General features: G+C 70.4%; 59 protein-coding genes, 1 tRNA gene and 2 pseudogenes (2 of these 62 cut by a window edge). 32 read left to right on the top strand and 30 right to left on the bottom strand.

All coding sequences use genetic code 11. The features are described 5' to 3' along the window. Positions 1–839, top strand: partial view of an ATP-dependent helicase gene (locus tag KDN32_RS14530; protein WP_307854107.1) — the 3' end only. The gene continues 2,395 nt to the left of window position 1, outside the view; 839 of the gene's 3,234 nt are visible here — the last part of the coding sequence; its start codon lies beyond the left edge, outside the window; its stop codon occupies positions 837–839. After that, complete coding sequence (locus tag KDN32_RS14525; protein ID WP_307854106.1) at positions 836–4,072, top strand: ATP-dependent helicase; 3,237 nt, start codon at positions 836–838, stop codon at positions 4,070–4,072. The genes KDN32_RS14530 and KDN32_RS14525 overlap by 4 nt, the downstream gene beginning before the upstream one ends. A gap of 348 nt (positions 4,073–4,420) precedes the next feature. Here the strand turns inward: KDN32_RS14525 and deoD are convergent, their stop codons facing one another. Then, positions 4,421–5,131 (bottom strand): purine-nucleoside phosphorylase, encoded by a 711-nt coding sequence (gene deoD, locus KDN32_RS14520; RefSeq protein ID WP_211732954.1) that lies wholly within the window; start codon positions 5,129–5,131, stop codon positions 4,421–4,423. A gap of 27 nt (positions 5,132–5,158) precedes the next feature. Further along, positions 5,159–6,415, bottom strand: a complete 1,257-nt coding sequence (aztD, locus tag KDN32_RS14515; protein WP_211732953.1) for a zinc metallochaperone AztD — start codon at positions 6,413–6,415, stop codon at positions 5,159–5,161. A gap of 62 nt (positions 6,416–6,477) precedes the next feature. Here aztD and nudC point away from each other — a divergent pair, with 62 nt between their 5' ends. After that, positions 6,478–7,401, top strand: a complete 924-nt coding sequence (gene nudC / locus KDN32_RS14510) for an NAD(+) diphosphatase (protein WP_211732952.1) — start codon at positions 6,478–6,480, stop codon at positions 7,399–7,401. A 3-nt stretch (positions 7,402–7,404) separates the two neighbouring features. Here nudC and KDN32_RS14505 read toward each other — a convergent pair whose 3' ends face one another. Next, positions 7,405–7,872: a ScoMcrA-related endonuclease gene (locus KDN32_RS14505; protein WP_211732951.1), complete on the bottom strand. Its 468-nt coding sequence runs from the start codon at positions 7,870–7,872 to the stop codon at positions 7,405–7,407. Positions 7,873–7,904: 32 nt separating this feature from the next. After that, on the bottom strand, positions 7,905–8,150 hold the full coding sequence (locus KDN32_RS14500) for a mycoredoxin (RefSeq protein ID WP_211732950.1): 246 nt from the start codon (positions 8,148–8,150) through the stop codon (positions 7,905–7,907). Between the two features lie 110 nt (positions 8,151–8,260). Here KDN32_RS14500 and KDN32_RS14495 point away from each other — a divergent pair, with 110 nt between their 5' ends. From KDN32_RS14495 to KDN32_RS14475, 5 genes are all read left to right on the top strand, one after another. Next, positions 8,261–10,303 carry an ATP-dependent DNA helicase UvrD2 gene (locus tag KDN32_RS14495; protein WP_211732949.1) on the top strand — a complete coding sequence of 681 codons (2,043 nt, stop codon included), beginning with the start codon at positions 8,261–8,263 and terminating at the stop codon, positions 10,301–10,303. A gap of 168 nt (positions 10,304–10,471) precedes the next feature. Continuing rightward, entirely contained in the window at positions 10,472–10,654 is a 183-nt protein-coding gene (locus KDN32_RS14490) for a hypothetical protein (RefSeq protein ID WP_211732948.1), read from the top strand. A gap of 133 nt (positions 10,655–10,787) precedes the next feature. Next, the gene (locus KDN32_RS14485; RefSeq protein ID WP_211732947.1) at positions 10,788–11,138 is read left to right on the top strand and encodes a WhiB family transcriptional regulator; all 351 of its coding nucleotides are present in this window, start codon (positions 10,788–10,790) and stop codon (positions 11,136–11,138) included. Continuing rightward, on the top strand, positions 11,033–11,392 hold the full coding sequence (locus KDN32_RS23620; protein WP_504739249.1) for a putative WhiB-interacting protein: 360 nt from the start codon (positions 11,033–11,035) through the stop codon (positions 11,390–11,392). The genes KDN32_RS14485 and KDN32_RS23620 overlap by 106 nt, the downstream gene beginning before the upstream one ends. Before the next feature lie 128 nt (positions 11,393–11,520). Continuing rightward, complete coding sequence (locus KDN32_RS14475; RefSeq protein WP_211732945.1) at positions 11,521–11,688, top strand: hypothetical protein; 168 nt, start codon at positions 11,521–11,523, stop codon at positions 11,686–11,688. 25 nt (positions 11,689–11,713) lie between these two features. On the opposite strand, the gene KDN32_RS14470 is transcribed toward KDN32_RS14475, so the two are convergent. Then, positions 11,714–12,214, bottom strand: coding sequence for a hypothetical protein (locus KDN32_RS14470; protein ID WP_211732944.1), 501 nt, complete (start codon positions 12,212–12,214; stop codon positions 11,714–11,716). A 129-nt stretch (positions 12,215–12,343) separates the two neighbouring features. Beyond that, positions 12,344–12,502, bottom strand: a complete 159-nt coding sequence (locus tag KDN32_RS14465) for a DUF5679 domain-containing protein (protein WP_090969683.1) — start codon at positions 12,500–12,502, stop codon at positions 12,344–12,346. Positions 12,503–12,658: 156 nt separating this feature from the next. Between KDN32_RS14465 and KDN32_RS14460 the strand changes: the two genes are divergently transcribed. The 3 genes from KDN32_RS14460 to KDN32_RS14450 are packed head-to-tail and all read left to right on the top strand — an operon-like array spanning position 12,659 to position 15,093. After that, positions 12,659–13,465 (top strand): enoyl-CoA hydratase/isomerase family protein, encoded by an 807-nt coding sequence (locus tag KDN32_RS14460; RefSeq protein ID WP_211732943.1) that lies wholly within the window; start codon positions 12,659–12,661, stop codon positions 13,463–13,465. 4 nt (positions 13,466–13,469) lie between these two features. Further along, positions 13,470–14,504: a PHP domain-containing protein gene (locus KDN32_RS14455; RefSeq protein ID WP_211732942.1), complete on the top strand. Its 1,035-nt coding sequence runs from the start codon at positions 13,470–13,472 to the stop codon at positions 14,502–14,504. A 49-nt stretch (positions 14,505–14,553) separates the two neighbouring features. After that, positions 14,554–15,093 (top strand): M48 metallopeptidase family protein, encoded by a 540-nt coding sequence (locus KDN32_RS14450; protein ID WP_211732941.1) that lies wholly within the window; start codon positions 14,554–14,556, stop codon positions 15,091–15,093. Here the strand turns inward: KDN32_RS14450 and KDN32_RS14445 are convergent. Together KDN32_RS14445 and KDN32_RS14440 are read right to left on the bottom strand one after the other, a co-directional pair. Beyond that, entirely contained in the window at positions 15,078–15,626 is a 549-nt protein-coding gene (locus KDN32_RS14445; RefSeq protein WP_307854105.1) for an NUDIX hydrolase, read from the bottom strand. The genes KDN32_RS14450 and KDN32_RS14445 overlap by 16 nt on opposite strands. Positions 15,627–15,643: 17 nt before the next feature. After that, complete coding sequence (locus tag KDN32_RS14440) at positions 15,644–16,972, bottom strand: zinc-dependent metalloprotease (protein WP_211732939.1); 1,329 nt, start codon at positions 16,970–16,972, stop codon at positions 15,644–15,646. A gap of 73 nt (positions 16,973–17,045) precedes the next feature. On the opposite strand from KDN32_RS14440, the gene KDN32_RS14435 reads away from it, so the two are divergent. From KDN32_RS14435 to KDN32_RS14400, 9 genes and pseudogenes are all read left to right on the top strand, one after another. Next, entirely contained in the window at positions 17,046–17,471 is a 426-nt protein-coding gene (locus KDN32_RS14435) for a molybdenum cofactor biosynthesis protein MoaE (protein WP_307854103.1), read from the top strand. Positions 17,472–17,513: 42 nt separating this feature from the next. After that, on the top strand, positions 17,514–17,774 hold the full coding sequence (locus KDN32_RS14430) for a hypothetical protein (protein WP_211732937.1): 261 nt from the start codon (positions 17,514–17,516) through the stop codon (positions 17,772–17,774). Between the two features lie 27 nt (positions 17,775–17,801). Beyond that, positions 17,802–18,851, top strand: a complete 1,050-nt coding sequence (locus tag KDN32_RS14425) for a YlbL family protein (protein ID WP_211732936.1) — start codon at positions 17,802–17,804, stop codon at positions 18,849–18,851. Beyond that, complete coding sequence (locus KDN32_RS14420; RefSeq protein ID WP_211732935.1) at positions 18,851–19,420, top strand: PPA1309 family protein; 570 nt, start codon at positions 18,851–18,853, stop codon at positions 19,418–19,420. Before KDN32_RS14425 ends, KDN32_RS14420 begins: the two co-directional genes overlap by 1 nt. Positions 19,421–19,431: 11 nt before the next feature. Beyond that, positions 19,432–19,992: pseudogene (locus tag KDN32_RS23550) on the top strand (UPF0182 family protein); the annotation flags it as partial. Positions 19,993–20,096: 104 nt separating this feature from the next. Next, positions 20,097–22,376: a UPF0182 family protein gene (locus KDN32_RS14415; protein ID WP_211732934.1), complete on the top strand. Its 2,280-nt coding sequence runs from the start codon at positions 20,097–20,099 to the stop codon at positions 22,374–22,376. A 66-nt stretch (positions 22,377–22,442) separates the two neighbouring features. Then, positions 22,443–22,516, top strand: a tRNA-Met gene (locus KDN32_RS14410). Positions 22,517–22,699: 183 nt separating this feature from the next. Beyond that, positions 22,700–22,942, top strand: coding sequence for a helix-turn-helix domain-containing protein (locus KDN32_RS14405; RefSeq protein ID WP_211732933.1), 243 nt, complete (start codon positions 22,700–22,702; stop codon positions 22,940–22,942). A 6-nt stretch (positions 22,943–22,948) separates the two neighbouring features. After that, positions 22,949–24,148 (top strand): tyrosine-type recombinase/integrase, encoded by a 1,200-nt coding sequence (locus KDN32_RS14400; protein ID WP_211732932.1) that lies wholly within the window; start codon positions 22,949–22,951, stop codon positions 24,146–24,148. Here the strand turns inward: KDN32_RS14400 and KDN32_RS14395 are convergent. From KDN32_RS14395 to KDN32_RS14380, 4 genes are all read right to left on the bottom strand, one after another. After that, on the bottom strand, positions 24,145–25,446 hold the full coding sequence (locus tag KDN32_RS14395) for a hypothetical protein (protein WP_211732931.1): 1,302 nt from the start codon (positions 25,444–25,446) through the stop codon (positions 24,145–24,147). The two genes, KDN32_RS14400 and KDN32_RS14395, sit on opposite strands and share 4 nt — an antisense overlap. After that, positions 25,446–25,769 carry a hypothetical protein gene (locus KDN32_RS14390; protein ID WP_211732930.1) on the bottom strand — a complete coding sequence of 108 codons (324 nt, stop codon included), beginning with the start codon at positions 25,767–25,769 and terminating at the stop codon, positions 25,446–25,448. The genes KDN32_RS14395 and KDN32_RS14390 overlap by 1 nt, the downstream gene beginning before the upstream one ends. A 95-nt stretch (positions 25,770–25,864) precedes the next feature. Then, complete coding sequence (locus KDN32_RS14385; RefSeq protein ID WP_211732929.1) at positions 25,865–26,407, bottom strand: hypothetical protein; 543 nt, start codon at positions 26,405–26,407, stop codon at positions 25,865–25,867. A 12-nt stretch (positions 26,408–26,419) separates the two neighbouring features. Further along, positions 26,420–26,839 carry a single-stranded DNA-binding protein gene (locus KDN32_RS14380; RefSeq protein ID WP_211732928.1) on the bottom strand — a complete coding sequence of 140 codons (420 nt, stop codon included), beginning with the start codon at positions 26,837–26,839 and terminating at the stop codon, positions 26,420–26,422. Positions 26,840–26,952: 113 nt separating this feature from the next. Here KDN32_RS14380 and KDN32_RS14375 point away from each other — a divergent pair, with 113 nt between their 5' ends. Then, positions 26,953–27,444 carry a hypothetical protein gene (locus KDN32_RS14375; protein WP_211732927.1) on the top strand — a complete coding sequence of 164 codons (492 nt, stop codon included), beginning with the start codon at positions 26,953–26,955 and terminating at the stop codon, positions 27,442–27,444. Between the two features lie 92 nt (positions 27,445–27,536). Here KDN32_RS14375 and KDN32_RS14370 read toward each other — a convergent pair whose 3' ends face one another. After that, complete coding sequence (locus KDN32_RS14370) at positions 27,537–27,965, bottom strand: DnaJ C-terminal domain-containing protein (RefSeq protein ID WP_249217162.1); 429 nt, start codon at positions 27,963–27,965, stop codon at positions 27,537–27,539. Positions 27,966–28,040: 75 nt separating this feature from the next. Further along, positions 28,041–28,409: a DnaJ domain-containing protein gene (locus tag KDN32_RS23545; protein WP_372446551.1), complete on the bottom strand. Its 369-nt coding sequence runs from the start codon at positions 28,407–28,409 to the stop codon at positions 28,041–28,043. Positions 28,410–28,660: 251 nt separating this feature from the next. Here KDN32_RS23545 and KDN32_RS14360 point away from each other — a divergent pair, with 251 nt between their 5' ends. Beyond that, a complete protein-coding gene (locus KDN32_RS14360) occupies positions 28,661–29,830 on the top strand; it encodes a hypothetical protein (protein WP_211732924.1) in 1,170 nt (389 codons plus the stop codon). Positions 29,831–29,856: 26 nt separating this feature from the next. Beyond that, positions 29,857–30,063 (top strand): transposase, encoded by a 207-nt coding sequence (locus KDN32_RS23540; protein WP_211732923.1) that lies wholly within the window; start codon positions 29,857–29,859, stop codon positions 30,061–30,063. Between the two features lie 128 nt (positions 30,064–30,191). Here KDN32_RS23540 and KDN32_RS14350 read toward each other — a convergent pair whose 3' ends face one another. From KDN32_RS14350 to resB, 13 genes and pseudogenes are all read right to left on the bottom strand, one after another. After that, the gene (locus KDN32_RS14350) at positions 30,192–31,913 is read right to left on the bottom strand and encodes a type IV secretory system conjugative DNA transfer family protein (RefSeq protein ID WP_211732922.1); all 1,722 of its coding nucleotides are present in this window, start codon (positions 31,911–31,913) and stop codon (positions 30,192–30,194) included. Beyond that, positions 31,913–32,263 (bottom strand): hypothetical protein, encoded by a 351-nt coding sequence (locus tag KDN32_RS14345; protein WP_211732921.1) that lies wholly within the window; start codon positions 32,261–32,263, stop codon positions 31,913–31,915. The genes KDN32_RS14350 and KDN32_RS14345 overlap by 1 nt, the downstream gene beginning before the upstream one ends. Positions 32,264–32,409: 146 nt before the next feature. After that, positions 32,410–33,495 (bottom strand): ArdC-like ssDNA-binding domain-containing protein, encoded by a 1,086-nt coding sequence (locus KDN32_RS23615; protein ID WP_211732920.1) that lies wholly within the window; start codon positions 33,493–33,495, stop codon positions 32,410–32,412. Continuing rightward, a complete protein-coding gene (locus KDN32_RS14335) occupies positions 33,383–35,080 on the bottom strand; it encodes a putative type IV secretion/conjugal transfer ATPase (protein ID WP_249217062.1) in 1,698 nt (565 codons plus the stop codon). Before KDN32_RS14335 ends, KDN32_RS23615 begins: the two co-directional genes overlap by 113 nt. Before the next feature lie 111 nt (positions 35,081–35,191). Then, positions 35,192–36,661 (bottom strand): SCO6880 family protein, encoded by a 1,470-nt coding sequence (locus KDN32_RS14330; protein WP_211732919.1) that lies wholly within the window; start codon positions 36,659–36,661, stop codon positions 35,192–35,194. Beyond that, positions 36,658–38,031, bottom strand: coding sequence for a TrbL/VirB6 family protein (locus KDN32_RS14325; RefSeq protein WP_211732563.1), 1,374 nt, complete (start codon positions 38,029–38,031; stop codon positions 36,658–36,660). The genes KDN32_RS14330 and KDN32_RS14325 overlap by 4 nt, the downstream gene beginning before the upstream one ends. Before the next feature lie 10 nt (positions 38,032–38,041). After that, positions 38,042–38,341: a DUF6112 family protein gene (locus KDN32_RS14320; protein ID WP_211732562.1), complete on the bottom strand. Its 300-nt coding sequence runs from the start codon at positions 38,339–38,341 to the stop codon at positions 38,042–38,044. A gap of 34 nt (positions 38,342–38,375) precedes the next feature. Then, positions 38,376–38,663, bottom strand: a complete 288-nt coding sequence (locus tag KDN32_RS22530; protein WP_249217035.1) for a DUF6112 family protein — start codon at positions 38,661–38,663, stop codon at positions 38,376–38,378. Between the two features lie 78 nt (positions 38,664–38,741). Continuing rightward, positions 38,742–39,657 (bottom strand): annotated as a pseudogene (locus tag KDN32_RS14315) (IS5 family transposase). Between the two features lie 64 nt (positions 39,658–39,721). Further along, positions 39,722–41,872, bottom strand: coding sequence for a bifunctional copper resistance protein CopD/cytochrome c oxidase assembly protein (locus KDN32_RS14310; protein ID WP_211732918.1), 2,151 nt, complete (start codon positions 41,870–41,872; stop codon positions 39,722–39,724). Beyond that, positions 41,776–42,429 carry a copper resistance CopC family protein gene (locus tag KDN32_RS14305; protein ID WP_211732531.1) on the bottom strand — a complete coding sequence of 218 codons (654 nt, stop codon included), beginning with the start codon at positions 42,427–42,429 and terminating at the stop codon, positions 41,776–41,778. Before KDN32_RS14305 ends, KDN32_RS14310 begins: the two co-directional genes overlap by 97 nt. Positions 42,430–42,522: 93 nt before the next feature. Next, complete coding sequence (gene ccsA, locus KDN32_RS14300) at positions 42,523–43,401, bottom strand: cytochrome c biogenesis protein CcsA (RefSeq protein ID WP_307854025.1); 879 nt, start codon at positions 43,399–43,401, stop codon at positions 42,523–42,525. A 35-nt stretch (positions 43,402–43,436) separates the two neighbouring features. Beyond that, positions 43,437–44,918, bottom strand: a complete 1,482-nt coding sequence (gene resB, locus KDN32_RS14295) for a cytochrome c biogenesis protein ResB (RefSeq protein WP_211732917.1) — start codon at positions 44,916–44,918, stop codon at positions 43,437–43,439. Positions 44,919–45,089: 171 nt separating this feature from the next. Between resB and lnt the strand changes: the two genes are divergently transcribed. From lnt to KDN32_RS14275, 4 genes are read left to right on the top strand one after another with little or no spacing between them, the layout of a single operon-like run. Then, positions 45,090–46,724, top strand: a complete 1,635-nt coding sequence (gene lnt / locus KDN32_RS14290) for an apolipoprotein N-acyltransferase (protein ID WP_211732916.1) — start codon at positions 45,090–45,092, stop codon at positions 46,722–46,724. Between the two features lie 56 nt (positions 46,725–46,780). Further along, positions 46,781–47,968 (top strand): Ig-like domain-containing domain, encoded by a 1,188-nt coding sequence (locus KDN32_RS14285; RefSeq protein WP_211732915.1) that lies wholly within the window; start codon positions 46,781–46,783, stop codon positions 47,966–47,968. After that, positions 47,965–48,465 carry a hypothetical protein gene (locus KDN32_RS14280; RefSeq protein ID WP_211732914.1) on the top strand — a complete coding sequence of 167 codons (501 nt, stop codon included), beginning with the start codon at positions 47,965–47,967 and terminating at the stop codon, positions 48,463–48,465. Before KDN32_RS14285 ends, KDN32_RS14280 begins: the two co-directional genes overlap by 4 nt. A gap of 15 nt (positions 48,466–48,480) precedes the next feature. Further along, positions 48,481–48,984, top strand: a complete 504-nt coding sequence (locus KDN32_RS14275; RefSeq protein ID WP_211732913.1) for a hypothetical protein — start codon at positions 48,481–48,483, stop codon at positions 48,982–48,984. A 14-nt stretch (positions 48,985–48,998) separates the two neighbouring features. Here KDN32_RS14275 and KDN32_RS14270 read toward each other — a convergent pair whose 3' ends face one another. Next, the gene (locus tag KDN32_RS14270) at positions 48,999–50,882 is read right to left on the bottom strand and encodes a heavy metal translocating P-type ATPase (protein WP_307854100.1); all 1,884 of its coding nucleotides are present in this window, start codon (positions 50,880–50,882) and stop codon (positions 48,999–49,001) included. Positions 50,883–51,046: 164 nt separating this feature from the next. Further along, complete coding sequence (locus KDN32_RS14265; protein ID WP_211732911.1) at positions 51,047–51,403, bottom strand: ArsR/SmtB family transcription factor; 357 nt, start codon at positions 51,401–51,403, stop codon at positions 51,047–51,049. A gap of 202 nt (positions 51,404–51,605) precedes the next feature. Here KDN32_RS14265 and KDN32_RS14260 point away from each other — a divergent pair, with 202 nt between their 5' ends. The 3 genes from KDN32_RS14260 to KDN32_RS14250 are packed head-to-tail and all read left to right on the top strand — an operon-like array spanning position 51,606 to position 54,354. Next, complete coding sequence (locus KDN32_RS14260) at positions 51,606–52,934, top strand: hypothetical protein (protein WP_211732910.1); 1,329 nt, start codon at positions 51,606–51,608, stop codon at positions 52,932–52,934. Continuing rightward, positions 52,931–53,392: a DUF3093 domain-containing protein gene (locus KDN32_RS14255; protein WP_211732909.1), complete on the top strand. Its 462-nt coding sequence runs from the start codon at positions 52,931–52,933 to the stop codon at positions 53,390–53,392. The genes KDN32_RS14260 and KDN32_RS14255 overlap by 4 nt, the downstream gene beginning before the upstream one ends. 11 nt (positions 53,393–53,403) lie before the next feature. Beyond that, positions 53,404–54,354 carry a peptidylprolyl isomerase gene (locus KDN32_RS14250; RefSeq protein WP_211732908.1) on the top strand — a complete coding sequence of 317 codons (951 nt, stop codon included), beginning with the start codon at positions 53,404–53,406 and terminating at the stop codon, positions 54,352–54,354. On the opposite strand, the gene KDN32_RS14245 is transcribed toward KDN32_RS14250, so the two are convergent. After that, complete coding sequence (locus KDN32_RS14245; protein WP_211732907.1) at positions 54,351–55,094, bottom strand: VldE C-terminal domain-containing protein; 744 nt, start codon at positions 55,092–55,094, stop codon at positions 54,351–54,353. The genes KDN32_RS14250 and KDN32_RS14245 overlap by 4 nt on opposite strands. A gap of 280 nt (positions 55,095–55,374) precedes the next feature. Here KDN32_RS14245 and KDN32_RS14240 point away from each other — a divergent pair, with 280 nt between their 5' ends. Continuing rightward, entirely contained in the window at positions 55,375–55,755 is a 381-nt protein-coding gene (locus KDN32_RS14240) for an ArsR/SmtB family transcription factor (RefSeq protein ID WP_211732906.1), read from the top strand. Then, positions 55,755–56,020: the beginning of a cation diffusion facilitator family transporter gene (locus tag KDN32_RS14235; RefSeq protein ID WP_211732905.1), read on the top strand. It continues 640 nt past the right edge of the window; the window shows 266 of its 906 coding nt (coding positions 1–266); the start codon lies at positions 55,755–55,757; its stop codon lies beyond the right edge, outside the window. Before KDN32_RS14240 ends, KDN32_RS14235 begins: the two co-directional genes overlap by 1 nt.

Below are 56,020 nucleotides of genomic sequence, written 5' to 3'. Positions count from 1 at the left end.
CCCGCAGCGCGTCCCGGTCGGTCGAGCCGATCCGCGACCCCGACCGGCCGGTCCCGGTCTCGGCGAGCATGCTCGACTCGATCCTGCTGTGCCCGGCGCAGTGGTTCTTCGAGCGCGAGGCCGGCGGCGTCTCGGCGGTGCACCAGTCCGCCAACCTCGGCCAGATCCTCCACGCCCTCGCCGAGCGGGTCGCCGTCGGCGAGCTGCCCGCCGAGGTCGAGCCGCTGATGGCCGAGGTGGAGGCGGTCTGGGACCGGCTCGCGTTCCGCACCCCGTGGTCGCGCCAGCGCGAGCTCGCCCGGATCCGCAAGGCCGTCGGGCGCTTCGTGCGCTGGCACCTCGACAACCCGCGCACGGTGCTCGGCGCCGAGCAGCGCTTCCGGAGCACCGTCGACGTCGACGGCCGCCCGGTCACCCTCACCGGCTTCGCCGACCGGCTCGAGGTCGACGACGACGGCCGGGTCGTGGTCGTCGACTTCAAGAGCGCCCGCACCGCGCCGTCCGGACCCGCGGTCGCCGGCAACCTCCAGCTGGCCCTCTACCAGTACGCCGTCGACGCCGGCGCGATCGACGACGCGGCCGGCCGCGCGGTCTCCTCGGGCGGCGCCGAGCTCGTCCAGCTCGGCATCGACGACGACTCGTCGAGCGCGAAGGTGCAGGGCCAGCCTGCCCACTCACCCGACGGGCCCGAGCGCACCGCGCTCCGGGAGGGGCTGGCGCGTGCCGCTGCCCTGGTGCGTGCCGAGAACTTCCCCGCGACGCCCGGCCCGCACTGCCGTGACTGCCCGTTCGTCGCCATCTGCCCGGCCAAGGGCGCAGGGAGCGTGACCGTCCAGTGACCGACCAGCCCCAGGGCCAGCCGCCGTTCGAGCCGGTCCGCCTCGACACCCCCGAGGACCTCCGCGTCCTGATGAGGGCTGAGCACGCGGCCAGCGACGAGCAGTGGGCGGCGATCACCGCGCCGCTGCGCCCGACCGTCGTGGTCGCGGGAGCGGGCAGCGGCAAGACCACGCTCATGGCGCAGCGGGTCGTGTGGCTGGTCGCCACCGGCCGGGTCCGACCGGAGGAGGTGCTCGGACTGACGTTCACCACCAAGGCGGCCGCCGAGCTCCGCCAGCGGGTCAGCGCCGCGCTGGGCGCCGCCGGCCTGCTCGACCGGTCGGTCGTCGCGGAGGGCGAGGACGTCCTCGAGCCCACCGTCGCGACCTACCACGCCTACGCCGCCACCCTCCTCACCGACCACGGCCTGCGCATCGGCCACGAGCCCGACACCCGGGTCGTCTCCGACGCGTCGCGCTACCAGCTCGGCGCGCGGGTCATCGAGCGCTTCACCGGCCACATCGAGCTGCTCACCGACCACCCCGCCACCGCCATCCAGAACCTCCTCGCCCTCGACGGTGCGATGAGCGAGCACCTCGTCGGCGAGGACGACGTGCGGCGCACCGACGAGGAGGCGCGCCGCGGGTTCGAGCGCGCGATCGCCGAGGAGCAGGCCGGCAAGGCGCGCAAGACCTATCTGGACCCGCCGGCCAAGGCGATCAACGCGATCGACCGGCGTGCCGAGCTGCTCCAGCTCGTCGCGGGCTACCGCCGTCTGAAGGCCGACCTCGGCCTGATGGACTTCGGCGACCAGATCGCGCTGGCCGCGCGGCTCGTCGAGGACCAGCCCGAGGTCGGCGAGATCGAGCGCGCCCGCTTCAAGGTGGTCCTCCTCGACGAGTACCAGGACACCTCGGTCGCCCAGGCCACGATGCTCGCGCGGCTGTTCTCCGGCCCCGACGACGACCACGGCCTCGGCCACCCGGTGATGGCGGTCGGCGACCCCAACCAGGCGATCTACGGCTGGCGCGGCGCCTCGGTGTCCAACATCCTCAACTTCGCCGAGACCTTCCCGGCCGCGGACGGCGAGCCCGGCCGGCTGCCGCTGACGGTCAACCGCCGCTCCGACCGGCGGATCCTCGAGGTCGCCAACCGCCTCGCCCAGCCGCTGCTCGACGCCTACGGCGACAAGGTGGCCCGGCTCCGCCCGGCCGAGATCGCCGGCGAGGGCCGCGTCGAGACCCACGTCCACGAGCGGGCGGTCGACGAGCTCGCCTGGCTGGTCGGGGCGGTGGCCGGGGCCCACGACTCCGGGACCGCCTGGTTCGACATCGGCGTGCTCAGCCGCGACAACGCGCAGGGCGAGGAGGTCTACGACGCCCTCACCGCCGCCGGGATCCCGGTCGAGATCGTCGGCCTGTCCGGCCTGGTGCGGCTCCCCGAGGTCGCCGAGGTGGTCGCGACGCTGACGCTCATGCACGACGTCACGGCCAACACCTCGATGCTCACCCTGCTCACCGGCCCGCGCTGGGCGATCGGCCCGCGCGACCTGCGGCTGCTCGCCCTGCGCGCCGCCGAGATCGCCGGCGTGCGCGGACGTGGGGAGGCCGAGACGGTCGCCGACCAGCTGCTGCAGATCGCCGACGGCATCGACGCCTCCGAGCTCCCGGCGCTGAGCGACGCCGTCGAGGCGCCCGGCGAGGGGGCGTACTCCCCGGAGGCGCTCGACCGGTTCGCCCTCCTCGCCGCCGAGCTGCGCCGCCTGCGCGCCCACGTCGGCGACCCGCTGCTCGACGTGGTCCGCCGGATCATCGACACCACGGGAGTCGACGTCGAGCTCGCGTCGGCGACCTCGCCGGCGGCCGCCGCTCGTCGCGACAACCTCGACCTGTTCGTCAAGGCGGTCGCGGAGTTCCAGTCCGTCGACGGCGACGTGACGCTCCCGGCCCTCCTCGCCTACCTCACCGCCGAGGACGACCAGGGCAACGGCCTCGACGTCGCGACGCCCACGGCCGCCGACTCGGTCAAGCTGCTCACGGTCCACCGCGCCAAGGGCCTCGAGTGGTCGTCGGTGTTCTGCGTGGGGGTGGGGGAGACCCGCTTCCCGAGCAACCGCTCCCGCACGCTCTGGACGTCCTCTCCGGCGGTGCTGCCCGCCCCGCTGCGCGGCGACCGCGCCGACCAGCCCCAGCTCGCCGGCCACGACAAGGCCGCGCTCGAGGCCTACCGCGCCGCCACCCGGGCCCACGACGCGGAGGAGGAGCTGCGGCTGGGCTACGTCGCCTACACCCGCGCCGCCCACCACCTCGCCGTGACGTCCTACGTCTGGGGCCAGCGGGCGACCCCGTTCGGCCCCTCCGACTACCAGCGGGTGGTCCGCGACCAGCTCGAGGACTGGGGCGAGAGCGTCGCCCAGTGGCTGGAGAAGCCGCCGCCGAAGTCGCCCAACCCCAACGACGACGTCGACCCGTCCACGCCGTGGCCGGTGCCCGGGCCGGGGGAGGAGGCCGCGCGTCGGCTCGCCGCGGCCGAGCTGGTGCGCACGGTCGACCCGACCGCCCCCGACGAGGGCCTCGACATGGTCGAGGCCGCGCAGGTCGCGGAGTGGGACGAGGACCTCGCCCAGCTGATCGCCGAGGCCCGTGCCGAGCGGTCCACCTCGATCGACCTGCCGCTGCCGAGCAGCCTCTCGGCCACCTCGATGGCACGGCTGCGCGACGACCCCGATGCGTTCGCCCGCGACCTCGCGCGCCCGATGCCCCGCCCGCCCGCCCCTGCCGCCCGCTTCGGCACCGCCTTCCACGCCTGGGTGGAGGACCGGTTCGGCCAGCAGGCGCTCATCGAGCCCGACGAGCTGCCCGGCCGCGCCGACGCCGGCATCGACGACGAGGCCGACCTCGGCGAGGTGGTGAAGCGCTTCGAGGACGGGCCTTTCGGCGACCGGATGCCCCACGCGGTCGAGGCGCCGTTCGCGCTGGTCCTCGCCGGCCAGGTCGTCCGCGGCCGGATCGACGCGGTCTACGCCGAGCCCGCGTCGGCCGGGGGCGGCTTCCTGGTCGTCGACTGGAAGACCGGCCACCACGAGACCTCCGACCCGCTGCAGCTCGCGCTCTACCGCCTCGCCTGGTCGGAGCTCACGGGCACCCCGCTGGAGCAGGTGCGGGCCGCGTTCCACTACGTCCGCTCCGGACGTACCGTCGAGCCCGCCGACCTCCCCGACCGCGAGGAGCTCGAGCGCCTGCTCGACCTGTGACCCCACCAGCGGTGTGCCACCCACCTTCCGTGGGCGCAGAGGGTGGCTCACGCACCGCCCGCGGGCGTGTCGTACGCCGGCGCGCGCGGCAGCGGTGTGACGCCCACCTTCCGTGGGCGCAGAAGGTGGCTCACGCACCGCCCGCGGGCGTGTCGTACGCCGGTGCGCGCGGCAGCGGTGTGCCACCCACCTTCCGCGGGCGCAGAAAGTGGCTCACGCACCGCCCGCGGGCGTGTCGTACGCCGGCGCGCGCGGCAGCGGTGTGTCACCCGCCTTCCGCGGGCGCAGAAGGTGGCTCACGCACCGCCCGCGGGTGGCGAGGCGGCGGCGCAGCCCTGGCCAAATCCGTCAGCCGAGCGCCGCGGTGAGCGCGATCTCCACCATCTCGCCGAAGGTCTGCTCGCGCTCCTGAGACGTGGTCTCCTCGCCGGTCACGATGTGGTCGGAGACCGTGCAGATCGCGAGCGCGCGGCGGCCGTGCTTGGCGGCGAGGGTGTAGAGCGCGCTCGCCTCCATCTCGACGGCCAGGACGCCGTACTTCACCATCTCGCCGAGCAGCTCGGGGCGCGCGGCGTAGAAGGAGTCGCTGGAGAAGATCAGGCCGACGTGGAACGGCGACCCGCCCTCGCGGCGCTCGGCGGCCTCGACCGCACCGCGGAGCAGGCCGAAGTCGGCGACGGGGGCGTAGTCGAGGCCGTGGAAGGCGATCCGGTTCATCGCGGAGTCGGTGCAGGCGCCCGACGCAATGATCACGTCGCGCACGCCGACGTCCTCGGTCACCGCGCCGCACGAGCCGACCCGCACGACCGACTGGACGTCGTAGTCGGTGAACAGCTCGTTGACGTAGATCGCCATCGACGGCTGGCCCATGCCCGAGCCCTGCACCGAGACCGGCTGGCCGCGCCAGGTACCGGTGAAGCCGTACATCCCGCGGACCTCGCTGTAGCAGCGGGCGTCGTCGAGGAACGTCTCGGCGATCCACCGCGCGCGCAGCGGGTCGCCGGGGAGGAGGACGGTGGGGGCGATGTCGCCGGGCTGGGCGCCGATGTGCGTGCTCACGGCGCCCAGCCTAGAGAAGGGACGGTCTCAGCCCGCGGTGGCGACCACCTCGTCGGGCGTGTGCGGCAGGTCGAGGCTCGACGTGACGCGCCCGCGGTCGAGGTCGACGACGTGCACCCGGTCGCTGCGCGGCTCGGTGACGTACGCCGTGGAGCCGACCACGTGCAGCGTGGGGCGCGGCTGCTGCCAGTCCAGCGGCTCCTTCCAGCGCGCCACGACGTCGATGGAGCGCTGCACCTCGCCGGTGCGGGGGTCGATCACGCGGAGGGCGCCGTCGGTCCCGAGCACCAGCGCCTCGCCGTCCGGGCCGCGGCCGAGCGAGCGGAAGCTGTAGCTGGTGCCGAGGTCGACCAGCCGCACCTCGGCGGTCCGGGTGTCGATCAGCGAGACCCGCGTCGGGCGCTCGAGCTCGGCGTCCGCGTCGGTCTTGTAGTCGCCCAGCAGGATCGGCGAGACCTCCGAGCCGGCCTGGTTGCCGATCCGGCCGTACGCGTCCGGGCTGGTGACCTTGGTGATCCGGCGGCCGTCGACCACGACGGCGCCGTCCTCGCAGCCGAGCACCGCGACCTCTCCGGCGAACGCCTCGCCGTGCACGCCCGGGCAGGCGTCGGTCTCGGCCATCACCGTCCCCGACGGGCCGAGCAGGCGCACGCCCGAGCGGGACTCCTCGTCGCCGTCGGTGGTCAGCAGGTTGCCGTTCGCGAGGCGCACGGCGACGCCGTGGTGCGCCTCGTCGGTGCTCGTCGTCGTGACCTCGGGGCTGCCCGACGTGAGCTCGGTGGTGTCGAAGGAGGTGATCGTCCCGGTGCCGTCGTCGAACAGGGTCGTGAGCCCGTCGTGGGCCACGACGTGGCCGGGCTCGGTCGCCTCGAACCGGAGACCGGTCAGCCCGGCGGGGCTGGTCCAGTGGTGGCCGTGGTCACCGTGCTCGTCGGTCCAGGCACCGAGGTCGAGCACCTCCCACCCGCCGGTCGTGCTGACCAGGGCGTGGCGCCCGTCGCCGGCCGGGCTGACCCGGGCGTAGCCCTCGAGCGCCTCCTCGGCGAGCACCTCGCCGGTCCGGACGTCGACGACCATCACGCCGCCGTCGTGGGTGACCGCCAGGCGCGGGGTGGCCGCGGCCACCTCGGTGCCGGCGGCCGGCTCGGCGGTGCCGGTCGGATCGGTGGACGGCTCGGCGGCTGGTTCGGAGCCCGGATCGGAGCCCGGTTCGGAGGTGGCGCACGACGAGGAGGCGAGGGCCACGAGGGTCGCGAGGAGGACGGGGACACGACGAATCTTCATGAGAGTCATTCTCAATACAGTTGAGAACGATTGTCAAAAAGAAGGATGGCTAGCCTGAGCGGGTGTCCACCGAGCGCACCCTCCCGCACGTCGCCCTCTCCGCCCACGCGCACAACCGGCTGGGCCTGCGCCGCACCGACGACGACTGGCTGGCCGCGCGCACCGCGGACCCGTCGACGCGCGTGCTGCTGGTCGCCGGCAACCGGCTGCGGCCGGTGGACGGCACCGTCGCCTGGGTGTCACCGGAGGAGGCGCCGGATGGGCTGCCGGTCCTCCTCGGCGAGATCGACGGGACGGTCCACCTCGCGGTGGTCGTCGCACCCGAGCAGGCGCCCGGCGACCCGGAGGAGTGGGTGCCGCTGCGGGCGGTGCTCGGCCTGCTCGACGACGACGACCTCGCGCGGGCGCCCCTGCTCATGCACGCCATCGGCCTGGCCGAGTGGCACCACGCGACCCGGTTCTGCCCGCGCTGCGGCGGCACGCTGGAGAGCCGGGCGGCCGGTCACGAGCTGCGGTGCAGCGCGTGCGGTCGCGCGCAGTTCCCCCGCACCGACCCCGCGGTGATCATGGCGATCACCCACGGCGAGGGCGACGAGGAGGCGATCCTGCTGGGGCGCAACGCCTCGTGGCCGCCCGGACGCTGGTCGACGCTGGCCGGGTTCTGCGAGCCGGGGGAGACCCTCGAGGACGCCGTGCGTCGCGAGGTCGACGAGGAGGTCGGGGTCCGGGTCGGCGAGGTGCGCTACTTCGGCAGCCAGCCGTGGCCGCTGCCGGCCAGCCTGATGCTCGGCTTCACCGGACGGGCCGTGAGCACCGACATCGACGTCGACGGCGCCGAGATCGAGGAGGCGCGCTGGTGGACGCGCGCGGAGTTCGAGGCGGCGGCCGAGTCGGGCGAGATCGTCGTGCCGCGCACGGTGTCGATCTCGTCCTCGCTCATCCAGTCCTGGTTCGGGCGGCCGCTCGAAGGGCCCGGCTGGGGCTGAGGCTCAGTCGCAGGTGTCGCAGATGCCGGTGGCCGGCAGCGCGATGAAGCAGCGCGGGCAGAGGTTGACCGGCCGGTCGACCTCGGCGACCCGCTTGGGTCGCGTCGTCGCCGCGCGGGAGGTGGTCGACGACGCGCGGGGCGTGGTCGACGCGCGCGGGGTCCGGGCCCGCGTCCCCGGAACGCGCTCGCTGGGCGGGGAGTCGTCGCGGACCTGGAAGCCGAGGCGGACGAGGGCCTTGCCCGCGCCCGCCGAGCCGCCGGGGATGTCGGCCGGGGTGAGCGTACGTCCGGTCGCGAGGCCGTGGGCGATGCCGGCGATGGCCGCGGCGTCGTACTCCCGGCCGTGGTGGGTCAGCACGTGCGTCGAGACGCCGCCGCGCACCAGCATGTAGTTGGCACCGCCCGCCGCGTCCCAGGTCTCCATCGCGGTGAGGACGTGGTCGCGGTCGATCGAGTTCAGCAGTGACACGACGTCAGGTTATCCCCGGTGCCCGGTCCGGCTCACGCCAGGGCGGCGAGCTTGTCCTTGACCTGGGCCACCGACGGGTTGGTCAGCGTGCTGCCGTCGCTGAACAGCAGCGTGGGCACCGTCTGGTTGCCGCCGTTGGCCTGCTCGACGGTGAACGCAGCGTCCGGCTCCTGCTCGATGTCGACGATGTCGAAGGTGATCCCCTCGCGGTCGAGCTGGCTCTTGAGGCGGTGGCAGTAGCCGCACCAGGGCGTGGTGAACATCGTGAACTGGGACATGCCGGGCACAACGACCGCCCGGCCACGGGCATTCCCGCCGGTGTCGGAGGCGGCGTCTAGGGTGGCGCCACAGTCCGTCCCCCCCCGTTCCCGACGCCCCGCAGGAGCCGATGTTGCTCGACGCGCTCGACCCCGAGCAGCGACAGGTCGCCGAGGCGCTGCGCGGCCCGGTCCGGGTCCTCGCGGGCGCCGGCACCGGCAAGACCCGCGCCGTCACGCACCGCATCGCCCACGGCGTCGCGACCGGGGTCTACGCGCCGACCGAGGTGCTGGCGCTGTCGTTCACCACGCGCGCGGCGGGCGAGATGCGCGAGCGGTTGCGCTCGCTCGGCGCCCCGGGCGTGCAGGCCCGCACCTTCCACTCCGCGGCGCTGCGCCAGCTCCGGTTCTTCTGGCCGCGGGTCCACCAGCGCGACCTGCCCGAGCTCACCGAGTCCAAGCTGTCGATGCTCGCGCTGGCCGCGCGCCGCCAGCGCCTCGGCGTCGACCAGGCCACCCTGCGCGACCTCGCGAGCGAGCTCGAGTGGGCCAAGGTCTCCAACGTCGGACCCGACTCCTACGCCGCGATCGCGCGGTCTCGCGGGCGTGCGGTCTCCGGGCTCGACCCCGAGACGGTGGCGCGGGCGTTCGACGCCTACGAGGAGGTCAAGCGGGGTCAGGGGCGCATGGACATGGAGGACGTCCTGCTCTTCGCCGCCGGCCTGCTCGCCGACAACGAGGCGGTCGCGGCCCAGGTCCGCCGGCAGTACAAGTGGTTCGTCGTCGACGAGTTCCAGGACGTCTCCCCGCTCCAGCACGCGCTGCTCGACCTCTGGCTCGGCGGGCGCGACGAGCTCTGCGTGGTCGGCGACCCGGCCCAGACGATCTACTCCTTCGCCGGCGCGGACGCGCGCTACCTCCGCGAGTTCACGCAGGCCCACCCGTCGGCCACCAGCGTCGAGCTGGTCCGCAACTACCGCTCGACCCCGGAGGTCGTCCAGGCCGCCAACGCGCTGCTCGCCGGGACCCCCAGCAAGGGCGTCGACCTCGTCGCCCAGCGGCCCTCGGGCCCGCGGATCACCTACCGCGAGGCCAGCGACGAGGTGGCCGAGGCCGACGCGGTAGCCGACCGGATCGCCGCGCTCCGGGCCGGCGGCACGCCCGCCAGCCGGATGGCGGTCCTGCTGCGCATCAACGCCCAGTCCGAGCGCTTCGAGGAGGCGCTCGCCGCCCGCGGCATCCCCTACGTCGTGCGCGGCGCGGCCCGCTTCTTCGACCGACCCGAGGTCCGTCAGGCGATCACCCTGGTCCGCGGCGCCGCCCGCAGCGGCGAGGCGTCCGGGCCGGTCGCCGACGCCGTGCTGGCGGTGCTGTCCCAGATGGGCCACTCCACCGAGCCACCCGAGGGCAGGGGAGAGGTGCGCAACCGCTGGGAGTCCCTCCAGGCGCTGGTCGACCTCGCCGCCGACTTCGGCCGTCAGCACCCCGAGGCCGGCGTCGGCGACCTCGTCGACGACCTCGACCGGCGCGCCAGCGAGCAGCACGCACCCGTCGCCGACGCCGTCACGCTGGCCACGATCCACTCCGCCAAGGGCCTGGAGTGGGACGCCGTCTTCGTCGCCGGCATGCACGAGAAGATGATGCCGATCGCCCAGGCGCAGACGCCCGCCGAGGTGGAGGAGGAGCGCCGTCTGCTCTACGTCGCGATGACCCGCGCGCGCGACGAGCTCGCCGTGTCGTGGGCCGTCGCCCGCGAGCCCGGCGGCCGTGCCACCCGCGGCAGCTCGCCGTTCCTGGCCGGGCTCGTCGAGGGGGTGCCCGGCGTCGCGGGCCAGCGTCGCGAGCGCAGCCGCCGCAACCGGGCCGCGCTGCACTGCCGCGAGTGCGGCAAGCCCCTGTCGAGCGCCGCTGAGAAGAAGACCGGCCGGTGCGTCGACTGCCCCGCCTCCTACGACGAGGCGCTCTTCGAGCGCCTGCGGGAGTGGCGCCGGGCCCGGGCCTCGGCCGACAGCGTGCCGGCGTTCGTCGTCTTCACCGACGCCACGCTGCAGCTGATCGCCGAGCACGTCCCCACCGACGAGCGCGGGCTGCGCGCGATCAGCGGCGTGGGCCCCGGCAAGATCGCCAAGTACGGCGACGACGTGCTCGCCCTGGTGTCCGGCCGCGACGCCTGAGCGGGCCGGCGAGGGGTCCGGCCGGAGTTTCTCGAAAGTTTTTCTGTAATACCCACAAAATCGTTTGCCCCTGACGTCGTCGAGGGTCTAGCGTTCTCGACAACAACCCACGCGCACTGGGATCGCTGACGACGATCCGCGCCCGACGCCCCGAAGGAGGTGGCCCTGATGGAGAACTACACGAAGACGATGACGGCTTGGACGCCGTCCTTCGGCATGTCCACCCTCGGCCGCCCGTGCGCGCACACCCGCGCCTTCGGCGCCGGCGTGGTGGCTGTCCAGGGCGACGCCGCCATCGTTCGCATCAAGGGCGATTTCCCGGGTTCTCCCGCCTGGAGTCCGTCGACATAGGTCACGCACCTCATCGGCAGCCTCCAGGCCGCGGAACCCGACACCCGGGATCCGCGGCCTTTCTGTTTGTCCAGCACCGCTGCTCGACCGAGCAGCAACCCGCGATCAGGTCACCGATGAGGAGGTGAAACACATGACCATCAGCGTTCTCGACCGCAACCGAGCTGCCGACGCGACCGGGACGGAGCCCCAGGCTCCCCTCGGTGCCCTGCACGACGCAGCTGCCGGAGTGGATGACGAGCTGCTGCCCTGCCGCGTCAACGACGCCGAGCTGTGGTTTGCCGAGTCCCCCGCGGACGTGGAGGAGGCCAAGGCGCTCTGCATCGGCTGCCCCGTGCAGGCGCTGTGCCTCGACGGAGCCCGTGAGCGGCGCGAGCCGTGGGGAGTCTGGGGAGGCGAGCTCTTCCTCCAGGGCGTGGTGATCCCGCGCAAGCGGCCGCGAGGCCGTCCCCGCAAGTCCGAGCAGACCGTCCAGGTCGCCTAGCCCGGACCACCGGACAGCACCGCTCCCGCCCCTTCGAAGAAGTACAGGAAACACCCACCATGAAGACCTACCGAAATGGAAACAACGACATGAATCTCATGCATGAAGAACTCGCCCGCGCGCAAATGTCCGCGCGCCTGGGAGAGGCGCTCGAGCTCCGGCGCGGCCACCGTCTGGCCCTGGCCCGCCGCATGAGCCGCAAGGCCGAGCAGGCCGCGCAGCAGGCGCGTCTCGCGCTCGCCCGCGCGATCTGAGAGGGGCCTCGGCCCTAGGGACTCGCCCTGATCGCGGGTGAGCAGATCACGAGCCGGCACGACGTCACCGTGACGTCGTGCCGGCTCGTGCCATGTCCGGACCGCGGCGAGCGGGCTAGCCTCGGGGGATGGGCGACGTCACCACCTGCGACTTCTGCGGCACCCAGGCTCCGGCGGAGCAGACGCTGACGTGGACGACGTCGGTCGAGAACGGTCGGCGGCGCACGTACTGCGACACCTGCTCGCGCACCCACCTGCGTGCCATGGAGGGCAAGCTCGACAGCGAGTGGTGGTGACCGCGGCGCCGGTGCGGCGACCGGCTCACGCCGTGTCGAACCACGCGCACCCGCAGTAGGGGTGACGCTGCCACCGGCGCTCGCCCGGGACCGGGCGGTGGTCGATGCGCCACGACGCCGCCCACGTGTGGGGCGGGTCGCCGCGGCGCCAGGCGTCGAGGTCGCGCGCGACGCTCCCCGCCGCCACCGCCAGCCACGCACCCGGGAGCGCAGGCGCGCTGCCGGGCGGCGTACGGCTCCCGTCGTCGAGCACGGCGGCCTCGACGCACCGGGCGCAGGGACCGATGCCCGGCGCGACCCACGGGCCGACGTCGACCGCCCACGGCCACACGCCGACCAACAGGTGGGGGAGCGAGGCCACGCACCAGTCGTCGACGGTGCGCGACACGAGGCGCCCCGGGGTGACCGCGATCCCGACCGGCGCCTCGGCGGTCACAACGACGCCGGCGACGTCCAGCGCACCCACGACCCGGCGCCGCCACGCCGGCGGGCAGTCGAGCTGCGCACGGAGCGGGGTGGCGGACATGGCAGCCACGCTCCCACCCGCGGCCGGGCCGTGGGCCGTGCTCCACAGGCGGGATGGGCGGTCGGGATGCAACGACGGCGCCACCCCGGGTGGGGTGGCGCCGTCGTCGTCAGCTCGTGGGGCGCGAGGTCACGCCTTGCCGAGGATGCGGTTCAGGTTGGTACCGCAGACCGGGCAGACGCCCTTGGCCATCTTGGTGCCCTTGTCGTTGACCTTGATCTCGCCCTCCGCCTCGCGCTTCTCCTTGCACTTGACGCAGTAGAACTCACCGCTCCAGGTCTCCGCCATGACGGCCTCCTTGCTCAGTCACTCTGTGGTCGTCGCGACGGGGTGAGGTGGGGAAGCCCGTCGGGGTGCGCAGGCAGGCGCCCGCGCTCCGCGCCCGACCCTACGCCACGCGTGGCCCACGCTCACGCAACACGCGCGCTCAGTACGCTCGGGGCCATGGCCGACCAGACCCCTGACCTGACCCACCTGCGCCTCGAGCGACCGTCCGAGGGGGTCGCGCTGCTGACCCTCGACAACCCCGGCATGCGCAACGCGATGAGCGACGAGATGACCGCGTCGTGGGTGACGGCGATCGACCACCTGGCGGCCGACCGTACGGTTCGGGTCGTCGTGGTGACGGGCGAGGGCAGCGCGTTCTGCTCCGGCGGCAACACGTCGTGGATCGCCAGCGAGCCGGACGCCTCGGTCGACCACCTGCGCTCGCGGATGCTGCCGTTCTATCGCGCGTGGCTGTCGGTGCGGCGCCTGGAGGTCCCGACGATCGCCGCGATCAACGGTCCGGCGATCGGGGCGGGGCTGTGCCTCGCGCTCGCGTGCGACATCCGCTACGCCGCGTCCGGTGCGAAGCTCGGCGTCCCGTTCAACACGCTCGGCATGCACGCCGGGATGGCCGGCACCTACCTCCTCCCGAACGTCGTCGGGCCCGCCCACGCCCGCGACCTGCTGCTCACCGGCCGGGTCGTCGACGCCGACGAGGCGCTGCGGCTGGGCATGGTCTCGCGGGTGGTGGCCCCGGCGTCCTTCCTCGACGACGTCCTCGAGACCGCCGCCGGCGTCGCGGCGACCGCGCCGATCGCGGCCCGGCTCACCAAGGTCGCGCTCGCCGACGGCGGGCACGCCGACTTCGAGTCCGCGCTGCAGTGGGAGGCGCTCGCGCAGCCGATGACGCTCGCGACGGCCGACCTGCAGGAGGGGATCGCGGCCGCGCGGGACAAGCGGGCGCCGCAGTTCCGGGGGGAGTGACCCGATGACCCCAGGGCCCCTCGGACCCGTCGCGACGCTGCGCCGGATCGCCTTCCTGATGGAGCGCCAGCGCGAGGAGACGCGCCGCATCGAGGCGTTCCGCAAGGCCGCGCGCACCATCCTCCCGCTGCCCGAGGAGGACGTACGCGCCCGCGCCGAGGCCGGGACCCTCACCGAGCTGCCGGGCATCGGGAGGAGCACGGCCGCGGTGATCACCGACGCCTGCCGCGGCATCGTGCCCGAGCGGCTGGTGGCGCTGGAGGCGACGGCCGGCCCGCTCGCGACGGGCGGCGAGGAGCTCCGGGCCCGGCTGCGCGGCGACCTGCACTCCCACTCCGACTGGTCCGACGGCGGCTCGCCGCTGGAGGAGATGGCGATGACGGCGATGGAGCTCGGGCACGACTACCTGGTGCTGACCGACCACAGCCCGCGGCTGACCATCGCCCACGGGCTGAGCGCGGCGCGGCTCGCGCGCCAGCTCGACGTCGTCGACGCCGTCAACGACCACCTCGACGGCGCGTTCACGCTGCTGAAGGGGATCGAGGTCGACATCCTCGACGACGGCTCGCTCGACCAGACCGACGAGATGCTCGGGCGCCTCGAGGTGCGGGTCGCGTCGGTCCACTCCAAGCTGAAGATGGACCACGACGCGATGACCCGACGGATGGTCGCGGCGGTGCGCAACCCGCACACCAACGTGCTGGGCCACTGCACCGGCCGGCTGGTCACCGGCAACCGGGGCACCCGCGGGCAGAGCCAGTTCGACGCCCGCGCGGTCTTCACGGCGTGCGCGGAGGAGGGCGTCGCGGTGGAGATCAACTCCCGGCCGGAGCGGCGCGACCCGCCGACGCGGCTGATCGAGCTCGCCCGCGACCTCGGCTGCCTGTTCTCCATCGACTCCGACGCCCACGCGCCCGGCCAGCTCGACATGCTCGACCACGGCGCCGCGCGGGCGACCGAGGCGGGCATCGACCCCGACCGGATCGTCACCACCTGGGAGCGACCGCGCCTGCTGGAGTGGGCGGCCGCGCGTCTGTGACCCGCGCGTGCGGCGGACGGGCGTGGGTGGCGAGGGCTAGGTTCGACCCATGCCCACCCCGACCCCGGCTCCGCAGGTGGAGGTGCGTCGCTCGCGCAAGCGCCGGCGCACGGTCTCGGCCTACCGGGAGGGCGAGCGGATCGTGGTGCTGATCCCGGCGACGATGAGCAAGCGCGACGAGGCCGCGTGGGTCGCCGACATGGTCGCCCGGATCGAGCGCAAGGAGCAGCGCCGCAAGCCGTCCGACGAGCAGCTGATGACGCGGGCGCTCGCGCTGAACGACGCGTGGCTCGGCGGCATGGCGACGCCCTCGAGCGTGCGCTGGGTGTCGAACCAGCAGTCCCGCTGGGGGTCGTGCACGCCCGGCGACCGCACCATCCGGCTGTCCGAGCGGCTCCAGCAGATGCCGGCCTGGGTCGTCGACTACGTGCTCGTCCACGAGCTGGCCCACCTGCTCGTGCCCGGCCACACCGAGGAGTTCTGGGCCTGGGTCGACCGGTACCCGAAGGCCGAGCGGGCCAAGGGCTACCTCGCCGGCTGGTCCACCGCGGCCCGCCTCGAGCTGCCCGAGGGCTACGACCCGACCTGACCGGCCAGCCGCCCGCGCACCCGTGCGACCGCGGCGTCGATGAGGACGTACATGTCGTCGAAGGTCTGCGGCAGGTCGTCGACCGGCCACCACCGCACGTCGAGCGACTCCTCGCTCGTGGCGTGCGACCCGTCGGGCTCGGCCACGGCGAGGAACCGGACGTCGAGGTGGTGGACGATGCCGCGCTCGGAGCAGAAGCCGACCTCGTGCTCGTCCAGCGACAGCGGCTCGGGGTCGAGCTCGAAGCGGTCGAGCCCGGACTCCTCCACGAGCTCGCGACGCGCTCCCTCGACGAGCGAGGCGTCGCCGGCCTCGAGGTGGCCGCCGAAGGCGAGCCAGGCGCCGGCCTTGCGGTGGTGGTTGAGCAGCACCGCGTCGCCCGAGGGGGACACCACGATCGCGCCGGCGGTCAGGTGGTCGGGGAAGCAGGGCTTGGACAGCCCGTCGGGATGGGCGTCGAGGTGGGCGAGGTAGCGCTCGCGGAGCGCGTCCTGCGCGGGCGACGGCGCGTGCCAGGCGCGCAGCGTCGCCACGGCGCTCGCGTGGAGGGTCACTCGGCGGGCCGGTCGTCGCCGTCGCCGTCGAGCAGGCCGCGCAGCCCGGCCTCGAACTCGTCGTCCGACAGCTCCTCGGGCGCGACCGAGTCCTCGCGGAAGCCCAGCGGGTCGTCGAGGTCGGCGGCCGTCGGCAGCAGGTGCGGCGACATCCACACGCCGTCGCGGGCCTCGGTGCCCTGGCGGGTGCGCAGCGAGCCCCACAGGGTGGAGGCGTCGCGCAGCCGGCGGGGCCGCAGCTCGAGGCCGACGAGGGTCGCGAAGGTCTGCTCGGCCGGGCCGCCGGCGGCGCGCCGACGGCGTACGGTCTCCTGGAGCTTGGCGGCGGCGGGCATCCGGTCGGCGGTGGCCTGGCCGACCACCTCGTCGACCCAGCCCTCGACCAGGGCGAGGGTGACCTCGAGCTTCTCCAGCGCCGCCTTCTGCGCCGCCGACGGCTCGGGGTCGAACAGCCCGCCGGACAGCGCGTCCTGCATCGCCGCGGGGTTGGTCATGTCGATGTCGCGCAGCTTGGCCTCCATGCCGGAGGTGTCGAAGTCCATGCCCGCGCCGTACTCCGCGACCGCGCTGATCAGGTGGTCGCGCAGCCACGGCACGCCGGCGAACAGGCGCTGGTGGGCGGCCTCGCGCAGCGCGAGGTAGAGCAGCACGTCGTCGCCCGTGACGTCCGGGATCTCCGCGGCGAACGCGGCGACGTTGGTGGGCAGGAGCGCGGCCTTGCCGATCGGGCCGAGCGGCAGCCCGATGTCGGAGGCGCTGAGCACGTCGCCGGCCAGCGCACCGAGGCCGCTGCCGACCTGGGAGGCGACCATCGCGCCGCTGGCCTTGCCGAGCATCGCGACGAGGGGGCCGACGAGCTGGCGCATCTCCTCGGGCATCGCCTGGCCGAGCGCCGCGGTGGCGGACCCGGCGATCGGCTCGACCAGGACCTTCCAGACGTCGATCGTCTCGACGATCCACTCCGCCCGCGACCACGCGGCGGTGGTGGTCACCCCGGACGGGAACCCGGTGGTGGTGTCGAGCCAGTGGTCGGCGAGGCGCACGGCGTCGGCGACCGCGCCGGACTGGGCCGTGGTGACGGTCGGGTCGGGCTCCTGGGCGGCTGCGCGGCGGGCGAGGTCGGTGACGGTGTCCCAGTTGACCGGGCCGTCGTGCGGCGCGAAGAGGCCCTGCATCTGGGCCATCAGCGAGCTCAGGTCGGGCATGCCCCCCGGCATGCCGGCACCGCCGGCCATGCCGCCGAGCTGGGAGAAGATCTGCTCGAAGGGCGTGCCCTTGAACGGGTTGCTGTCGTCGCCGGAGGCGCCTCCCGGGGTGTCACTCATGGGCCCCACGGTACTCACCGCCACCCAGCCCGCGCGCGCCCGCGGACCCGCGGCTCGCCCTAGACTCACCGGTGTGACAGACCCCGTGCGACTCGTCGACATCCGCGACACGCCCCTCGACGTGGCCGAGGTGGTGGGCTCGCTCGACGACGACGCCGCGGGCGGCCTCACCCTCTTCATCGGCCAGGTGCGCGACCACGACGGCGGCAAGGGCGTGGCGGCGCTCGACTACTCCGCGCACCCGACGGCGCTCGCCCGCCTCGAGGACGTGTGCCGACGGGTCGCGGCCGCCCACGACGTACGCGGTGTCGCCGCGGTCCACCGGGTGGGTCCGCTGCAGGTCGGCGACCTCGCGGTCGTCGTGGCGACGACGGCCGCCCACCGCGGCGACGCCTTCGCCGCGTCGCGGGACCTGATCGACACGCTCAAGGCCGAGGTCCCGATCTGGAAGCACCAGGTCTTCGACGACGCGAGCGAGGAGTGGGTCGGCACGCCGTAGCGCCTGCCGCGGCCAGTGCTCCCGCGCGCCTAGGCTCGGAGCGTGGAGATCCTGCTCTGGCTCGTGCCGGCCGCCGTGGCGACCGTGCTGGCGATGCTGTGGGTGTCGTGGGTGGGTCGCGACGGCCACGGCGAGGTCGACCGGGAGGTGGCGGTCGAGCGCCTCGGCAAGGCGCTCGCCAAGGAGCTGCCGGCCGGCTCGCGGCGTACGCCCGCCTCCTCGCGCGAGCGCAACACCGGCATCGCGGTGCGCCCCAGCCACGCGCAGGGCCGCGCGGGCGGCGACACCCGTCGCGCGTCGTAGTTGCACCCATTTGAGAGAGTTGCGCCCATGAGTCAGCGGACCAGGGCGGGGTTGCTCGCGCTGTGCCTGCTGGCCGTGCTCTGGGCGGCCGCGGCGTTCGTCCCGCTGCCCTACGTCACCTACTACCCGGGCCCGACCGTCGACATCCTCGGCGAGAACGACGGCCAGGAGACCGTGCAGGTCACCGGCCACCGCGCCTACCACGACGACGGCGAGCTGCGGATGACGACGGTCTACGTCAGCCAGCCCGAGGACGACGTCAGCCTGCCCGAGCTGCTGCGCGCCTACCTCGACCCCGACGCCGCGGTGTGGCCACGCTCGTCGGTCTACGCGCCCGAGGACACCGACGAGTCGAGCGACCGCGAGTCGGCGGTGGAGATGGTGTCGTCCCAGGACACCGCCGTCGCCGCGGCCCTCACGGAGATCGGGGAGGATGTGACCCCGGTCGTCGAGGTCCTCGACGTCACCCCGGGACTGCCGGCGGAGGGCAAGCTGGAGGTGCGCGACCGGCTGCTCGCGGTCGACGGCACGAAGATCACGCAGGCGCAGGACGTCGTCGACGCCGTCACCGCGGCGCCGGCCGGCGAGCCGGTCGAGTTCCGGGTGCGGCGCGACGGCAAGGAGCTGAGCGTCGACGTCACCCCGGAGCAGGTCGACGGCACGCCGCGCGTCGGCATCACGCCCGGCACCGGCTTCGACTTCCCCTTCCAGGTGAGCGTCCGGATCGCCGACAACATCGGCGGCCCCAGCGCCGGGCTGATGATGTCGCTGGCGATCGTCGACACGCTGACCCCCGGCTCGATGACCGGTGGGGCCGACGTGGCCGGCACCGGGACGATCACGCCCGACGGGAAGGTCGGGCCGATCGGCGGGATCCAGCAGAAGATCGCCGCGGCCCGCGACGCCGGGGCGCTGCTGTTCCTCGTGCCCGCCGACAACTGCGACGGCGTCGGCGGCGTCGACACCGGGGACATGCGCCTGGCGAAGGCCACCACGTTGAGCGCCGCCGTCGACACCCTGGCCGCCTGGACCGACGACCACGACACCGACCTGCCGACCTGCGAGGACGCCTCCTGATGACCGACCCCGACCAGCCCACCGCCCTCCCCGAGGACCCGGCGCTCGCCGCCGCGGTGCTCGAGATCGAGGCGCACGTGGCCGGCGACGGCTGGGACCAGCCCGCCCGGCTCTACGCGCTCGTCGACACCGCCGAGCTGGTCGCCCAGGAGCCCGCCCTGGCCGCCGCGATGGCGATCGACGGCCCCGGCGACGACGGGTCGTTCACCCCGATCGAGCAGGACGGGCTGCCGCACGGGCAGGCGCTGGAGGAGGCACTCCAGTCGATCGCGTGGCCGGACAGCGTGAGCGGCTGCGCAGCGGTGATCGAGCGCCTGGTGCTGCCGCCGGGCGTCGACGACGACATCCCCGACGACCCCACGTCCGCCGAGCTCTTCGCCCGCGAGCACCCCGACCGCCAGGAGGTCCGGATGGTCGCCGGGGTGACCCGCGCGGGCGCGTCCTACTGCGCCCTGCGGCTGCGGGCCCACGACGACGACCAGTCCGTGGTCAACGGCACCGAGCTGGTGCCGGGGCTGCTGGAGCTGCTGCACGCGACCTTGCACGACACGCCCCTCGAGAACCCCTGACAGGTGCCGGTATGAGCGCTCCGTTCGACACCCCCCGACCCTCGACGCCGCCGCGTCCGCCGTCGTCCTCGCGCCGTCCCGGCGCGCTGGTGATCACCGCGATCGTGCTGGTGGTCGGCTTCATGCTGCTGAGCGGCTTCGCGTCGTTCTGGACCGAGCGGCTGTGGTTCCGCTCGACCGGCTACAGCGAGGTCTTCACGACGCTGCTGCTCACCCGGGTGGGCCTCTTCCTCGTCTTCGCCGGCCTGATGGCCGCGGCGGTCGCCGCCTCCATGGCGGTGGCCTACCGGTTCCGCCCGGTGCTGTGGCCTGGCATGCCCGGGATGCCCGACGACGGGATGGACCGCTACCGGGAGCTGCTGGCCCCCCGGATGGGCAAGGTCATCGCCGCCGTCGCGGTCGTGATGGGCCTGTTCGCCGGCGCGTCGGCCACCGGTCAGTGGCGCAGCTTCTCGCTGTGGCGGCACAGCAAGTCGTTCGGCACCGAGGACCCGTACTTCAACAAGGACGTCGGCTTCTACGTCTTCGACCTGCCGTTCTGGCACTACGTCGTCGACTTCGTGATGGCGCTGGCGGTCGTCGGGCTGCTCGCGACGATCGTCGTCAACTACCTCTTCGGCGGGATCCGGCTCTCGGCTCGCCCGGGGAGCGGCTCAGCGGCCCCGCCCAGATCCAGGTGTCGGTCCTGCTGGCGGTGTTCGTGCTCGCCAAGGCCGTCGACTACTGGCTCGACCGCTACGACCTGGTCACCAACTCCGGGTCGATCTTCACCGGCATGGGCTACACCGACGACAAGGCCGTGCTGCCCGCGAAGGAGATCCTCGCCGGCATCGCGGTCGTCTGCGCCGTGCTGTTCCTCGCCAACGTGCTGCGCCGCACCTGGCTGCTGCCGTCGGTCGGCGTCGCGCTGTTCGCCCTCTCCGCGATCATCCTCGGCCTCGTGGTGCCGTCGATCGTGCAGTCGATCCGCGTCAACCCGAACGTCCCCGACCGCGAGGGCCCCTACATCAAGGCCAACATCGACGCGACGCGGGCGGCCTACCAGCTCGACCAGATCGACGTACGCAACGTGGCCGGCACGGCCGTCACCGAGGACGGCCGGCTCCAGGCGCTGGACGGCATGACCGCCGGCATCCCGCTGGTCGACCCGCAGATCGTGAGCGAGATCTTCGAGCAGCAGCAGCAGGTCCGTGCCTACTACTCGGTGCCCGGCGTGCTCGACGTCGACCGCTACGAGATCGACGGCACCGACCGCGCCGTCGTCCTCGGCGTGCGCGAGCTCGACCAGAGCGGCCTGGCCGAGAACGACCAGAACTGGTCCAACCTGCACACCGCCTACACCCACGGCAACGGCGTGATCGCGGCCTTCGCCAATCAGCGTCCGGAGGACGACTCACGCCAGGAGACCAGCATCCAGTGGGCCGAGGGTGCCGAGGCCGACGAGGACACCCTGACCCGCCTGTCCGGCGAGGACGGCTACGAGACTCGCGTCTACTTCGGCGAGCAGAGCCCCGACTACAGCATCGTCGGGCTCGACCCCGACGGGAAGGCGGTCGAGTTCGACCTGCCGCGCGGCGAGCGCACCGACGAGGACGTGGCGACGACCTACGACGGCGACGCCGGCGTGCCGATCGGCAACATCTTCGACCAGCTGCTCTACGCGGTGAAGTTCAGTGAGCCCAACCTGATCCTCTCCAGCCGGGTCCACTCGAACTCCAAGATCCTCTACGACCGCAACCCCCGCCGGATGGTGGAGAAGGTCGCGCCGTGGCTCACCGTCGACTCCGACCCCTACCCGGTGGTCGTGGACGGCAAGATCCAGTGGATCCTCGACGGCTACACCGTCACCGACAAGTACCCGCTCTCGCAGCGCGAGTCGCTCGAGGAGATGACCGACGACGCGCTCCAGCAGAACACCGGCTTCCAGACGCTGCCGACCGACGAGATCAACTACCTGCGCAACTCGGTCAAGGCCACCGTCGACGCCTACGACGGCACCGTCCGCCTCTACGAGTGGGACACCGAGGACCCGATCCTGCAGGCGTGGGAGGACGTCTTCCCGGGCGTCGTGCAGCCCAAGGACGACATCCCGGACTCCCTCATGGAGCACCTGCGCTACCCCGAGGACCTGTTCAAGGCCCAGCGCTACCAGTTCCAGCGCTACCACGAGACCTCGGCCTCGGCGTGGTTCGAGGGGTCGAGCCGGTGGGAGGTGCCGAGCGACCCGCAGAGCTCCAACCGCCTGCAGCCGCCGTACCGCCTGTTCACCGACACCGGCGAGGGCGAGACCTGGTCGCTGACCTCGGTCTACGTGCCGCGGGACAAGGAGAACAACCTCGCGGCCTACATGGCGGTCAACAGCGACGCCACCAGCAACGAGTACGGCAAGGTGTCTGTGCTCCAGCTGCCCAACGAGCCCACCGGCGGACCGCTCCAGATCGCCAACACGTTCGCCACCAACGAGGACATCAGCGCCGCGCTGCTGCCCTACACGACCGGCGACGCCAAACGGGTGCCGGGCAACCTGCTGACGGTGCCGATCGGCGACCAGTTCATGTACGTCCAGCCGGTCTACACCCGGCGCTCGGGCGAGTCGAACTTCCCGATCCTGCGCTTCGTGCTGGTCTCCTACGAGAACCGCGTGGGCATCGGCACGACCCTGTCCGCGGCGATCGAGGACGCGCTGACGTCGGACAGCTCGACCGACGGGTCGGGGGAGACGCCGACCGAGGAGCCGACCCCGACCGAGGAGCCCACGCCGACCGAGGAGCCCACGCCGACCCCGGGTGAGAGCGGCGGCGGCAACGCCACCGTGGCCGAGCTGCTGCGGCAGGCCGAGGCCAAGTTCGCCCAGGCCGACGCGGCGCAGCAGGCCGGCGACACGGTCCGCTGGGCACGCCTGATGGAGGAGGGACGCACCCTCGTCGAGCAGGCTGCCGCCAAGCTGGGCGGCTGACCGCCGGCTTCCACCCACCCCCGATTTGGGTGCTGGTGACCCGCAGGGTAATGTTCTGTTCACCGACGCGGGGTGGAGCAGCTCGGTAGCTCGCTGGGCTCATAACCCAGAGGTCGCAGGTTCAAATCCTGCCCCCGCTACAAAGTTTCAGGCTCGGAGATCACTGATCTCCGAGCCTGAAAGCATTTGAGAATTGATCACCCCGCCACAAACCCGCCACAAACCCGGCGGAGAGTCGCCACAAACCCCGTTTCACGGAGTTCTTCATGGGGCGGCGTGGACCGCCGCGGGAGCGTGCGGCATCGCCGGCGCACCTCATCGGCATGGAGACCACCGCCAGCCCGTCGACCGGCCCGTTGACCAGCCTCGAGCCTCTGCTGAGCATCGAGGAGCTTGCCGAGTACCTCCAGGTCCCGATTACGACCATCCGGGACTGGCGCACGGACGGCAAGGGCCCCTGCGCGATCAAGGTCGGTGGCCGTGTGCGCTACGCGACCTCCGACGTCCTGGCCTGGCTGGGGAGCCAGCGCGAGAGCGAGCCGGGTCACGGCCCCAGCGGCGGGTGACCTGAGATGCCGCGGCCACGAACGCCGATCGGCACGTTCGGGGAGATCCACCTCGAGACCCTGCCCGACGGTCGCGGGTGTGCCTCGACGCGGTTCCGGGACTACGACGGCCGGCTGCGGCGGGTGCAGGCGACTGCGGGCAGCCCGCGCGCGGCCGAGCGCAAGCTGAAGGAGCAGCTCGCCGAACGGACGACGCAGACCTTCGGGCAGGGCGACCTCAATCCGTCCAGCACCTTCCGGCACCTCGTCGATGTCTGGCTCGCCGACCTCGACCTCACCGGAGGGCTCGCACCCAGTACCCGGGACCTGTACGAGCGCAACATGGTGCAGCTCGTTCTGCCCGCGTTCGGGCACTACGCGCTGCGTGAGATCAGCGTGCGAAAGGTCGACCAGTTCATCAAGACCTTGGCCGCGACCAAGAGCTACAGCATGGCCAAGCAGGCGCGAACTGTCCTGAGCCTCGCGTTCGGGCTGGCAGTGCGCTACGACGCCATGCGCCAGAACCCCGTCCGTGACACGGCGCGCCTGCGCAAGCCCGCGACGCAGGTGCTGTCGCTGGACAACGCGCAGATCGAACGCATCCGTCGATCCGCGCGGGAGTGGCGCCGCGGTCCCGGTGTCGTCGGCCCTCCCCCCGATGGTCAGCTCGAGGACGTCATCGAGGTCATGCTGGGCACCTCCGGGCGGATCGGGGAGGTGCTGGCGGTCCGTCGATGCGACATCAACGTCACCACGACACCTGCGACCATGAGGATCTGCGGCACGATCGTGTCGCCTCGAGGCAAGCCCACCCACCGACAGCCGTTTCCCAAGACCTCCAAGTCGACCCGCACCGTGTCCGTGCCGTCCTTCACCGCCGCGGCTCTGCGTCGACGGCTGTCGAAGATCGAGTCGGACGATCCCGAGCAGCTCATCTTCGTCAGCCGCAACGGCACCCCGCTGACCACCAACAACATTCGCCGACGCCTGCGCGCGGTACTGGACGAGGCCGGTATCAGTGGCGTGACTCCGCACTCCTTCCGCCGCACCGTGGCTACCGTGATCGACCGGGCGGGTGGCGCGGATCTGGCGGCGGAGATGCTCGGCCACACCTCGTCCGACATCACGAAGCAGCACTACATCGAGCCTGACGAGGCCGTGAACCCGGTGACCGCGGAGATCCTCGAGTCGCTTGCTCCTCGTGAGAGCGAGGGGGACACGGGCTAGAGGTCCAAGGCCTGCACGGCCGGCTCGGGAGGGTGAGCTCGTTGGGACAACGCGGCGACCAGCTGGACCCGGGAGGCGTCGGGCGCTGTCGTTGGGCTCGGGGCAAGGGGACGGAGTTGCTCCCGAACGATGCGGACGAGCGGCACGTCGTTTGAGTCGGGGACCGCTCGGTATCGGACGCGCGCTGGTTGGACGAGGGAGCCGGAACTGGCGACGAGTCGGGGGAGCTTCACCCGTTGGACGAAGTCCCCGCGTTCGATTCCTTTCTGGACGATCGAGGCGATCCGTTCGTCGATGCCCTCGGCGAGCGTCCTGAACGCTTTCAGTGCGCGCGGTTCGACGACAGTGCCGGCGTCGACGCCACGGAGGCGAGCCACGACGTGACCGGCTTCGGCTGCGGCCCGTTCGCCGCCGCCCCAGATGCCGCCGATGTCGCGGAGTTGGCGCTGGATCTCGGCGTAGGTCGTAGCACGTGTTTCCCAATAGAGGACCTCGGTCGGATCTGTGCGGCCGATGAGTGTGGAGAGGCGCGAAGACAGCACGCGTTGGGAGTCGACGACCAGCCGGAGGCGCAGCGCATGTGGGAAACCGCCGAGTCCGGCGAGGACGTTGTGCTCGGCCATCAGGACGCCCAGGATGCCGGGCGGGACGTCGCCTCGCATCGGCCGAACCCGAGGACGCCAGCCGGTGGCGTCGATGCTGTAGTCGGGCGTCTTGAGGCTGGTGTCCAGCGCGGCAGCCAGGGCAGCCCAACCCAGGCTCGCGACCTGTGGCATTGACGTCCACCCGAGGACGCGGTGGTAGCGCCGGTCGAGCACGACGAGTGCCTGGAGGATCGTCGCGACGTCACCCACCAGTGCGCCCGCCTGTGGGGAGGTGATGGCCTGTTCACCCATTCCGTCGAGGTCCGCCTCCGCCATCGCGGCTGCTCGCGCGACCTGTCGCCAGCGCTCCACGAGCGGGATCCGGTGGGGAGTGGTCAGTTGCGTCAGGACTGCGGGGGTTGTGTTCACGGCCTGCCGTACGGCTGCGAGCTGTCGGGCGAGCTCGCGGGCGGCGCTTAGCGTGCCGGTTGACTCGAAGGGGTTGGGGTTCCGGGGTGGCATGTTGCTGAAGGACACGGGCAGGGCGAGTTGCAGCCCGCTGCCGCACCACGCGAGGACGTTCTCGCGGAAGTGGCGCACGAGGATGACGTGGTCGGCCATCTCGTCGCGTGCGCCGAACCGACCGTCGACTCGGTGAACGTTCAGGAGAGCTGTCATCTCCTGGCGCAGGGCGGTGCCCGATTCGCTGTACATCAGCCGAGGTCGCCCGCGACGGCGTCGTCGAGCATGACCAGCAGCACCTCGATTTGGAGCGCAGTGATCGGACCGCCCTCCGCGGCGAGTAGCGCGCGGCGTGCGGCGGCGATCGCAGCGCGGGGGTCTTCGAGCTCGGCGTCTTCTGACGCGCTAGGGGAAGCGTCTGCGGTGTACGTGTCGAGGGTGAGCAGGACGCGCTCGTAGTCCGAGGCGGCATCGACGCTCGAGGCCCGATCCGCCAGGTAGCCCAGAGCTGCACGGGCGTCAGCGATGGCCGGTGCTGGTCCTCCATGCATCAGTGCCTCCGTCGTCCGCGTCACGGACGACACTGAGCGGATCGCGCTCGTGCCGCTCGTTCGCCCGTCGGTCTCTGTGGATGCCGTCCGCCCGGCATGCCCTGTTGCTGACGTGCGGATCACGATGTGCCAGCCGGGGTCCGGACCTCACGGACGCGCCTGCGACGCCGCAGATCCTGATCGACGTACGCGTCGAAGTCGCGCTCGCGGTCACTGATCTCGACCTCGCCGGTGGTGGCGTCGTCCGACTCTCCCGGCCACGACGTACGCCGCGTCGGTCGGTCCCGGTCGAGACGGGTGCCGCAGACCGCAACCCAGTCCTGGAGACGGTTGCGTGCGTCGGCGAAGTCGCGGAGCCATGCGAGTGGCGCCGACGGCGGCGCCGTCTCGTCATGACACGAAAGCCAATGAGTGTGGAGGCCCGAAAGCTCCCACACGAGCTCATCGTGACGATGCCAGAGGGGAGGCACCACGGCCGGCGAGAGCCCGTACGCGTTCTTCAGCCAGCTCACCCACGCATCGAGCTCGCGCCACGCGACCTTGGCCTCCTCGGCGGTGAGCGTTGCCCAGTTGATCGCCCTGGGTGGCTCGTCCAGCAGGTCCGTCTCCACGGACCCCCAGTCCCCAGGGGGATCGAACGAGAGCCAGGTGGCGAGTTCCACGGCAGTCGGTCCTCAGAGCCCGACAACCGGCGCCTGGGGTACGGGCTCCGAGGCGACCTGAGGCTGCTGATGTGTGCGCCGCTGCACCACGTAGTTCGTCCGGGTGGCGCTGTGGCCGATCTTGCGGGCCACGAACTCCTCCCTGATGACGCTGCCGGTGCCTTCGGCTTCGACCTCGTACTCGTGGACGTAGCCGCTCGCCACGAAAGAGTCGCCACGCTGGAAGCGTGCATAGATCTCTCGGGCGACGCTCTCGAAGGCGACCATGTCGTGGTAGGTCGCGTCGAGCTTGGTGAACGAACCGTCTGTCTCGTGTCGCCACTGCTCGACGCCGACTCGGACCTTGACGTGCTCCTTGCCTGCTGCGGTGAAGCGGAGATCCGGTGCAGTGACAACGAAGCCATTCAGGCTCAGCTGGGTGGGGATCGTCATTCTGGGCTCCTTGCCCTCGTCCTTGCTCGTGTCAACGACTAGGTGTGTCCGCCAACCCGTGCTGAGTTCGGGCGGATCTCCGCGGTGTCGGTGGTCCCCGGCACAATGCTCTGGTGAGCAGCAGGTTTGATGCGACTTATTGGTCTGTGTTCTTCGTCGGATTGAGTGTCTTCGGCGTATGGAAGACCGGCCCCGACCTCGTGACCGGCTCGCTAGCCGGCGCCACCGGCATCGCTGCCGCGCTCGGGTGTTGGAGCCGATTCCAGCACGTGGCCCACTGGCTGGCTGGCGGCGTCGCCGCGGTCTCCGGCGCGCTGCTCACGCTCATCCTTGACGCCGCCATGTCGGGATCCTCCGAGGACCCTTCGACCGTTCCAATCGTCATCTCCTTCGCCGGTGCAGCCTCAGTGTCAGCTGTGCTGCACGTGCGGATGACGGAGTTGCAGGCCGAACGCGAACGCCACGTAGATCGGGCGCTCGCTGCTCTGGCGTCGCGCAAGGATCTTGCAGAATTGGAAGCTCGTCTGGTCGCGCGCCACGAGACGGCCACGGACGTGCACGGGTCTTGGAGAGTCTGGTGGCGGAGTCGCCCGCGCAGCCGATAGAGGGCGGAATGCGCTAGGTCGGGCTGACGTCCTCGCGCAGCATCTTCGATTTCGCGGGAGCGACACCCTGCCGACGCAGGATGCTCCTCAGGTCACAGGTCAGACCCCCACCGAGAGACCACAAGGAAGAAGCAAAGCAGGACGACTGCCCCGAGCATCCAAGGCGCGAGAACGCCAATTGCCAGGTTGATCGCAGGTTGTGGCTCGACGGTCACGTTGATGGTGAAGTTTCCTCGAGTTCCTCCGTTCTGACCTGCGTAGCCCCGACGCGTGGCAACGTACTGACCGGAGCGCAGCGGAACGTCCAGCCGTACCTGAGTGCCGTCGGCCGCACTTGGAGGTTCGACTCCTCGCTTGGCTTGCTTGTGGCTCACGCGAAGGTTGACGACTTGGTCTTCGCCCTGGATCGGGTAGATCACGCGGACAGCGACCCGGAGGTCACCGGGTGGGCCGCCGTGAAGACCTCGACGACCTCTTCCGCGGTAGATGTACGTATAGCCGTGGGTAAGCGGAGGTGACATCTGCACATGGTTTCCGTCGACGGGGCTGTCGAACTCGATGGCGCGGCTGGTTGTCGATTGGTGGATCTCCAAGGGTCATCGCGACATCGCGTCCCCGGACTGGCGCCGGCATGTGCCAAGTTCCTTGAGTTGCCACAGAGTCGAACGTGTTGGACAGCGGGTCGCGGCGTGCCTCTTCGTGGGGCGCTCGTGCGGGCGCGCCTGCGGGGGAGGTTCTGGCACGTCGCGCAACCGCTGGGCGTGGGGCGCTTCGCCCTTGCCCAGAGCCTCGTATGCAGCCTGAATGCGCCCGAACTGTTGTGCTGCTTCTGCACGCTCCTGCGGAGTTCTCGTAAGGTGCCTGTCCGGGCGCCACTGCTTGGCCAGTTCGCGATACACGCGCTTGATTTCTTGAGCAGTCGCGTCACGTGGGACGCCCAGAATGACGTACGAGTCGTCTGACACCAGCGCCTCCCAAGTCGGGCTCAAGATCCCACGAACGTATGGCTCGAGCAGGAAGCTCACATCGCCTAAATGCGCGAACCGCTAACGAATGCCGACCTTGGGGCACGCAGGCACGGAGTCATGCGGGAGTGGAGCCCGAGGGATGCTCGGTCCGAGTCGCTCAAGCGGCGGAAAGACGCGGGTCAGAGTCGCACTCATCGCGGCATATCCGGTGGGCCTGATGCCGTGAGCGCGCCTACGCTGGCCCTCCCATGCTTAGAGCTCCGGTACCCGACGAGATGGTGTGGGCGAGTGTCACTCGCCCGCAGGTTCCCCTTGTCTATCTGGACCTCAACCAGTACATCCCGCTGGCCAACGCCAGTCGGGCGCAGGCCGGTCACTCGGCTGAGGATGGCCGACCGATTCGCGTATTGCCCGGGTATCCGGAGCTGCTGGACGCGGCGCGGCGCGCGAAGGCAGAGCGACGCGCCCTGTTCCCACTGTCTTCCGTGCACTTCACCGAGGTGGCGCACAGCATTCCCGCCCCACGGCAGCGAGGTCACCTCGCCGACGTGATGGAGGAGTTCTCCGACTTCACGTACCTGGTCGGCCGCCCGTTCCTGGCCACGATGGAGATGGCGGCAGGACTGGACGCGATTTACGGCTGCCCGCGCAGTTACGCCCCGATGCCGCTCCTTCACCCCTCGGCCATGGCCGCATTCGGGCGCAACGGAGGAGTCAGATTCGTCAGCCAGGCGACTGGCGAGGACATCGGTGAGGAGGTGCGCCGCGAGCTTGGTGATGTGGAGTACGAGCGCCAGGTGACCGAGATGAACCACTTCATGGAACGCCGCCTCCTCGAGGGGCCGCAAGATTCTGAGGTTCCGGCACTTCGTGCGAACGGGTATGCGCCAGAGACACACGCCGACGGCATGCAGAAGCGTCTGGACTTCGAGTTGGAGACCCAAGCCAAGCTGGCAGCGCATCCAGCGCTGCGGCGTAGCCGCCTCCGCGACGTCGTCTTTGCGCGGGAGGTTGAGCACGAGTGGATGACGCTGTTCGCGCTTCACCTCCAAGAGCGGGAGACCGATGGGCTCCCGCACCGCATGCCCGAACCTGGCGAGCTTGTCGCCCTGTTCGCGGCGATGCCGCAGTTGCAGGTCGCGGTGAGCATGAAGGCGCGCTATCACCGCAATCCTGCGCACCGGTGGAAGACCAACCACATCGGCGACATCGATGCGTTGGCTCTTGCCTACGCGTACTGCGACGCCGTGCTGACCGACCGAGAAGCCCGTGCGGCGCTCGCCGAATCACGCGACCTGAGTGGGTTCGGGGCTGACCTCCCGAATGGCGTGGCGGCGATGACGGACTGGCTGGACGCGCTCCCGTCCGCGGCCGACCCGGAAACACAGGTGGCACATCCCCGACCCGTCGCAGAGTGAGGCGACGGGTCGGAGACTGGCTCGGCGTGCTGCGGCGGACCCAGGCGGTCAGACTCACCGACAACCAGCGAGTCAAACTCGAGTGGATCGCAGCCACGAGCCCTCATCTTTATCGCGCCTACCTCCTCAAAGAAGGCCTGCGGTTCGTATTCAGAGTCGAAGGCGAGGAAGGTCAGCAAGACCCATTTCTGCTCCAGGTCGGCCGAACCGATCAGCTGCTGGCTATCGGTTGATGTGCAGGGAGCGCGGCGCGTCTGGATCTCGACACGTCTGCGGATCTCCGCACGGCGCTCGCTCGCTCGAACTTCCGGTGATACGCGGCGGGCTGGGCTATGTATGGCCAGGTCACGTTGCATGCGAGTCAACGCTTGGTCCAGGGCCGTAGATCCGCAATGACGGGCGGAGCTGACCGAAGGAGGACTAGGGCAGCGCCGAAAGGGAGGGTGCGGATGCGCTCGGGTGGTATCACCGAGACCCTGCGGGTAGATCGTTGCCTTGAGCGGGCGCCGTACTCGCCAATGGTGTGTGACTCGGTGGCTTCCTCGCGCTCGCCGATCAGGACCGAGAGCTCCTGAAGATCCTTGGACGCGGAGGCGCCGCCGAGTATGACCTTGGCGATGGAGGCGTCCCAGATGGTGCTGGCGGCGTGGTCTCCCCATCGGCTGCGCGCCTGGGCCAGCGACTGAAGTACCGGCATCGTGGTGATGCCGGTGCCGCCGCCTTCGGCCATGAGGACGGGAAGGGAGGGGAGCGGTGCGAGGTTGCCGATCTCGTCGAGCGCGAGCAGTACCGGCGGATCGAGGCGGGAGCCGCGCGAGGTCGACGCGATGCGGCGTGCGGTCTCTGCGATGTCTTCGACGAGCGCAGCGACGAGTGGCCAGGACGCGCCGGAGCCGGCACCGGTGGCGAGGAGATAGAGGGTTCCGTCGTTGGTGAGGAACTCGGTGGGGTCGAAGTGCTCACCGGGCTGAGGGCTGACCGCGTCGAGCACGCGCGGGTCGGCGAGCGAGGCCAAGGATTGGGAGACGCCCATCCAGATCGAGTCTCGGGTGCGCGCGTCGGCGGTGACGATGGACTGGAGGGCGTCGGACCATCCGGTCGCCGCGCGTGGACGGCTGGAGAGGATCCCGACTGCGTCTCCAGCCGCGGATGGGGAAAGGGACCACTCCAACAGCGTCCTGGTTGAGAGCTGCTCGAGCGCGGCGGCGTGGAGAAGGGCCTGGAGCGCTGTGCGCGTCTTGCCTTCCCAGAAGCCGCCGGATTCCACGCCGCCGGACGAGAGCCCGGTGGAGGCGGCGAGGCCGGCTGCTCGGGTCATCGCCGTTAGGGGTTCCTCGCAGCCTCGGACGGGGGACCAGCGGATGTTCGCGGTTCGTACCCCGGGTAGACCGGCGGTGAGGGACTGGGGGTCGAAGACGGCCACAGGTCCGCGTTCACTCCTGATAGCAAGGGTGGCGGCGATGTTGTCCGGTCGGGTGGATGTGGTGACGACCGCGCCCGGGGCGTCGAGGATCGCGTTGATCACGAGGTGGAGGCCCTTGCCGGATCGAGGCGGTCCGACGATGAGGATCGAGTCCTCGACGGATGCCCACACCTGTCGGCCGCAACTGTGGCCGAGGAGGTACCCGACATCGGCGGGTCGCGGGCGTGCGAGCGACGGGCGGAGGATCGCTGCTCGGCGGAGGAGCGCCGCCGCACCTGCGGCTGCGTCGACGTCGCGCCGGGTAGCGATGCCGGGGATCCGACGAGGGTCAGCAGCTCGTCGGTGGTTCACCCTGCCCGCCCAGGCCAGGACCGTCCACGCGACAACGACCCCTGCGATCAGCAGGGTTCCAACGACCGCCCAGTAGAGCGAGGACGAGAGGTCCGGGCAGTCGAGTGCGTGCGAGGGGTTGCCGGGTTGGGCGAGTACCCGCATACCCGAGCTGAGCGGTTCGCGGGGTTGCTCCACGCCGCTGAGGCTGGCGGCGATGCTGCCGGCGCCGCGGAGCAGTGCGGACATGGCGACGGCGGCGCCGATGGCGATGAGTCCGAGGTTCACGAGGGCGTCGTCGGCTCCGCGGGTACCCGAGTTGATGGCCATCAGGTGAGCGTCGCGATTGTGCCCGAGGACGTGCCGAGCAGGAGGAGGGCGCCGCGGTTCTCGGCGAGGAGCGCTGGCGGGACGTGGAGGGATGCGATCCCGTCGTCGTCGGCGTGTGGCCGAGCGACGACGTACGCAAGGGCGAGCTCTTCGCCCGCCGCGAATCCCGACGCCGAGAACCCCTCGGCGTGTGCGGCACTCGGCGGCCTGACCTCCGCGGGGCCGGCGGCCTTTCCGGGTGCCTGGGAGTCGGAGCGCGGCGTCACGATGTCGGCGTAGGTGGTGCCGTCGTGTTCGTGCACTTCGACGCGGATCGGTGAGCCCAGTCCGGTCGTGAGCTGGTCGAGCACCGCGCGGAGGTGTGCTCGTTGGAGCGGATGGTCTGAGTGGTGGGGCGACCCGTCGATGTCGACGGAGATCGTGCCTGCGGGGTTGACGTCGACGTGGACGACGGGCAGTACGACGTGAACATTCTCAGCCTGTGTCGCAGGTCGTGTCACAGTCCGTGTCCGATCGGCTCGAGCCGCGGTGTCGGGGCGGCGTCGGGGGACGGAAGGCGTCGTACGTCGTGGTCGAGCCCGGGTGGCTTCCCGTCTGGGGTCTGGGTGGTGTTGAGCTGTTCGAGGATGCCGAGCGCTGTCCGGCGGACTCGCTCGGCGGTGGCCTGGGTGACCTCGGCGGGCTCCTTGCTGGGCACGGTGGTGGCCCAAGTCGCGACATACGGGACGGTGTAAGACGTGGTGTCCAGCCCGTGTCCGGCGGCGATCATGAGCGCGACGGATTCTGCTTCGACTTCTGCGGTGCCTCGGTGGAGTTCGGCGTTGGCACCGGTTTCGGTCATGAGGGCGTCGGCTGGTGGAGCGTGCAGGAGGACGTGTCCGAGCTCGTGCGCGAGGGTCTTGACCTGGGCCGCGTCGTCCATGTCGACGCGGATCGACACTTCGCGGGAGATGAAGTCCGTGAGCCCGTTGGCGCCTCCGATGGCTGCGGCGGAGGAGACCAGACGTAGGTCATATCCGTTTGCGGTGATCTGGTCGGCGAGCCCGTCCCAGAGTCCGTCTGGCGCCTGTCCGCGGAGGATCTGCGGTGTCGGGGGCTCGGGGATCGGGTCGCCGGCGGTCTGGGTCACGTCCCACACGTGCGTGGGTCGGAACCCGGTGACCCGGGTCTGCATGGTCTCGCCTCGCTGGGGCTTCTCGGTGCGTGCGAGGCGACGCCACGAGTCGGGGTTGGCGGGTGTGAAGGATGCGAAGCGGCCGTTGACGGGCGCGAGGATCGGGTATCCGTGCTGCCCCTTCGCCACGTGCCGGCCGAGGCTGAGCCACTGGTGGAAGCCGGCGACGTACGTCGGGGTCGGGTTTGGGACCTGCCCTGCTTCGTGAGCTGCGGAGTGGGCGGCGCAGATGAGGAGGGTGTTGTTGAACGATCGGGAGCGGAACTGCGCGGCGAACGTCATCGCTCTCTTCCAGTCATCGCCGGTCACCAGTGCCGACACCGCGTTGGTGAGGTCGTTCTGTACTTGTTCGAGGCGGGCGTCGCGCGCGATTCGGGAGTGGGTGCGGGAGTGGGTGCGTGTGGTCATGGGGTTGTCCTCCGATCATGCGGGCGGTGGTGTCGAAGAGGACCTGCTCGTCGGGATGCATCTGGTGCTGCACGACGAACGAGCGGTGCTTGATCCGCCACAGTCCTTGGCCGGTGCCGAGGGTGGGGATGAGGGATTGCTCGGTGCCGGTGAGTCCGAGCGCCGCCGAAGTGGCGCCGAGCTGGTCGGATTCCTGGCGGTAGACGATGCGAGTCTCGGCGTTCGCGAGCAGCGAGGACGCGAGGGCGCGCATCGCGGAACCCTGATCGCCGACGTTGTCGAGGTCGGTGAGCTTGTGGAAGATCAGCATGTTCGCGATGCCGTAGTGCCGGGCCATGCGCCACTGGGCGTCCATTCGGCGCAGGAGCGCGGGGTGCGACATCAGCCGCCACGCCTCGTCGTAGATCACCCACCGCTGCCCGCCGGCAGGGTCCTGCAGCGCGGATTCCATCCACGCGGACGCGCACGTCATCAGCACCGACGTGAGGGTGGCGTTCTCGGCGACGCGGGACAGGTCGAGGGAGATCATCGGCAGCGTCGGGTCGAACCGGATCGTCGACGGGCCGTCGAACAGGCCGGCGAGGTCGCCTGCCACCAGACGACGTAGCGCATGGCCGACGAGTCGCCCATCTTCTGCCAGCTGGTCGCTGTGGTCGCTGTGGCCGTGGTGGTCGTCGCCCGCCTTGGAGCGGTTGGGGGAGAGGAGGTGGTCGACCACTGCGGGGAGGGTGGGGACGTCGGTGCCGTGGACGGTGTGGTCGATCGCGATGTCCACGGCTGTGTGCTCGAGGGGGCTCAGGCGCCGGTCGAGGACGGTCTCGGCGAGGGCGCCGATCAGGTCGCGTCGTCGTGAAGCGACTTGGCTGGCCCACTGGTCGTCGTCTATCCCCGAGGGGCGGTGTCCTTCGTCGAGGGGGTTGAGCCGGTTCGGCATGCCGTGACCGAGTGCGATGGCGCGGCCGCCGACGGCTTCTGCGACGGCGGTGTGTTCGCCCTTGGGGTCGCCGGGCACGTAGACGCGGCGCCCGAACGGCAGCGACCGGGTGTAGATGCTCTTGGCCAGCGACGACTTGCCGGACCCGACGATCCCGGCCAGGACGACGTTGGGAGCGGTGATCAGCCCGCGCGCGTAGAGGATCCACGGGTCGTAGACGAACGAGCTGCCGGAGTAGAGGTCCTGTCCGACGAAGATGCCCTCGCTCCCGAGCCCTCCTTCGGCGAGGAAGGGGTAGGCGCCGGCGAGTATGGCGGAGGTGTCCTGGTGGCGGGGGAGTCGCAGCCGGCCCGGCATGCGGAGCGCGGCAGCTCTGGCCTCGCCTGCCCTCGGGAGGATGACGGTCTGCTTGCGCTCGGCGGTGAGCTGGTCGGCCCGGGTGCGACGGTCGAATCGTCGCGAGTCACGGTCGAGCGTCACGAGGGCGGCGGCGGCCGCCTTGCGTCCCTTGCGGGTGGATCGTCGCTCTCCTTCGGGCGAGACCAGGACCGATACGTGCAGGCGGTCGCCACGACGCGGATCGCTCGGGGCCGATGCCAGCGTTGACGTCGAGCGGGTGTTGTCGGGGAGATGCTGGCTGTTGCGGGACATCGAGACCTCCCGGTCAAGAGCGATGGTCGCTGTCACGTTGTGCCAGTCAGGTGTGCCGGCCGGGTCACAGAAGCGATGTGGGCAGAAGCGATGTGGACAGAGGCGACGGGGTCACAGGGGGCGTGCCAGGGGGAGGGCAGCGAGGGTGAATGCCTGAGCTTGCTGTCCGTAGAGGCGACGGGTTTCGCAGGAGGCCTGGATTGCAGCCTGCTCGATGACGGCGACGGCTTGCTCGAGCTCGTCGGTGGTGCTGGCGCTGATGGAGATGAGTCCGGTGACGCGGAGCACTCCGTGGCCGGCGGTGAGGTCGGCTTCCTGCTGGAGCACGTCGTTGAGTTCGGCGGCTTGCTGGGCGTCCTCGATCTGGCCGATCTTTTGGCGCTGTGCTGCGTCGGAGATGTATTCGGTCTTCTTTTTGCGGATGTCGCGGGCGGCGCGGTCGGTGCGCATCGGGGTGTAGAGCAGGGTGAAGGTGCGCCGTACCCCGGAGGACAGCAGGACGGGTGCCAGGAATCCCGGGTAGACGAGCGAGCGTGGCCATTCGCTGATCCACAGAACGCAGTGGTGAGCCGAATCGCTGCGGAGGCTTCCCCACGACTCGGCGACGGCGACGGGACCTGCGTGGGCGAGGTCGCGCCCGACGTCACCTTGCCGTTCGAGGGCGCCGGCGACGGCCGGGTCGTAGGCCGAGCGCAGCACCACGGCCAGGTCACCGGGTCCGAGCCAGCCGCCGGGGGACAGGTCTGCTGCCTGGAGTGCGGCCGTGATGGTCGCCATCTGCTGACGCAGGATCGCCGCCGAGCCACGCATCCCGCCACCCGCCGCGCGGATCGCCTTGCCGGACGACTTGAGGTCAACGGAGATCGAGATGGTGCTGGCGTGCCGCTCCCCGGCTGGGCCGGCGCGGTCGACCAGGTCGGCGTATGTGTGTGAGGCCCAAGAGCTACCGCGGTCGCCGGTGCGGTCGCCGTTGCGGTCCCACCAGTCCGCCAGACCCTTCCCGGAGTCGGGGAGGGTCCTCTCCATCACCTGCAGGGACGCGAGCCTCCCCGAGCGGCACGCGGTCGCCAGCACGCGTCCCCAGGTGACGACTCGACGTTCCTGCTCGGCGGGGTCGAGTAGCACGAACGCCGGGTGGGTGACGGCCACGATCGCGGTGAGGGTCGCGGCGTGCGGGTCGTGGACCATGACCGCCCCGGTCTCGGGGTCGACCCACTGACGCAGCCGGGCTGCGTCGCCCGGCAGCGCCAGAGTGCCGGCCGGGCGCGGCTTCAGGATCCGGCAGCGATAGACCAGCTGGTCGCCGGCCGAGCGCCACACCCACACCACACCGATCGGCGCCCACTCCACAAGCGCCCGGCCCCCGACCGGGACGAACGCGCCCACCAAGCAGACCACGATCGGTGGCACCGCGAGAACGACCGCTCCGAGATACAACCCCACCAGCAGGCACCCCGCCGCAGTCCCGACCAGTGCCAGCTGCATCGCGGAGAGCCCCAACAGGACTCCGCGCCGCGCCAAGCGTGAGAACTTGACCGGAGTCAGCGCCGACTCGGACGCGCGAGGAACGGGGACGCTCACTTGCGGGACCGTCCGTCCGGATCGTCCGCCAGGGTCGTGTCCGCGACGTGCGGCGGTGCCGATGGCGACGACCCTTCACCGGCCGAGGCCGCTCGTGCCGCGGCCGCTGCGACGTACCCACCGAGACGCGGACCGGCGGTGGCCGTCTCCTTCGCCAGCACGGCGGTACCGCCGGCCGCGCCACCGCCGGCTGCGCCACCTCCGGTCCCGGCGCCAGCAGCTTCGGCCGAGCCGCTCCCGGCCACCCCACCCACCGACCCGACCGCAGCCGCACTAGGCGATCCACCAGACGATCCGCCGGGGCCGCCAACCGCCGAGGGAGCGACGCTCTGACCTCCCAGACCGCCCTGCGCACCCCCGCCACCAGTACCGCCACCACTACCGCCACCGCCGGTGAGGATCGACGCCGGGCCGGCACCCGCACGCCCGAGCGACGGCATGGCCGGCACGCGTGCCGGGCGGCTCAGCGCCGACTTGGCCTCCTGCTCGGCCGACATCGCGTGGTACATGTCGAAGCCCATGAACGCGATCGCCTTATAGGTGATGTAGGGCGCGAAGCCCGCGAGCAGCATCAGCACCACGCCCGCGATGGGCTGGCTCACCGACTCCAAGTCGGCCTCAATCGGCGCAGAGACCTCCGCGGTCGCGAGCAGGAAGATCACCACGAGCACGACCTTGGACAGGATCATCGCGATCACGAAGGACGCCCACCGCGAGACCCAGGAGCGGGTGTGGTCCCAGCTCGCGCCCGCAAGGGCGATCGGTGCGAACACGATCGCGATGAGCAGTAGGGCCTTGCGGATCAGCAGGCTGAACCACACGATGAGGGCGCCCATGATGGCAAGGCTGGCGAGGAAGATCGTGAGGATCGATCCTGCTCCTGGCGCCGCGACCTGGATGGCGGCGAGCCCGCTCGCGAGGACTGCGATCCTTCCGCCCATCTCGTCCATGTTCGTGCCTGCAGCGCGAACGATCCCGACGCAGAGGAGGTCCGTGACCTGCAGGGCTGTGGCGAGCAGGGTGAGCACCACGAAAGACCCGAGAACCGACTTCGCCAAGCCCACGACGGCACGCGAGAGCGCGGCCGGCTCGCGGCGAACCATGCCGCCCATCACCTGAAGGAGGAAGAACGCGAGCATCATGAAGATCGCGATGCCGAACATGATGTTGTAGACGTCCGCGTACTCGCCGCTGGACACGTCCACGTACGTGGTGGAGTCGATGACGGCCCACACTGAGGTGAACATCCACTCCGCTGCGTTGCCGATGCTCTCGGCGAGCCAGTCGAACGGGGCGGTGACGATGGTGCCGGCCGCGTCGCCGGCGACGTTGCACACGTTGCGGATGACGGGGACGTCGCACACTCCCATCGCTAGCCCCTCAGACCCTCTGGCCGACATTCCAGAAGAAGTTCACGAGCGTCACCGACGCCCCGCAGGCGATGGCAGCGCCGAGCGCGACAAGCACGCCCAGCTTGCCGCGGCCGGCCAGATGCGGGTTCGACGAGTTCGACCCGAGCGCCCACACGATCGCGGCGACGATGAGAGCGAGGACGGCGAGGATCAAGCCGACCGTCATCGACGCGCCCACGATCTTGCGCAGCTCCTCGATGCCGGGAAGGCCGTTGGAGTTCGGGCTGATCGAGATGTCCAGCGGCAAGGCCGAGGCGGGGAGGTGCATGAGGCTGCTCCAAGGACGTCGGGACACGGTCGTCCTAAAGGTGGGCGCCCACGTCCAGCAGCCAGTTCGTCAACCCGAGCGCGCTTCCCGTCAGGGTGGCCCCAACAATCGCGACAGCGAGTCCCGCTTTTGCCTTCTGGGCTGTCTGCCAGTGACCTGCACTCGATGCGACCGCCCAGGTTGCCGCGGAGATCACAGTCACCAGCACGCCGCAGATGAGGCCATAGGTAAGTAGCGCTCCGACGATCGAGCCCAGCTGGTCAGAACCCCCGACGGCCTGGAAGTCGGGATGGGTAGCACGAGCTGAAGTGGGAGCAGTCATACACCCGAGGTACGCCAGTGCGCGTCGCACGAAGCGATGCGGGACCAGTTCATAACGGCAGCGTTTAGGGCGTGTCTCTTAAGTCGCGAGCCAGATGGTGATGGCTCGTAGGACGACCGCTCCTCGGTAGACGGTTGCGAGCTTGTCGTAGCGGGTGGCGATCCCGCGCCATTGCTTGTGGTCGTTGAAGGACCGTTCGATGACGTTGCGTCCCTTGTAGGTCTTGGCGTCGAAGCCTGGAGGCCTGCCGCCCGCGGATCCGCGGTTCTTGCGGTGCCGGATCTGATCGGAGGGCTGCGGGATCACGGCTTTGATCCCGCGGGTGCGGAGCTCGGTCCGGATCGCGCGGGAGGAGTACGCCTTGTCGCCCAGCAGTGCATCGGGGCGGGTCCGGGGACGGCCTGGTCCGAGGCGCTTGATCGCGAGCTGTGCCAGCATCGGTTTCAGCATTGGCGAGTCGCCGGCTTGGCCGGGCGTCAGGTTGACCACGAGTGGTCGTCCGCGGCCGTCGACGAGTTGATGGATCTTCGTCGACAAGCCTCCGCGAGAACGGCCCAGGGCGTGATCGGGTGGTTCTTCCCGCGGATTCTTGTAGTTCGAATCAGCCCCCTGTGTCGTGCTTGGCGCGGCGGCCGGCGGGCTCCTCGACGCGGCGCAGGGTGGTGGCGTGCTGGTGGGCGCGGTTGATGGTGGAGTCCACGCTGACCATCCAGTCGATGTCGCCTGCGGCGTCTGCCTCGGCGAGGAGGCGGGCGTGGATCTTGTCCCATGTGCCGTCGGTGGAGAAGCGGTGGTGGCGCTTCCACACCGTTTGCCATGGCCCGAAGGATGACGGGAGATCGCGCCATGCGATGCCGGTGCGGAAGCGGTAGATCACGCCCTCGACGACCTGGCGGTGGTCGCGGAAGGGCCGGGACTTCACGCCGTCCGTCGACGGCATGAACGGCGCGATCCGCTCCCACTGAGCGTCGGTCAGGACCCGTTCGCGAGACATGACCGCATCAAAACAGCCCTACCAGCCCGGACTTGGGAGACACGCCCTAGCTGACCCAGCTGCCTCACTCGTGGTGCTCCTTCTCGGGACGACGTGACCTACGAGGCTCCATCGTAGGAGGCGCCGGCCGATGTGTCAGGCCGGCGTCGCGCAGGCGGCCGAGATAGGCGTTGTACGCCTGCAGCTCGCGGTCGTCGTCGCGAGCCTCGCGTCGGTCGAATCGCCGGCGCTCGCGCTGGTCGGCCCTGACCCAGCTCGTCACGAGCGCCGCGGCCATGATGAGGATCGGGTATTCGCCCATGAGCCACCCGATCTGGGCACCCACGTACTGGTCGTCGAGGAGCGAGCTTCCCCAGGTGCGCCCGAGCGCGCTGAACCAGTCGGCCGCGAACACCGTCGTGCTGGCCATCATGCTGACAGCGAACAGTGCGTGAAACCCGAACGTCACCATCACGAGCAGGACCCGCATGGGGAACGGAGGCCGGCTCAGGGCCGGGTCGGAACCCACCACGGCCTCGGCAAACAGGTAGCCGGTCAACAGGAAGTGGAACGTCATGAGGACGTGACCCGTGTGCGACTCGAGGGAAGCCGCGAAGGCGGAGGTGTAGTAGAAGGCGATCATGCTCACCACGAACATGCCGGCCGCGACCACAGGATGGCCCAGGACGTGCACGAGCAGGGAGCGGCTCGCGGCCAGCAGCCACTCGCGGGGGCCGCGCGAGCCGTCCTCGCGGCGACGAAGGACACGAAGGGCGAGAGTGATCGGGGTCCCCAGGACCAGGAACACCGGGACCGCGGTGGCGATGGTCATGTGCTGAACCATGTGCATGCTGAACAGGACGCGTCCGTAGACGCCGGGGGCGCCGTTGGTGGCCCAGATGAACAGTGCGCACCCGATCAACCACGACACGGTCCGCAGCCAGGGCCACGTGTCGTTGCGCTTCCTCAGTCGTACGACGCCCCACAGGTATCCGATCGCGCCGGCGAGCGCGAGGGGCAGGAAGAGCGTGTCCAGCGACCAGGTCCCGATCCACCGACCGGCGTCGAGCGGTGCCGGCATCGGGCTGCCCAGCAAGGACTCGGCGTTGGTGAGCGGTGTCGCGGGACCCGCCGGAGGTGCGGTACGGCTGAGGGCGACACCCAGTCCGGCGGCTCCAAGCAGGACTGCGATCTCGGCGGTGATCAACCTGGCGAAGGCGCGAGGCGCTCCGGCGGCCAAGGCGCCCAAGGTGCGCCGCCGGTGCCACCAGCCGGCGACGGCCAACGCCAGGACCGCGAGGAGCTTGAGTCCGAGAACGATTCCGTAGGGCGACATCACGGAGGCGACCGACGGCAGCCGGAGCCACGCGCCGTAGACCCCCGACAGGGTCACGAGCACGAGGCACCAACCGGCGAGGGTGGAGTACCGACGGGCCGTAGCGACAAGCAGGTCCCCGCCCAGGCGTCGTACCAGAATCACGCCGACCAGTCCGCCGAGCCAGACGCTGATGCCGACGAGGTGGAACAGTTGGAGGTTGACGGCCTCGTCGTGGTTGAGGGTGCCCGCCGCATGTCCCGTGAGCGCGATGGGCCACAACGCCACCAGCGCCATGACCGTCGTGATGCCCGCGCCTCCGAGTCGGGTAGAGATCACGCACCCCACCGCAACGGCAGCCGCCAGGGCGGCGCTCCACAGCCCGTACTGGCCGAGCTCGTACTCGAGCGCGAAGAACGCCGCCTCGGTCATGAACCCCGGCGCGCCAACCGGAGTGCCGGACGCATCGGAGTAGACGAACGCGACCAGGGCCAGGCTGCTCAGCGACCAGACGGTCGCACCCAGCTGGGCGTACGCCACCAATCGCGCGCGGGTCGCGCCGAGGGCCCGCGGTTCGACGCCAGTGCCGGGACCGACACAGGTCACGGTGATGACCAGCACCCCGACGGTGATCATGGCGGCGAGGTCGCGCAGCACCTGCACCGTGGGCAGCCCCACGCGCGTGAGGTCCCCCGGATCTGGCAGTCCCTCGATGCCCAGGGGACTGAGGCCGCCGGTCAGGCCGATCGCCACCAGCGCAGTGAAGACCATGAGCGCAGGTGCCGTCACAGCCACGGCGACGCCCTGGGCGCGCGCCGGACGACTCACGCCTCTCGATCCCGGCCGACGAGTCGCATCGTCGTGGCCACGGCCAGCAGGAGCATGATCAGCACGCCGCCACCGATGGTGAGGGGCAGCCACAGGTTCCTGTCGTCGCGCTGGGCTCGGTCGGTCTGACCTGCCTCGCTGGGTTGTCCTGCAGGCTCGGAAGTCGAGCTGTCCGGGGAGGTGGACGAGGATTCGGATTCTTCGTCGGACGGATCAGGGTCCTGCGTCGCGGACACGGGAGTTCGCAGGGTGAAGGTCGTGGTGCCGGCCACGGGATGTCCGTCGCGGGACACGACGCGGAACGAGATGGTCCACTCGGTGGTGGTCCCACTCTCCGGGGCCAGCGATGCCGGCAGCGTCGCCACCAGCTCGGTGGGCTTCTCCCCGGTCGCGACGTCGACATTCACGCCGGTTCCTGCCCCGCCCCGCACGCTCACCGAGCTCAGCCCGGGATCCATCTGCTCGGAGAACTCCAGTCGTACCTCGCGAGGCAGCTCGTGGAGGTTGGCTCCGTCGTGTGGGTCTGCCCCGATGAAGTCGGTATGCGCACCCGACGGGGTCGCCGACACGAGCACGCCGAGGCCGGCGGCCGCCAGGATTCCCGCGGCACGGAGCACGGCAGAACGTCGAATCCTCATCGCGTTGCTCACCACTTGGCCCTGGCCAGGAGGTAGAGCACCGCGAGGGTGCCGATGGTGGCGACCAAGCCCACGATGAGGGTGGAGAGGCCATTGCTCATGTCGTCAAACTCCTGCGTACGAGTGGAGGCCCGGGATCCAGATGTTGACCCCGAAGAAGTTGAAGAGGAACGCCAGGAAGCCCGCGACCGCGAGGAGGCCGGCCCGACGCCGCCAACCGACGGTCGACAGGGCGTGCAGGTGAGCGGCGTAGAACACCCAGGTGATGAACGCCCAGGTCTCCTTCGGGTCCCAGCCCCAGTAGCGACCCCAGGCGTTCTCTGCCCACACGGCGCCGGCGATGACGGCGAACGTCCAGATGGGGAACGCCACGAGGTGCACGGTGTGCGCGAGCTCCGAGAGCTGGTCGTCGGCTGGCGCGTCGCCCTTGTTGCGCCACTGCCGCACCAGATGGGCAACGGTCGCCACTGCGCCGATCGTGAACAGTCCACCGGCGATGATCGCGGCCGCGACGTGGACGACGAGCCATCGTGAGTTCAGGACGGGGACGAGGTCGTCCACGGGTGTGTAGAGCGACGTGACCGAGACGCCGAGCAACACCAGGACGATCGCGACCGTCCAAGGTGCGAGGCTGCTGATCGCCCGCCCGCGGCTGAGGACGAGAAATGCCACGGCGACGGAAGCGGCTCCGGTCAGCCCGAACTCGTACATGTTGCCCCAGGGCGCGCGTCCGGCCGCCAGCCCCCGGGCCACGACAGCAAGGGACAGTGACACCGTGCCCAGCACCATCAGTGCGGTGGCGCTGCGGCTGACGGCACCTGCCCGGTGCTCGTTCAGCAGTGGGCCATCGGACGGCTGGACCGCGCCGGCGGGGCCAACGACGGCCGGATCCAGCCTCGCGCGACCGGCCCGGGCGCGCGTCAGCGCTGCCGTCAGCGCATATGCCACGAGGGCGAGCGAGAAGATGGCCAGCGCGGTGGTCACGAGTGTGTCGGACCACCGGGCCGAGTCGACGTACATCACTGTGACTCCATTCGTCGCTGTTCGGCATGCAGTGGCTTCAACCCGATGGCGGCCGCGAGGTCGTCGAGCTCGTCGGGTGGCGCGGGTCGACGGGACAGGGAGCGGCCGGCGAGCTCGACGGTCCCGTCCGTACCGCGGCGGACCCACACTCGACGCCGGGGCACGGCCAGCGACGTGGTGAGCCCGAGCATCAGCAGGATCGCTGCCACCAGGGAGATCTCCTTGCCGGGGTCGCGGGCCACCTGGAAGTTGGCGAATCGCGAGAGCCCGTCGAAGGTCACGGACCCCAACCCGTTCGGCAGTTGCACGGTCTCGCCCGGGAGGAGGGACACCCGCCACGGCTTGTCGTCCGGGCCGAGCACCCGCTCGAGGTCACTGAAGTCCAGGGAGTACACGGATTGCGGCGTGCCGTCGTCGAGACCCAGGTCGCCGGTGTAGGCCGACAGCTGGACGACCGGGTTGGCTGCGCCCGGGTACGCCGAGACCGCCATCCCGTCAGGGCCATCCACGCCGGTGGGGAGGAACAACCCCTGCAGGGCCAGCGACGTCGGGCGTGCGTCCGGGACCTTCACGACGCCGTCGGAGGTGAACGCCTGGTCCACGGGCAAGAAGATGGCGGGTCCTGACGCGGCGACGTCGCCGTTGCCGTCTCGCACCGTCAGCTCGGGTGCGTAGCCGTGACCGGTGAGGAAGAACTTGGTTCCGTCGATGTCGAGGGGCCGGTTCGGCCGGATCGTGAACGACCCGTCGCCTGCGGCCTCGCTGCTGTACGAGACCGCCGCCTCGAAGTCACGTGGTTCACCGAAGCGTGCGCCCTCGGTCTCGAACTTCGCCGTGAAGTCGTCGAGGGTGAGCTCCAGCGGCTCGAGCCCGTCGAGGTCCGTCCACGGGCCCGGCGTGAGCGCGTCGTAGGAGGACGAGACGTTGGCGAACGTCGTCCCTTCGACCAGCGCGACCCGACCCTCGTAGCCGAGCAGCTTGCCTCCGGCGACGCCGAAGAGGAGGACCAGCAGGGAGATGTGGAAGGCGAGGTTCCCGAGCTCGCGCAGACGACCCTTCTCGGCACGCACCTCTCCGTCGACCCGCACGACCCGGAACCGGTGGTCGCGAAGATGCCGGACGGCCGCGTCGAGGGTCGCGTCCGGATCGTCGACGAAGCCGCGACGGTGCTGCTGTTCCCGCGAAAGGCGACGCGGCCCCGCGGGCGGTTCGGCGCGGTAGTCCCGCCACAGCTGCGCCGAGCGAGGAATGACGCACCCGGTCATGGACACCAGGAGCAGGACGTAGACCGCGGCGAACCACGGCGCGCTGTAGACGTTGAACAGCGACAGGCGATCGAGCCACGGCGCGAGATCCGGGTGCGCGCGGTAGTAGTTCGCCACTGCCGATGGGTCACTGGACACGCCTCGTTGCGGCAACAGCGAGCCCGGAACGGCGGTCAGGGCGAGCAGGACCAGCAACACGACCGCGGTGCGCATCGATGTCAGGCGACGCCAAACCCATCGGGCCCAGGCGGACAGCTCAGACGGGCGCGACGGACCGCCGCGCCCAGGGTCGACGAGAGTGGATCGAACGGCTTCGTCCGATCCGAGGGCCTCCTGCTCCTGAGCGGCGTCCATCAGCGACATACTATCTTGCATAGTAGATACGTGGAGGTGTGGGTGGAGCTCACGGGGCGGCAGTCCGTCACCGCCGCAGTGGCGGGAGGTCTCGTGCTGGGCGCGTGCTTCGCGCCGTGGTCCGTCTCGTGGCTGGCGCCGGTCGGGGTCGCCGGGTTCGTCGTGTCGGTGAGCAGTGGCCCTCGTCGCAGTGCGCCCTGCGGTGCGGTGTTCGGTGTGGTGTTCGTCGGGGTCACGTCCTGGTGGCTCGCCGAGTCGATCGCCCCGGCGGCATGGGTCGCCTTGACGCTGGTCCAGAGCATGTGGTTCGGAGCGCTCGGTGTCCTCACGCGGATACTGAGGGAGGAGTTGCGCGCGTGGCCGGTGTGGACGGCCTGCGCCTGGACGGCAGTCGAGAGTGCCCGTTCGGCCTGGCCCTGGGGCGGGTTCCCGTGGGGCCGCCTCGGCCTCACTGCTCTCGACACACCGTGGGTGGGATCGCTCGCCGCGCTCGGTGTCGCCGGTACGAGCGTGCTGATCGCCCTCGGAGGCGCCCTGCTCGCGGTGCTGGCCCGGTCGCTGCGCCACCAAGGCCCACGGCCGGTGTCGCCGACGACGATCGTCGCGTTGTCGGTGGCAGGGCTTACGGCTGTCGTCGCCGCTCATCTCGCAGGTCGTGCCGGCGGGTGGCAGGTGGCCGGGGGCGCCGGTGAGCGGTCGGTCCGCATCGCCGTGGTCCAGGCCGAGGTTCCAGGCGGCGGCACCGATGTGGTGTCCCACCACCGCGCGGTCACCGACACGCTGATGGCCGAGACCCGCACGGCCGCGCTTCGATGGAGAGCCTCCGGGCGAGCCCCCGACCTGGTGGTGTGGCCCGAGAATGCCACAGCGGTCGACCCGGCGCGCGATCTGCGGGCGCGGTCAGCGCTTGCCGGTGCCGCCAGGGCGGCCGGCGTCCCCCTCCTGGCCGGGTCGATCGTCGACGGCGGCAGGAACGGTGTGCTCAATCAGGCCATCCTGTGGTCCGGCGCCGGATCCGATGCTCGGTACACCAAGCAGCATCTGGTGCCCTTTGGCGAGTACGTCCCGTTGCGCCCGCTCGCCGAGCGATTGTCGTCACGGGTGGCGGAGATCGGCCGCGACATGACTCCTGGCCCTGCTGCGGCGCCGATGGATGCCGATGGCCTCCGGATCGCCAACGCGCTCTGCTTCGACGTGGCCTACGACGACGTCCTCAGGTACCAGGTACGGCAGGGTGCCGACGTCGTGGTCGTGCAGACGAGCAACGCCATGTTCCTCGGCACCGCCCAACAGGAGCAGCAGTGGGCAATCAGCCGGGTGCGAGCCGTCGAGATGGGACGGTCGGTCGTCGTTTCCTCGATGAACGGGATCACCGGGGTCGTGTCGTACGACGGGTCGGTACTGGAACGTCTACCGGATACCCGCGCGGGCGCCACGGTGGTCGACGTCCCGATCGCGTCAGGGATGACCTTGGCGACGCGCGTCGGGGCATGGCCCTCGCGCGTCACAGGGGCGCTGGCTATCGCGAGCTTGTTCGTGGCGGTGCGGAGGCGTCGCCGGAAGGGGGGACGCGGGAGCAGGCCTGCTGCGGGCAACCGGGGTCGCGGCGAAGCTCGGGCCAACCCTCACAGCCTGCTCGAGACGGAAAGGGTTCACCCTTGCTAGGTACGGCGTGGCCGCACGGAGGGAACGGACCATGGGTGCCTCGTACGCTCCGCGCCGTGGGGGCAATCTCAGGATCTGGGCGCACCAAGGTCGCGCTGTCGTGGTGCCGCCCGCTGGTGGTGCTCGTCGCTGTCGCAGTGGTGTGGAGCGCAGCACGGGGCTCGGCGCCGATACAGACAGTGGTTGCTCAGTTCCCCGCCGACGGGGCGGCGGACATTCCCGCCGGCATCACCTTGGACGTCGTCTTCGACCGTGACGCGGGTGATGCGGTCGATTCCCTCTCGTTCACCTTGCGCGACGTGGATGGCAATCCAGTGCCGGCGGGAGCGCGGTGGAGTCCCGACCTCACCTCAGCGACGCTGGAGCCAGCCGGGCGTTTGTCTCCAGGACGCTATGAGGCGAGCATCGAGACATCCAGCATGGCCAGCGCCTACACATGGTCGTTCGAGGTGCCGGCGCGGCCGCGATTGAGCAGCGGCCCCGGCGGACCGGTCCTTCTCGTGACGGACAATCGCAACCCATATGACGAGTTCTACGCCGAGATGCTCCGGGCGGAAGGGCTCACGTCCTTCACCTCGGTGGATCTTCGTGACCTGTCTGCCGCCGCTCTCGACGGTCACGCCGTCGTTCTGTTGTCCGGAACCCCCGACAGCGAGGCCATGTCGCAGCTGCGGGGCTGGGTGGAGTCTGGTGGTCAGCTGATCACCATGCGCCCCGAGGGGGAACTCGCAGACCTGGCGGGTCACAGCCCGACGGGAGACTCGGTGACGAACGGCAGCCTGTGGGCGGACGGGAGCAGCACCGCCGGAAGAGGGTTGGCCTCGACGCCCATCGCAGTGCATGCGCCGGCACGCGTCATTCGAGAAGATGACGACACGGAGGTCGTGGCTCGGCTGACCAAGGAAGATCGATCCTCGGTAGCGGTGACGATGAGGTCCGTCGGCTCTGCTGGAGGCAACGTCGCCGCCTTCACCTTCGACCTCGCTCAGTCGGTGGTTCTCACTCGGCAAGGCAACCCGCGTTGGGCGGGACAGGACCGCGATGGCATTCCTCCTGTGCGGCCCAACGACCTGTTCTTCGGGGGAGAAAGTGTCGATGATTGGGTGGACCTCGACGAGGTCGACGTCCCTCAGGCCGACGAGCAGATGAGGCTGCTGACCAGCCTGCTGAGCACGATGACCAACAACGCCTCGCCCATCCCTCGGTTTGGTACTTCCCGGACGACGCCGAGGCGGTACTGGTGATGGCTGCCGACGACCACGGCACGGGTTCGGGGACCGCGTCGTCGTTCGCACGGTTGCAGGCCGGCGACCCGAGCGGTTGTGACGTCGATGCGTGGGAGTGCGCGCGAGCGACGTCGTGGCTCTATCCCGAGAGCGGGCTCAGTCGGGAGGACTCCATCGAGCTGCGCGACGCTGGGTTCGACCTCGGCGCTCATGTCACCACTCACTGCCAGAACTGGTCGGAGGGCTCGTTGCGGCTGGCATTCCCGCGCAGCCTGCGGAGCTTCCGACTGGCCTACCCCGACTTGCCGCCTCAGGCCGGGAGCCGGCTTCACTGCATCGCGTGGAGCCAGATGACGTCGCAGCCCGCCATCGAGCGTGACTGGGGTGTCCGCCTGGACATGAACTACTACTACTGGCCGGGTGCTTGGGTCAGCGCCAGGCCGGGTTTCATGACTGGCTCCGGCCTGCCTCTCCGCTTCAGCGACCTCGCGGGAGGACTCGTCGACGTCTACTAACAGTAGACGCACCTCGTGGACGAGGTCTTTGTTGGCAACCCCGATGCCGTGCGCGCGCTCGTGACCCGGGCGCGCGGACCAGAGGGGTTCGTGGGTGCCTTTGGCACGCACTTCGACTTCAGTACGGACTTCGACGTCGAGCTCGAGCGGGTGGCACGTGAGCTCGACGTGCCGATGGTGTCGGCGCAACAGCTGCTCGAGTGGACAGAAGGACGGAGCGGCTCCACCGTCAACCACCTTCGTTGGGGCAATGGCACGCTCGACTTCGAGCTGAGGGTCGACGACAGGGTCGACGGTTTGCTGAGGACGATGCTCCCAACTTCCGCGCTCGGTGGGCGCCTCGCCTCGGTGGAACGCAACGGGGTGCGCGCCGAACTGACTATGCGGGAGTACAAGGGCGTCGAGTACGCCTTCGTCGATGCGCGGGCTGGACAGTATCGAGTCATCTACGAACCCCTGCACGCGAAAGCCGCGGCCGATGGGATGCCCTGGACCGCGGCCTCGAGGTCGAGCAAGTAGGACGAGGTCGTGCGTCAGCGCGGACCGCCGGGGCGGAGCCGCGCGGCGCGGAGTCCGTTGCCGATGACGAGGACCTCGGCGAGCTCATGGACCAGCACGACCTGCGCCAGGCTCAGGGTGCCGGCGAGCGACAGGGGGACGAGCACGACGACGATGGCGAGTGCGAGTGCGATGTTGCCGGTCATGATCCGCCGGCCGCGCCGCGCATGGTCGAATGCGCGGGCGATCTGGCGCAGGTCGTGTCCGGTGAAGGCGACGTCGGCCGACTCGATCGCGGCGGCGGATCCGGTCACTCCCATGGCGATCCCGACGGTCGCAGCTGCGAGCGCGGGTGCGTCGTTGATGCCGTCGCCGATCATCGCGGTCGGGGCCTGCTCGGCTCGCCGGGTGATCTCGTTCGCCTTGTCGGCAGGCAGCTGCTCGGCACGGATGTCGTCGATGCCGGCCTCACGCGCCAACGACCCCGCGGTGCGGGCGTTGTCGCCGGTGAGCATGACGACGCCGATGCCACGATCGTGCAGCATGGAGACCGCCTCGGCGGCTTCGGGACGCAGCTCGTCACGCACGCCGATGGCGCCCGCGATGCTGCTGTCGATCTCGACGATCACCAGGCTCATGCCCTGGGCGGCCATCTCATCCGCGCGCCGCTGCAGCGGGCCGGGCGCGATCCATCGCGGGCTGCCCACCCGGACGGCGTGGCCATCGACGGTGCCGGTGATCCCGTGGCCGGCGTGCTCGTCCACCTGAGAGGCGCTCAATGCCACGCTGGAGGCCGCGCGGACCGCGTCGGCGAGCGGGTGGGTGCTCGTGGCTTCCAGTGCGGCGGCGTGGCCGAGCACGGTGTCCTCGTCGAACCCACTGGTCGTTGCGACCTCGACGACCTCGGGCTGGTTGCGAGTCAGCGTTCCGGTCTTGTCGAGCGCGACCGTACGGACGGTGCCGAGCTGCTCGAAAGCCTGCCCGGACTTGATGACCACGCCGAGCTTGCTCGCCGACCCGATGGCCGAGATCACCGTCACGGGAACCGCGATGGCCATGGCGCACGGTGATGCCGCGACCAGAACGACCAGAGCGCGCTCGAGCCACAGGCCCGGGTCGTCGGTGAGGAGCCCGAGCAGCGCCACGGTCGCGGAGAGCAGCAGCACTCCGGGCACCAGCGGGCGCGCGATCCGGTCGGCGAGCCTGGCTCTCTCGCCCTTGCGGGCATGGGCCTGCTCGACGAGCCGCACGATCTGGGTCAGAGAGTTGTCCGTCCCTGCGGCGGTTGCCCGGATCCGGAGCGTGCCCGAGCCGTTCACCGATCCGGCAGCGACCTCGTCGCCTGCCCCGACCTCGACGGGGATCGACTCACCGGTAATGGCTGAGGTGTCGAGGCTCGAGTACCCGTCCTGGACCACGCCGTCGGTCGATACCCGCTCGCCGGCGCCCACGACCAGGACGTCGTCGACGCGCAGGTCGGAGGCCTTCGCGACCTCCTCGCGGCCGTCGCGCTCCACTCGGGTGCGGTCCGGGATGAGGGCCAGGAGGGCACGCAGGCCCTGCTGGGCGCGGTCCATGGCGCGGTCTTCTAGCGCCTCTGCGATCGAGAACAGGAACGCCAAGGCGGCGGCTTCACCGATGTGGCCGAGCGCCACTGCGCCCACCGCGGCGATGGTCATCAGCAACCCGACGCCGAGTCGACCCCGGCGCAACCTGCGCAGGGCGCCCGGGGCGAAGGTCCATGCCCCGGCTGCCAGGGACGCCACCTCGAGAACTGCCTGCGACCGAGTGGCGTCCACCCAGCCGGCGACCAGGCTGGCTGCGAGGAGCAGGCCGGCCAACGCCGGGAGCAGCAGCGCGCGGTCGCGCCACCACGGCGTGAGCTCCTCGTACGTCAACGGCTCATCGGGTGAGGACACGCGCGGAGCACAGCAGTCGTCATCCGGGGCGTGCTGCTCCGCGGCAGCACCCTGCCCATCGGGTGCGACCGTCGTCGACGCGGACGGTGCCGTGCTCAGCGTCAACAGGGGTCGCTGACCTGCATGGGGCGTCGGCTCCTCGTCGGGGCCACAGCACTCCCGGCTCATCGCGAGTCCTCCGCCTTGCAGCAGCCCAAGGGGCAGTCCTGACCCAAGCAGCCGGAGCCGTCGTCGACGGCGACGACCACATCGAGCAGCAGCGAGATCGCCTCACCGAGGTGCGGATCGGCGATCCGGTAGCTGGTGCGCCGACCCTCTGGCTCCGCGGTCACCAGGCCACACCCCAGCAGGCAGGCCAGGTGGTTCGACACGTTCGTTCGGGTCAGGTCCAACTCCTGGGCCAGAAGCGCCGGGTAGCCCGGCTGCTCGACCAGGCTCATCAGGATGCGCGCACGGGTCGGGTCCGACATGGCCCGGCCCAGACGGGTCATCACCTCGACCCGGGAAGCAATGGTCAGCATGCGCTGACCATAACCACTCAGTCATTGGTCAGCAACTACTGACCCGTGGTCGCGCCGATAGTGTGACCACGACGTACTATGCTGCTTAGTACATCTCGACCGAATAACCCCGCGCCCGGGCCCCGATCGCCCCCGGCGCCACCCCGTCCCGAGGAGAACTGGCCGTGAGCTGCGCACTTTCGATGTCACGGTCGGCGGTTCGTTGAGAGGCAGCATCTCGGCCCACGGACTGGGCGGCGCCGCCGACCTGCCCATCTCGGCGCCGCTGGCCATTGCCGGAGGGACTGCAGCGCTGGCGGTGTCCTTCGTCGTCCTGCTCCTCGCGTGGAAGCAGCCTCGCTTCGACTCGGCCACTGGCGAGATCCACGTGCCCCCGCCGCTGGCCCGGGTCGTCGACGGTAGAGCGTGGAAGACCGTCCTTCGCGTGACCGGTATGGGGTTCTTCGCCTTCATGCTGTGGCCCGCCATGTTCGGTCCGAACGACCTCACCAACCCCCTTCTCGGCGTGACGTACTCCTGGCTCTGGGTCGGTCTGGTCCCGCTGTCCGTCGCGTTCGGCCCGGTGGTGCGAGCGCTGAGTCCCACGCGCACCTTCCTCGAGCTGCTGGACAAGCTCGCAGGGCGTGCTGACGGCGAGGGTCTGTACGAGTACCCCGAACGCCTGGGCTACTGGCCGGCCAGCATCGGCCTCTTCGCGTTCGTGTGGCTCGAGCTCATCGCCCCCAGCGGCACCGACGTCGGAGTCGTCCGGTTCTGGTTCGCCGTCTACTTCGCCGTCATGCTCCTCGGCTGGGCCATCTTCGGAACGACGTGGATCGCACGCGCCGATCCGTTCGAGGTCTACTCGACCCTCGTCGGACGACTGTCGCCATGGGGGAGGAGCGCGACGGGCCGGCTCGTCCTCGCGAGCCCGCTGAGGAACCTGTCCCGCCTCCCACCGGGGCGCGGCCTGGTGGCGGTCATGGCGGTGCTCCTGGGCAGCACGGCCTACGACAGCTGGAGCAACTCCACAACCTGGATCCGTTACGTGCAGTCGAACGACATCGACGTGACGCGTCTGGGCACCAGCTTGATGGTGCTCATCATCGTCACGGTGGGAGTCACGTTCACGCTGGCGTGCATGGCGACGCCCCGTGATCCCGACGGTCCGCCACGACGCGAGCTGCCCGGCCTCTTCGCCCACTCACTCGTCCCGATCATCGTGGGCTACATGGTCGCGCACTACCTGACCTTCCTCGTCGAGTACGGACAACAGACCCTGATCTACATGAGTGATCCTGTGGGAACCGGCGCCAACCTCTTCGGCACGGCGGATATGGAGATCACCTACTGGCTGTCGCTGAATCCAACGGTCCTGGCGAGCATCAAGGTGGTGGCCATCGTCATCGGTCACGTCCTGGGTGTCATCGCCGCGCACGACCGCGCCCTGACTGTGCTCCCGCGGCGCCACCACGTCACCGGGCAGCTCGCTCTACTCATCGCGATGGTCAGCTACACGTTCATGGGCCTCTACCTCCTCTTCGGCTCATGAGCGGCGACGTGCGCTACGTCGAGGCGCTGCGTGTGCCCGTGCGCTGGTGGGTGCAGGGCACGCTGCTGGTGGGCAGCTTCTGGCTGGCCATGATTGCCGCGGTGCCCGAGCGGCTGACCTGGTCCGTGACCGGAATGGCGCAGCTGCTGCTCGTGCTCCTGCTGCGCTCGTACGGATCCAAGAAGATCGTGGTGACGGACACCTGGCTGTACGCCGGTCGCGCTCGCATCGAGCGGAGATACCTCGGGGCGGCGGTGCCGCTCGACAAGGAGCAGATGCGCGCCCTGGCCGGTCGAGACGCGAGTGCGCGCGCCTACCTGCTGCTGCGGCCGTACATCGCCACCGGGGTGCGTGTCGCGATCGAGGACGATCAGGACCCCACTCCGTACTGGCTCCTGAGCTCTCGCCGCGCCCGAGAGCTGGCGGCGGTCATTGAAGCTGCCCGGGTTCACGAATGAGGAGCAACGACATGAGCAACAGCAATCAGCGCAAGGCTCGCCAACAGGCCGAGCGTGAGGAGTGGGAGCGCCAGCGGCAGGAGCAGGCGACGGCGCGTCGACGTCGTGCGACCGCGCTCGGCGCGATGTCAGTGCTCGTCGCCGTGGTCGTCATCGTCGGGCTCGTCGCAGTCCTGACACGTGGTGACGTCGAGGAGGACACAGCCGCGTCGGAGCCGCAGACGCAGGACATCGACCTGCTGGAGGAGGAGAAGGCCGGCGAGGCCCAGGCCTCGGCTGCCAGCGCGGCGAGGGAAGCAGGTGAGGTGACTGCGAACGACTTCACGGTCGAGCCGGGCACGGCTGTCAGTGGACGCGAGAAGCCGCTGCCCGACGATCGCCGCGTCGCCTGCGGAGCGAAGGCGCCCACGAGCGCTCGAGCAGCCCGGCCGACGTTCCCTGGCGGCCCCGTCCAGGTTCTCGAGGCCGGCGTCGACTACGTCGCGCGGATCGAGACCTCCTGCGGTCCCATCGTCATCGACCTCCTCGAGAACGAGACGCCCGTCGCAGTCAACTCGTTCGTGTTCCTCGCGCGAGAGGGCTTCTACGACGGGCTCGAGGTCTACCGCGACTACGGCGCCATCTCCGCCGTCCAGACAGGCAGCGGCGACAACGCCGTCGGCTGGGACATCGGCTACCAACTCCCGGACGAGCTCGGCCGCGCCGAGCGCACGGGATACCCGATCGGCTCGGTGACCACGGCAGGGCAGGGGCCGTACACCGCCGGGAGCGACTTCTACATCGTCTACGGCGACGAGTTCGAGGCGGGATTCGAGTCGAACCGTATGCACACGATGTTCGGCCGCGTCCTCAACGGGATGGACGTCATCGACACCATGACCGCGATGGAGCGGATCGGGATGGGCGGCGAAGCCTTCGCCCAGCGTCTCCTCATGAACTCGGTGACGATCGAGGAGCGCTAGTACGTCGTGACGTGCACGTGGTCGAAGTGATTCGCCGTGACGGATCCGCGATCGGCCATCGGGCGCCAGCCTTCGGCGGAGCGCTGCACCGACCAGATGCGACGTGCGTGGATCACATAGTTGACCCCGAGCTCTGAGCTGTACTTGCGGATGAACTCGGCCACCTCCCAGCCTCGGTCGCCCGTGACCATGATGTCCATCGCGATGCCTTGGGCATGCTCGCCGTCGCTGCGCAACGTCCCGTAGGTGGTGATCTCCGGGAAGTTTGCGCAGACGGCCTGGTGGATCGCTCGAATGTTGGGACTCACGCCGGCGGGCACCGTCGTCCCGTTGCCGCACTGTCCTCCGAGGCTGGGTTCTGGCGGTGGCTTCTCGGCACTGAGATAGCCCGTCGTGACCCAACGCGACCTCCCGTCCAGGACGACCTCGTCGCGGCCGAGGAGTCGACGACCCGTGACACGCACCTTGACTCCGGCGTCCAGAACGCCGAGCTGGTCTGCCCGATCGTCGGGGCGGGTCCAGATGTTCAGCTCCGTCGTCGTCCACTGTGTGTCGGCCGCACCGCTGAGAGCTCGTCTGACGGCTTGCGGTTGCAGCGCTCTTTCCACTGGGCTCAGCGGCACCGCGACTGATCCGCTGACGTCCGGCGTATTCGGCCGCACTGGCCGGCGACCACTGCGCGACACCAACGGCTGACGGGTTGCCACGCTGCCCGTCGAGGGCTTCTCGGCCGCGATCACGTCAGGGCTGTTGCCTGCTCCCTGCAGGCCCAGCCCGACAGCCGCACCGGTTGCGGCGAACGCCAGTGGAGCAGCGACGAGGGCCGCTCGAGGCACGCGTCCGCGACGACGCGCTCGCACCAACTTGTGCTTGCCCTGATGGCGCCCCACGCATCTTCCTTCCACGCCGCTGCCAATCTACTATCGTTCATAGTATTAGAGCGGGCACCGCAAGTAGGCAACTCGAGTGAACGAGGCAGTAGTTGCTTATCTGCGTATCTATGCAGATATGATGTCAGGCATGAGTTCCCGTGATGGCCGCATGGAGATGCCCACTGACGACCAGGTCGACCTGGCTGTCGAGGCGTTCCGCATGCTCGCCGACCGCAAGCGCATCAAGATCCTGTGGGCTCTCCTTCACGGGGAGTCCTCGGTCAACGAGCTCGCAGAGCGAGTCGGTGCCAGCTCGACCGCGGTGAGCCAACACCTGGCCAAGCTGCGACTCGCTGGCCTCGTGCAGGTCCGCCGCGAAGGGACGTTTGCCTACTACACCGCGGCAGACGAGCACGTGCACCGATTGCTGGACGAGGCGCTCTTCCACGCCGATCACGCGAACCAGCCCGAACAGGGCGCAGTGGTGCACCAGCTCCACGGCGACGACAGCAAACGAGGAGAACACTGATGGGCGCAGGACACAGTCATGGCGGAGGCCACGCAGGCGCACGCCACCGGTGGCGTCTCGTCGTCGCGTTCGGGCTCGTCGGCTCGTTCTTCGTCGTCGAGCTGGTCGTGGGTCTGGTCTCCGGCTCGCTCGCCCTGATCTCCGACGCAGGCCACATGGCTGCTGACGTCGTCGCCCTCGGCGCAGCGCTGGCCGCCACCAAGATCGCGACCCGCCCCGACCGCACCGGGCGTCGGACCTACGGCTCGTACCGAGCAGAAATCTT

Source organism: Nocardioides palaemonis (assembly GCF_018275325.1).
GTDB classification, from domain to species: Bacteria; Actinomycetota; Actinomycetes; order Propionibacteriales; family Nocardioidaceae; genus Nocardioides; species Nocardioides palaemonis.
This window is presented reverse-complemented; position numbering and strand designations above follow the sequence as displayed.

Coding starts and splice junctions, on each gene's coding strand:
- resB (WP_211732917.1), bottom strand. CDS start 44,918: ATGCGCACCGCGGTCGTGTTGCTGGTCCTGCTCGCCCTGACCGCCGTT.
- KDN32_RS14450 (WP_211732941.1), top strand. CDS start 14,554: ATGCCCACCCCGACCCCGGCTCCGCAGGTGGAGGTGCGTCGCTCGCGC.
- KDN32_RS14455 (WP_211732942.1), top strand. CDS start 13,470: ATGACCCCAGGGCCCCTCGGACCCGTCGCGACGCTGCGCCGGATCGCC.
- KDN32_RS14460 (WP_211732943.1), top strand. CDS start 12,659: ATGGCCGACCAGACCCCTGACCTGACCCACCTGCGCCTCGAGCGACCG.
- KDN32_RS14400 (WP_211732932.1), top strand. CDS start 22,949: ATGCCGCGGCCACGAACGCCGATCGGCACGTTCGGGGAGATCCACCTC.
- KDN32_RS14380 (WP_211732928.1), bottom strand. CDS start 26,839: ATGACGATCCCCACCCAGCTGAGCCTGAATGGCTTCGTTGTCACTGCA.
- KDN32_RS14465 (WP_090969683.1), bottom strand. CDS start 12,502: ATGGCGGAGACCTGGAGCGGTGAGTTCTACTGCGTCAAGTGCAAGGAG.
- KDN32_RS14240 (WP_211732906.1), top strand. CDS start 55,375: ATGAGTTCCCGTGATGGCCGCATGGAGATGCCCACTGACGACCAGGTC.
- KDN32_RS14265 (WP_211732911.1), bottom strand. CDS start 51,403: ATGCTGACCATTGCTTCCCGGGTCGAGGTGATGACCCGTCTGGGCCGG.
- KDN32_RS14420 (WP_211732935.1), top strand. CDS start 18,851: ATGACCGACCCCGACCAGCCCACCGCCCTCCCCGAGGACCCGGCGCTC.
- KDN32_RS14470 (WP_211732944.1), bottom strand. CDS start 12,214: ATGTCCGCCACCCCGCTCCGTGCGCAGCTCGACTGCCCGCCGGCGTGG.
- KDN32_RS22530 (WP_249217035.1), bottom strand. CDS start 38,663: ATGACTGCTCCCACTTCAGCTCGTGCTACCCATCCCGACTTCCAGGCC.
- KDN32_RS14350 (WP_211732922.1), bottom strand. CDS start 31,913: ATGGCCATCAACTCGGGTACCCGCGGAGCCGACGACGCCCTCGTGAAC.
- KDN32_RS14405 (WP_211732933.1), top strand. CDS start 22,700: ATGGAGACCACCGCCAGCCCGTCGACCGGCCCGTTGACCAGCCTCGAG.
- KDN32_RS14335 (WP_249217062.1), bottom strand. CDS start 35,080: ATGTCCCGCAACAGCCAGCATCTCCCCGACAACACCCGCTCGACGTCA.
- KDN32_RS14495 (WP_211732949.1), top strand. CDS start 8,261: ATGTTGCTCGACGCGCTCGACCCCGAGCAGCGACAGGTCGCCGAGGCG.
- KDN32_RS14425 (WP_211732936.1), top strand. CDS start 17,802: ATGAGTCAGCGGACCAGGGCGGGGTTGCTCGCGCTGTGCCTGCTGGCC.
- KDN32_RS14395 (WP_211732931.1), bottom strand. CDS start 25,446: ATGTACAGCGAATCGGGCACCGCCCTGCGCCAGGAGATGACAGCTCTC.
- KDN32_RS23615 (WP_211732920.1), bottom strand. CDS start 33,495: ATGACCACACGCACCCACTCCCGCACCCACTCCCGAATCGCGCGCGAC.
- KDN32_RS14485 (WP_211732947.1), top strand. CDS start 10,788: ATGACCATCAGCGTTCTCGACCGCAACCGAGCTGCCGACGCGACCGGG.
- KDN32_RS14475 (WP_211732945.1), top strand. CDS start 11,521: ATGGGCGACGTCACCACCTGCGACTTCTGCGGCACCCAGGCTCCGGCG.
- KDN32_RS14320 (WP_211732562.1), bottom strand. CDS start 38,341: ATGCACCTCCCCGCCTCGGCCTTGCCGCTGGACATCTCGATCAGCCCG.
- KDN32_RS14490 (WP_211732948.1), top strand. CDS start 10,472: ATGGAGAACTACACGAAGACGATGACGGCTTGGACGCCGTCCTTCGGC.
- KDN32_RS14440 (WP_211732939.1), bottom strand. CDS start 16,972: ATGAGTGACACCCCGGGAGGCGCCTCCGGCGACGACAGCAACCCGTTC.
- aztD (WP_211732953.1), bottom strand. CDS start 6,415: ATGAAGATTCGTCGTGTCCCCGTCCTCCTCGCGACCCTCGTGGCCCTC.
- KDN32_RS14255 (WP_211732909.1), top strand. CDS start 52,931: ATGAGCGGCGACGTGCGCTACGTCGAGGCGCTGCGTGTGCCCGTGCGC.
- KDN32_RS14360 (WP_211732924.1), top strand. CDS start 28,661: ATGCTTAGAGCTCCGGTACCCGACGAGATGGTGTGGGCGAGTGTCACT.
- KDN32_RS14500 (WP_211732950.1), bottom strand. CDS start 8,150: ATGTCCCAGTTCACGATGTTCACCACGCCCTGGTGCGGCTACTGCCAC.
- KDN32_RS14250 (WP_211732908.1), top strand. CDS start 53,404: ATGAGCAACAGCAATCAGCGCAAGGCTCGCCAACAGGCCGAGCGTGAG.
- KDN32_RS14325 (WP_211732563.1), bottom strand. CDS start 38,031: ATGGGAGTGTGCGACGTCCCCGTCATCCGCAACGTGTGCAACGTCGCC.
- KDN32_RS14370 (WP_249217162.1), bottom strand. CDS start 27,965: ATGTCACCTCCGCTTACCCACGGCTATACGTACATCTACCGCGGAAGA.